This window comes from Arthrobacter arnarulunnguaqae (genome assembly GCF_051262515.1).
In the GTDB taxonomy this organism is placed as follows: domain Bacteria; phylum Actinomycetota; class Actinomycetes; order Actinomycetales; family Micrococcaceae; genus Arthrobacter_N.
Window position 1 is genome coordinate 228303 of record NZ_JBIMER010000003.1, and the last position, 57671, is coordinate 285973.

The window sequence follows — 57671 nt, forward strand, 5'->3', positions numbered from 1 at the left end:
GTGTTCCTCACGGCCGACAGCCGGTACACACACTTGTCATCGAGCCTCCTCAAGGAGGTCCACGCCCTGGGTGGGGACGTCGACGAGTATCTCCCGCGCTCCGTTCTCAACCGATTCCGTGCCAGCCGGTAAGGTGCGGTAGCGGGGTTCCGAAATCGTCGCGGGTGTCCAGTAGGCTCAAAACATGAACCAAGCGAAGCGCGTCACCAAAGCCGTCATCCCGGCCGCCGGCCTGGGCACCCGATTCCTCCCCGCCACCAAGGCAATGCCGAAGGAGATGCTGCCCGTCGTCGACGCGCCGGCGATCCAGTACGTTGTGGCGGAGGCGGCCAAGGCCGGATTGAGCGACGTGCTCATGGTGACAGGACGCAGCAAGCGCGCGCTCGAGGACCACTTCGACCGCGTTCCCAGTCTCGAGGCCACCCTCGAGGAGAAGGGCGACACGGAAAAGCTCCGACGCATCCAGGAAGCCACTGCACTCGGCGACATCCACTACATCCGGCAGGGCGATGCCAAGGGCCTCGGCCATGCCGTCCTCTGTGCGCGGCACCACGTCGGCAACGAGCCTTTTGCGGTGCTCCTCGGTGACGACCTGATCGACGAGCGAGACGAGCTGCTCTCCACCATGTTGGATGTCCAACAGAAGACGGGCGGATCGGTGATCGCGCTGATGGAGGTCGACGCCGACAAGATCAGCGCGTACGGTTGCGCCGATGTCTCCGAGGTTCCGGGCGAGGACCATGTCCGTGTCAACGGACTCGTGGAGAAACCCGCGGCAGGGGAGGCCCCGTCGAACCTGGCGATCATCGGGCGGTACGTTCTGCACCCGTCCGTCTTCGACGTGCTGGAGGAAACGGCACCCGGCCGCGGCGGGGAAATACAGTTGACGGACGCGCTGCAGGAGCTGGCCGGCTCGACGGCGGAGGGCGGAGGCGTCCACGCCGTGGTGTTCCGCGGCCGGCGCTACGACACCGGCGACAAGCTCAGCTACATCAAGGCGGTCATCAGCCTCGCGTGCGACCGCGACGACCTGGGTCCGGACCTCAAGCCGTGGTTGAAGGAATTCACCGCCTCGATCTGACACGCCCAGGTTAGGCACGGTTTTGGCTCCGGGGCCGTTCGGGCTAAGATGTAATGTCGGTCTATTGTTCTACGGGAGTTCTCATTAGCGAAAAGCGTTCAGGTCGTACGTCGTCACACGGCATCGATCGCAGATCGCCCTTGGTCTTTCAGGTCAGGGACCTCGGGCGAAGCGCGGGGAGCATGAATACGCTCGAAGAGCAGGTCGCGGCACCGGCTGAGCTGGGCGTTGCGTTGATCGGGGTCAAGGAAGGATCGCCAGTCGATCTGGACCTGCGGTTCGAGGCCGTGCACGAAGGGATCCTGGTATCGGGGGTCGCGTACGTCGGTGTCACCGGCGAATGCGGCCGGTGCCTGGGGCCCATCGCGTACGACCTCGAAGCCGACATTCAAGAGCTTTTCTACTACGAGGGCATGGAAATGCCCGACGAGGAAGAAGCCGAGCAGCACCAGGTTGTGGACGACCACGTCGACCTCGAATCTGTGCTGCGGGACGCAGTGGTGACCGCACTGCCGTTCCAGCCGGTGTGCCGGGAGGACTGCAAAGGCCTCTGTTCCGAGTGCGGGATAAGCCTCAATGAGGATCCGGACCATCAGCATGAGGTGTTAGATCCTCGCTGGGCAGCCCTTTCCGGGCTGGCCGGCACCGCCGCGAACGATGCGGCGACACGTTCAGATTCAGTCGAGAGAGAAGAGAGTTAGCCGTGGCTGTTCCCAAGCGGAAGATGTCCCGCTCGAATACCCGCGCACGCCGGTCCCAGTGGAAGGCCGAAGTGCCCAACCTGGTGAAGACCGTGGAGAACGGCCGCGTCAGCTATAGCCTGCCGCACCAGGCCAAGCTTGTCACCGACTCCGCCGGCACCGCGCTGTTCCTTGAGTACAAGGGTCGCAAGGTAGCAGACGCCTAACCACGTCTGATGCCTGCACAAGAAGAACTTCTGAAGCGTCTCGGGGTCGATATCGACCCCGAGACGCTTCGTCTTGCCCTGACACACCGTTCTTATGCCTACGAGCAAGGCGGCATTCCCACCAACGAGCGCCTCGAGTTCCTCGGGGATTCCGTGCTGGGCTTTTCGGTGACGGACCACCTCTACGGGACCTATCCCGACCTGCCGGAAGGCGATCTGGCCAAGCGCCGTTCCGCCGTCGTCAGCACGCGTGCGCTCGCGGGGATTGCCCGCACCCTGGGGCTCGGTGAGTTCATCCTTCTCGGGCAGGGCGAAATCCTGACCCGCGGGGCGGACAAGGCCTCCATCCTCGCGGACACCATGGAAGCCGTCATCGGGGCCGCGTACCTGAGCCACGGCGTGGAAACGGCACGCCTGCTCGTTCTGCGCCTGGTCGAACCGCTGTTGGCGGAGGTGGACGTACTCGGTGCCGGAACCGACTGGAAGACCGCGATCCAGGAGATCGCCGCGGCCAGGAAACTGGGCGCGATCGATTACGTCATCCGCGGCTCCGGCCCGGACCACGCACGCCGCTTCGAGGCGACGCTGACGATCGGCGGGACACCCTACGGATCCGGCGGGGGACCGTCGAAGAAGGAAGCCGAGCAGGAGGCCGCCAGCGTGTCCTGGAAGATGTTGACCGCGTCCGATGCCGCGGCCTCCGGGTAGGAACCTTGCCTGAATTGCCCGAGGCGGAAGTGGTGCGCCGCGGCCTCGAATCCTGGGTTGCCGGACGCACGATTGTCGCGGTGCACGTCCACGATCCGCGATCCGTCCGGCGCCATGCCGCCGGTCCGGAGCATTTCGCCGCGAACCTGTCCGGTGCGACGGTCACACACGCCGTGCGCCGTGGAAAGTTCCTGTGGATGCCGCTCGAGGGACCCTCGACGCCAACAGCCCTCGTCGCGCACCTCGGCATGAGCGGTCAGCTTCTGGTCGAGGATCCGGAGGCCTCACGCGAGAAGCACCTGAAGGTCCGCGTAGAGCTCTCCGCCGTCCCCGGAATGCCCGGCGAGCTACGTTTCGTCGACCAGCGGATCTTCGGCGGACTCCATCTGTCCGAACTGCGCCCCACCCCGGACGGCGGGCCGGGAGGGCACGGCGATCCCACTCCGCTTATCCCGGCCTCCGCGCTACACATTGCGCGGGACGTCTTGGATCCCGCCTACGGACCCGGAGAATTCCACGCGAGGCTGCGCCGACGCCGGACCCAGATCAAACGGGCAATATTGGACCAGGGACTGGTTTCCGGCGTCGGGAACATCTACGCGGACGAGGCCCTGTGGGCGTCGCGCCTGCACTACGGGCGGTCCACCACGGGCATGCGACCCACCGACTCCGCGCGCCTCCTTGAAGCGTTGCGCACCGTGATGACCAGTGCCCTGCGCGTCGGAGGCACCAGCTTCGACTCGCTCTACGTGAACGTCAACGGAGCATCGGGATACTTCGACAGGTCGCTTAATGCCTACGGCCGGGAGGGACTCGCGTGCCCACGGTGCCTCGAGGCGGGGCGCGACACCTTGATCCGCCGCGAACCCTTCATGGGCCGTTCATCCTTCGGGTGCCCCGTGTGCCAGCGCATGCCCCGTCCGCGTACGGCGCGCCCCGCCGCGACAGCCGCGGGCTAAGCGATTTCACAGCCTGCCCGCGTACCATTGAACGGTTATCTGGAAGTTATCGCTAGGAGTTCGACTGTGCCACGGCCCGAGATCGCGACGCGCTATGTCGCGAGGCATATGGCTGCGCGGCGTCGCAAGCGGACTCGGACGGCGCTCTTTGCCGCTCTCGGCGTCGTCCTGATCGCGGCGATGGTTGCCGGCGGGTACGTCGCGAACCTCGCTTCCCTGTTCAACGACCGTTCCAACATGATCGCCGGGGTTTTTCCGGACGACCAATCGCGCCCTGCCAAGGCCGTGGACGACGGTTCGCGGAACATCCTGCTCCTCGGATCCGACTCCCGCGGCGACGGATTCAACACCGCGGCGAACAAGGGCGAAGCCGGCGAGCGTTCGGACACGATGATGCTGCTCCATATTCCCGAGGACCGCAAGAACATCTACGTCATGTCGATCGTCCGCGACCTCTGGGTGGAGATTCCCGGTCACGGTGAGCGCAAGATCAACGCCGCCCTCAACCTTGGTGGATATCAGCTGGTCGTGGGCACCGTCGAGCAGCTGCTGGATACGAAGATAGACAACGTCGTCTCGATCGACTTCGAGGGCTTCGGAGCGTTGACGCAGGCGCTGGATGGCGTGACGGTCGACAACGCCCTGGCTTTCTGCACAGGACACGCCAATCCGTCGTGCTACGAGTCGGGACCGGTTACCCTGGACGGCACGGCTGCGCTGCGTTATGTGCGCGAACGCAAGGCTTTCTCGGACGGAGACTTCCAGCGCGTAGAGAATCAACAGCGTTTCGTCAAGGGCGTCATGGACCGGTTCCTCAATGCGGAGACGTTGAGCAATCCGGTGCGCATCCATGAAGTCGTTGAACAGTTCTCCGGATTCCTCGCGGTCGACGAGACGTTCGATGCCCAAACCGTCGCCGGGCTCGCACTGCAGTTGCGCAACGTCCGCGGCAGCGACGTGGAGATGTTCACGGTTCCCACGGGACCGCCCGCGGTGGGTCCTGGGGGCGCGGCCATCATCACGCGCGACGACGACGCCCTGGAGGCTCTGCGTGCCGCACTGAAGCGCGACGAGCTGCGGGAGTTCTTGGAGTCCGGCGACGACGGATCCACGGCCCACGTTGGTCGCATTACGGAAGACGCCGTTCGTTCGAGGGGCGCCTGACCGCCATGAGACTCCAACTCCTGACCCATTCCTACTGGCCGGAACACTCGCCGCCCCAGCGGCGTTGGACCGCGCTGGTCGCCCGCTTCCGCGAAGCGGGATGGGAGGTCGACGTCGTGGCGCCCTGGCCCCCGAACGGAGCCGAGGCGGGCATCGGCGCATTCGGGAACCAAAAGGGACCCGCCGGGGAAACGATCCGGCGGTTGCCTGCCGGGAAGGGCGCGGAAACCCGGGTCGGCCGGCTCCTGCGGTTTGCGATGACGGGAGCGACGACGGTGCCGCGTTCGCTGGCGGCACCACGGCCGGACATCATCGTGGTCACGGTCCCATCCCTTCCCAACGTGGCGGCCGGCTGGCTCGCGGCGCGGTTGAGGCGGCGGCTCCTGATCGTGGAGATGCGGGACGCGTGGCCGGACCTGGCCATGGATTCCGGTGTCGCACACCCGGCAGTCAACCGCGCGTTCAAGATGGTGCTCACGTGGTTCCAAAGACAGGCGGATCTGGTGGTCACCGTCACGGACGGCTTCCGCGACCTTCTGACCCAGCGGGGGATCACCGCCGTATCGATCCCCAATGGCGTGGTGGCCGCGGACCTTCCCCGCGTGCCCGCACATGTCCGCGGCGCCGGCCCCCTCAAGGTCCTCTACCTCGGAAACCACGGGGAAAGCCAGGGCTTGGATCTGGTGGTCCGTGCCGCGGCGCTGGCCGGGCAGACCGCTCAGGTCCGGTTTGTTGGCGGCGGGACCATGAAGCCCCACTTGGAGCGGCTCTCCGCGCGGCTGGGGGCCGACGTCGAGTTCCTCGACTCCGTTCCGCCCAGCGGGGTAGCCGCATGCTACGCGTGGGCGGACACCTGTGTGGTGGCACTTCGTTCCGATTGGCCGAGCTTTGAATGGACCATTCCATCCAAGACCTACGAGTTGATCGCCACGGGCAGGCACCTGACGGCGATCGTCCGCGGGGAAGCGGCGGGCATTCTTCGCGCCGCAGGGGTGGGCGACATCGTCGACGCCGATCCGGAGAGCGTGGCCCGGCTGTGGCGCGAACTGTACGAGGATCCCGAACGACTCCAACAGCGCGGTAACGGACTGGACTGGGTGCGGCGGAAGGCGGACCTGTCCCTCGTGGCGGAACATTACATGCGGGTTGCCGAAGACCTCATTGGGCAGGCCCACGGACGAACGGATTCCCGTTGACTCATCACGCACTCCTGGCCGGACGGACGCTGGCCGCCCGCAAGGTGGCCCGCACCGTCCTGCTGGCCAAGAACGCAACGTTGACGGCCCGAACCGTCGTCGATCACCTTTCCGACGATCCCGTGGTGTTGGCGCTGCAGGCCGCGCGCCGGTTCCGCTCGGCTGGACTCGACCGTGTGCTGCGGGTTGCCGCCAACACGATGGGCAACGACGCTTCGGTCGCAAACGCCGTGTTGCGGGCCATCGTGGGCGACGATGAAACCCTCGCGGAGTCCCTGCGAGCGGCCGCGACCACCGATTCCGGAGACCGACGTCGTTGCCGGCTGGCCGACGTGGCCATTGCCGTGGGAAACGTCGATGCCGCGGAGCGGCTGTTGGCGGGGGTCACCGCGGACTACCCGCGCGCCGCGGGCCCGAGGGCACGGCTGCTCTGGTTCACCGGCAACATGACCGGCGCCGTCGAGGAGCTGCAGGGTGCGCAAGGCGGGGCCGCCAAGCTGCGGCGCCGGCTGGAGAGTGAACTGCGCGTGTTCCGCGGTGAGCCGATCCGTGTCCGACGCCGGACTGCCTACGTGCCCACCCCGGAGCGCGCACTGCACGTCTTGACCAACTCGTTGCCGCATACAGGTAGCGGATATGCCCAGCGGAGCCAATCCACCCTTGTGGCGCTTCGGGACCGGGGCTGGGACGTACTGGCTGTCACCCGCATTGGATATCCGGTCCAGGTGGGTCACCTCACCGCCGCGGACGTTGAACACGTGGACGGGATTGCCTATCGCCGGTTGCTTCCTTGGCAATTGGCCGACGGAATGGACCAGCGACTTGCACAGCAGGCCCGGATGCTCGCCCGGGTGGTCGATGAATTCAAGCCCTCCGTGCTTCACACCACCACGCATTTCGTGAACGCGGCCGTTGTTCGCGCCGTAGCGGAGGCCTTTGGTATCCCCTGGGTTTACGAGGTCCGCGGCCAACTCGCCGACACGTGGGCCTCCACGCGGCCGGAATCCTCGCGCGGTTCCGAACGCTACCGGCTGTTCCGGGAGCGGGAGGCCGAATCCGCGGCGTCGGCGGACGCCGTTGTCACGCTGGGTGTAGCCATGCGCGAGGATCTCGTGGACCAGGGCGTGCCGCCGGACAGGATCACCATCTGCCCGAACGCCGTGGGTGAGGCGTTCCTTTCCGAGCCGCGCGCGGCCAAGGAGGCCAGGGTGGTGCTCGGCTTGCCGACGGAGAACGAGTACGTGGGAACGGTCACCAGTGTTGTCGCGTACGAAGGGCTCGACGACTTGGTCGACGCTTTTGGCATCTTGTCGAAGCGCCGACCATCCCTGCGGTTACTGATCGTGGGGGACGGTGCCGCACTCCCGCGGCTCAAGGTCCAGGCGCGGCAGTTGGGCGTGCTGGAACACTGTATCTTTACGGGCCGCGTGCCCCGGGAACTTGCGCCGGTCTACCACCAGGCCATGGATATCTTCGTTGTCCCGCGCAAAGACCTGGACGTCACCCGGGTGGTGACTCCGCTGAAGCCGGTGGAGGCGTCGGCTTCGCGGCGACCGGTGGTGGCCAGCGATCTGCCGGCGCTGGCCGAACTCGTGCGCGACGGCGTCACCGGGGTGCTCGCGGAACCGGGAAATCCCGGCGCCCTCGCCGACACGTTGGATCGGCTGCTCGACGACCCGGGGAAACGGTCGACGCTGGGTGACGCGGGACGTGCATGGGTTCTTAGGGAGCGGACATGGTCGGCGAACGCGGCAAAGTACGCGGCGGTCTATGGACGCATCACGGCGGAACGCACGTCGCACCCGACCGGCCCCGAATCCGGCTAGGCCCGTTCGGGTGCCTATACTGAACATTGACCGGAAGTGCACCCTTGTTTTTCGCGGTCCGATTCGGACTCGCTCGGGGGATCGCGCACAACGTAGAACAGGAAGTTTTAGAGGATGACGGAAATCAAAACGGTCGCAGTGATCGGGCTTGGCTACATCGGATTGCCCACCGCCGCGATCTTGGCGGCGAACGGCCTGACTGTCAAGGGAGTCGATGTCAGCCAGCGCACGGTCGACGCCGTCAACCGTGGCGAGGTGCCTTTTGTGGAGCCCGACCTCGGAACGTACGTCGCCGGTGCCGTCGCCAAGGGGACGCTGAGCGCCTCCCTCGAGACGCCTGCTGCCGACGCGTACATCGTCGCCGTTCCGACGCCGTTCAATGCCGACAAGTCGGCCGACCTCTCCTACATCGAGGCCGCGGCGGACAAGATCGCCCCCCAGTTGCGCGGCGACGAACTGATCATCCTCGAGTCGACGTCCCCTCCCGGGGCCACCCGCCACATGGCGGACCGCCTGCTGGCCGCGCGCCCCGACCTGACGTTGGACGCGCTGAAGGTCGCACACTGCCCCGAGCGTGTGCTGCCCGGCCGCGTCATGATCGAACTCGTGGAGAACGACCGGATCGTCGGCGGAATCACCACGGAGGCCGCGGAGGCCGCCCGGGAGTTGTACTCCACGTTCTGCGTGGGCGAGATCCTGTTGACCGACGACGTCACCGCCGAAATGGCGAAGCTCGTGGAGAACTCCTTCCGCGACGTGAACATCGCATTCGCCAACGAGCTGTCCATCATCTCCGACAAGCTCGGCATCAACGTCTGGGAGCTCATCGAGCTCGCCAACCACCACCCCCGCGTCAACATCCTGCAGCCCGGCCCCGGCGTGGGAGGACACTGCATCGCCGTTGACCCGTGGTTCATCGTGGCCTCCGCTCCGGAGGAGGCCAAGATGATCCGTCAGGCCCGCGAGACCAACGACGCAAAGCCGGGTTGGGTCGTCAACCAGGTGGAGAAGGCCGTCGCCGCCCGGGGCACCAACGCGACCATTGCCGTGCTCGGACTCGCATTCAAGGCGAACATCGACGACCTGCGCGAGTCCCCGGCCATTGGCATCGCGCAGCGTCTGTCCGACGAGTTCGGTGACGCGCGCATCCTGGCCGTGGAACCCCATATTGTGGAGCTTCCCAAGGCCCTCGCGGGCCGGGCCAACGTGGAACTCGTGGACGTGGACTCGGCGCTCGACGTCGCGGACGTCGTCGTGCTGCTCGTGGACCACGACCGTTTCAAATCCGTGCCCGCCACCGCGCTGGCCGGCAAGGATGTTATCGATACGCGGGGGATCTGGCGCTGAGAACCACGCGTTAGTCCGCATACGGAGGGTCGGTCACGCCATCGGCGGGGCCGACCCCACGCATGAGACGGCCCGCAACCGCGGGACCGTGGCGGGTAGCGAAAGGGAAGCATCACCTTGAAGCACTTGGACGAATGCCCGCTGGGCGTCACCGGAGCCGACCCGGTCGCGGTTAGGTATGCCAGGACCGACGAACCCACGGTGGGCGCGGTAGGAGATGTCCCGGACGCAGTGGGAGAGCGGCCCGCGCAGATGCCTGAACCCAGTGCGACGCCCGAATCCAGGGAGGCGTCGATGGACGCCGCACCGGAGGGGCGCCGGCCGGCGCCTCCGTCCTCCCCGGCGACGCGCCCTGATGGCGAATCGCCGGGGCGCGAACTTCGGCGCAGGCTCTGGCACTTTCGTCATGGCGCCACGGAGCGGCTGAAAGCCACCGCGCGTGCCACCAAGCGAAGGACTCGGGCCGTGGCCGCCTCGTACGTCGATCGTGTGCGGCCGGTGGCAGGTCCGGTGGCGCGCGCCGTACGGGGCCGAGGTGCCCCGCCGTCCACGGGACGTCTCGCGGAGAGATTCGCGCGCCGACAGACGGCGCGGAACCTCTACCGGCTGACCCGCGGTCTGTACCGCGCGGGCGAACTGGCGCGTCCGGATGCCCTGCTCTCCGACCACCCTGCCCTGGTGGCCGAACTCGACGAGCACCAGCGGAAACTCGTTGCGCGGATTCAGGGGCAGGCGGCGCTCGCCCGCCGCCTGCCTACCGTGCCCGCCCGGCAGCCCAACGCGGCAATGCTGGTGGAACACGGACGGGTGATGTACTGCGCGCATTCCACGCCTCCCTTCCAGTCCAACGGGTACGCGATGCGGACCCGCGGTTTGGTCGCCGGGATCGCAGCGACCGGGACGGACGTCTTCGTTGCGGCCCGCCCGGGATACCCCTGGGACGCGGGTACCGACACGCCCACGGACGAGGGCACGTCCTTCACCCGCGAAATCGATGGGATCGCCTACGAGTTCTCCTTCGGCCCGGGGCTGGACCGGCAACGGCTCGACGACTACCTGGAGAGTGCCGTCGACGCCTATCTCCGTTCGATTATGCTCAACCGCCCCGCACACGTCCACGCGGCATCCAACCACCAGACGGCCCTGCCTGCGCTGATCGCGGCCAGAATAGCGGGGTTGCCCTTCAGCTACGAAGTGCGCGGTTTCTGGGAGTACGGGCAAGCCAACGGCGGGTCCGCCGAATCGGAACAGCGCAGCCTGGCGCAGGAACTCGAGGATCTGGTGCTGGCTGAGGCAGACCATGTCTTCGTCATTTCCGACCAGATGGCCGACGAACTGGCGGCACGCGGCGTGAACCGGGCCCGTTGCAGCGTGGTCCCGAACGGCGTGGACACCGACCGTTTCCAACCGCTTCCGCGCGTGGGTGACTTGGCGGACCGGCTGGGGCTGGATAGGTCCAAGACCGTCATCGGCTACGCGGGCAGCATGGTCGCCTACGAGGGCATCGACCGGCTCATCGACGCGTGCACCCGGTTGGGCGCCGTACGCGGGGACTTCCAGTTGCTACTGGCCGGCGACGGTCCCGAGCTCCCCAGACTGCGGCAGCGGCTCGAGCGGTCGGGGGCGCGACTCGACTACCAGGTGACGGGTCGTCTTCCCTCCGATTTGATGCCCGAGCTGGTGGGGCTGATGGATATCGTCGTCTGTCCGCGCCTGGATACCCGGGTGACGCGCATGGTGAGTCCGCTGAAGCCGTTGGAGGCCTTGGCGTGCGGGATCCCCGTGGTCGTGTCGAACCTACCCGTGCTACGCGAACTCGTGCGCTCTTCCGGTGGGGGACGCACGGTCCCGCCGGACGACGTCGACGCTCTCACGGCCACGCTGTCCGAGCTGATTGACGACCCCGGCGCGCGGCGGGACCTCGGACGCTCGGGACGCCTGTGGGCGCTCGACGAGCGCCGTTGGGCGTCTCTGGGTGGCGGCCTCGTGGACGTGATCCGCGCGTTGCATCGCGTGCCTTCGATGGACGCGGCGGCCCCGGGCGCGAGGGATCTGCACGAGATATCGGTGGGCATCGTTGCCGACGAGTTCACGACCGCGGCGCTGGCCGAGACGGTGCAAACCGTCGCCTTGACTCCGGAAGACTGGCAGGACCAGCTGGGCGCCCGGCGCTTCGACGCGGTCTTCGTGGAGTCGGCGTGGAACGGCAACGGTGGACGCTGGCACCGGGCCGTGGGGCACTACTCCGACGAGGAGTCGGCACCGCTGCGGAGGCTGTTGGAGCAATGCCGGGCCTCAGGGATCCCCACGATCTTCTGGAACAAGGAAGACCCCGTCCACTTCGAGCGGTTCGCTCCGAACGCCCTGCACTTCGATCACATTCTCACCACCGACAACCGCGCGATGCCCCGCTACCAGAAGCTGCGCCGTGCCCCGGAGCAGAGCATCGGAACCATGCCATTCTTCGCCCAGCCGCGGTTGCACCATCCGCTCTCGCGCCACGTCGACCGCGACCACCCCGTGATGTACGCGGGCTCGTACTATGGGGACAGATACGCCGAGCGGTCCCGGACACTTGGCGCCTTGTTGGATGCGGCACGGCCCCATGGGCTCCTGATCCACGACCGGCAGGCAAACAATCCAGAGTCGCCGTACAGGTTCCCGGCCGATCTCCAGGAGTGTGTGGCGGGCGGGCTTGATTATGCACAGATGCTCGAGGCGTACCGCAGCCATCCCATCCACATCAACGTGAATTCGGTAACCGCGTCGGAAACGATGTTCGCCCGGCGCGTCATGGAGATCCTCTCCACCGGGGGGTTGGTCCTCAGCGGTCCCTCCCACGCCGTAGCGCACCTTTTCCGGGGCCTCGTGCCGACGACCGGATCCACCGCCGAGGCCGCCAAGTACCTTGAGGACTGGTTGCGGGCACCCGACGCGCGGAACGTCGCGGGGTGGAACGGCCGAAGGCTGGTCCGCCGGTCGCACACTCTGGGGCACCGGCTGACCATCGCGCTGCGTTTGGCAGGCCTGCGGGTGCGCGCGCCGGAGCTACCCCGCGTGGACCTTCGCCTGACGGGTGGGGCGGAGGAAGCGGCATGGGAGGACCTGCTTTCGCAGACCCTTCCCCCGGCCAGCGTCGCTGTCGACGGCCCAATGCCGGAACGTGCCGCGGAGCTGCTGGAAGCGCGCGGGGTGCGTGTGAGCCGCGACGGCGCCGTTCCGGCCCCCGACCCGGGCCCCGTCCTCCAGGGGCAGTGGAACGGCTCCCGGTTGGACCGCACCGTGCTTGAGGACCTGGTGACGCTGCTGGTGGACACGGGTGGCGTAGGAGCCACACTCGACGACACCCGGCCGGAGGACAGCTACGAGCCGCTGGCGTACGCGGGCGACGCGCCGGCGTCGTCGGTGCGCCTCGGAACGTCCGGACCGAACCAGGTCGTCATGCGGCGCGGCATGCTCGGCATTGAACGGTCCGCCCCCGACGCCGAGGCCGAACGGCCCGCCGCGCACCACGGGCCGACACGGGCGGGAGCCGGCCGGCGCATCGTCGTCGCCGGGCATGACTTCAAGTTCGCCGGGGGGCTGATCAGCGCGCTCGAGGCGCAGGGCCACGAGGTGCGACTAGACCCGTGGCAAGGGCACAACGAACACGACGAGAACACCAGCACAGACCTTTCCGAGTGGGCCGACCTGGTTTTCTGCGAGTGGGGTTTGGGCAACGCCGTCTGGTACTCGAGGAACAAGCGCCCCGGCCAACGGTTGGTCGTGCGCATCCACTCTCAGGAACTCTTCACCCAGAGTCTCTCGCGGATGGACGCGGCCGCCGTGGACCACTTCGTCTTCGTCGCTGCGCACATTCGCGACGCGGCGATGCGGTTTCGGGGGATCGCGGACCGGCCATCGACTCTCGTCCCGAACATGGTGGCCGTGCCGGACAGACGGGGGCCGAAACCGGAGTCCAGCCGGTTCGTCCTGGGCCTGGTGGGAATCGTCCCGCGCCAGAAGGGACTGGACCGCGCCCTCGATCTCCTGGCCAGCCTCCGCGAACGGGACAACCGCTACACACTGCGCATCAAGGGCAAGCATCCGCGGGACTACCCGTGGATGGAGGACCGGCCCGGGGAGAAGGCGTTCTACGAGCGCCAGTTCGCGCGGTGGATTGATGATCCCCGGCTTCGCGGAGCCGTTCACTTCGACGGCTATAGTGCCGACCAGGACGATCTCGGCCGGTGGTACGACGGCGTGGGGTTCGCGGTGAGCGTCAGCGACTTCGAGTCCTTCCACTACACCCTGGCCGACGGCGCAGCCCGGAGAGCCGTCCCCGTCTCCCTCGCCTGGACCGGCGCGGAACGAATCTATCCGCGCGGGTGGATCCACGCCTCGACCAACGATATGGCGCGGCGGATTCTGGCGCTCGGCGACACCGAGGCCTGGCGTGCGGAGGGAGAGGCCGCCCGCGCCTACGTGGCCGCGCGCTTCGACGCGCCCACGGTGGCCGACCGGCTGGTCCGCGTCATCGTTGCCGGACCGTCCATCTAGGGGCGGTCCGGCTGGTGCGCTCTGACCTAGCAGACCCGCAGCATCCGCCAGAGGAGCTGGAGCAGTTCCGCATCGTCCAGCAGGCGTCGACCCCGCTCCGGTCCCGGCGTGGTGCCACGCGGCACCGCCGCGGAAACCTGGGTGGCGAGCAGGCGGTGGTCGTGAAGGCGTTCCAAATCGGCGGGGCGGGGAACCATGACGGCGTCGGCCCGTCGCGCGTAGCCGAGCATTTCCTCGAACGGCTGGTCAGGATCCGTGTGCAGGAACCCCACCGGGAGGTTGAGCCTCCGGGCGACGTCGATGAGACGGTGGACGGGCTGGGGATCATCCGGCTCGATGTCGAAGGACCGCTGCCATGGGCCACCGGTCGCCGCGTCCGCGCAGACGACGACGGCGTCGACGCCGCCTTCCAGCTGCTCATGCCATCTCAGAGGGTCCAATGCCACCGCGCGGAACACCGGGTCGGAGGGCATATCCGTCCGGGCGGCGCACACGAGTCCCAACGTGGGCAGCCGCGTCATGGACGCCGGGCCCACCATGTCCTCCACCGGCGTGATGGTGCCGGTGTGCAGGTTGGGCGCGCCGGAGACGCCGGCGCAGTGGCGCGCGGCCATCAGAGACAGCGACTCGCGCGGCGTTGCGCCGCTGGGATTGGCCATCGCCCGTTCGATCCGTTCGCTGGTCCCCGGCGACCCGGCCACGTCCCAGAACACCGGGAGACCCAGGCGTCCGCCGGCCACGGTGCAGGCAAGCGCGGCCAGTTCGTCTCCAGAGGTCGAGAGGTTCCGCGCGTCGATCTCCAGGGCGCGTGCGACGACGGCGTCCACCCGCACATCGAAGGCCGCGTTGACGTCATCAACCGGCTCGCCGAGGCGTAGCACGTTCATGCCCGACGGACCTGCCGCGCGCGTCGGAAGAGGGTTGCCAGGACGTCCCTGAACGACGACGAGGTCCGCGCCGTTGCCGTCCCGCAGCGCGGGCTGGGGCGAGGCCACATGAAGCCGGTGGGCACGCTGTCGAAGCGCGGGCACGCCGGAGACACGGCCCGCGAGGCGCCGCTGCGCGTCCGGGAGCAGCCAAGGAAGCGAGGGCTGCTGTTCGAGCAGGGACTGTGCCTGGGCGTACCGGCCGGATGCCTCCAGCTGCGCCACCATGGACCAGTGCTCTTGCTGCGAACCGGTCAGCGTCGGGCCACCGGCGTCGTCCTGTTCGTTAGGCGTGGTCCCCGACGACGAGCCGAAGACCAAATTCAGCCATTGCGCGCGGACGAGCCTCGCGTCGTAGCGGGCGGCGAGCTCTGCCGCTGCGCGGCCAAACTCGTCGTAGCGACCCGGCTCCGCGTTGGCGGCGAGGATGAAATCGGCGGCCGCGCGCGTGTCGTCGAAGCTCCAGGCCTCCGAGAAGATCTCGTCGGCACCTTCTCGCCGCCAGACCACCGGAACCGCCCCCGACGCCATACCCTCCACGGGGGCTAGGTGGAATGTCTCCCGGGTGCTGGGGGACAGGGTCCAGCCGATGCGCCGGAACCAGTTGCCCATGTCCGGACCGAAGGGATCGAAGACGACTGCTTCGCGCAGAGTGTCGTTCTGCCGCAGCCGCTCGAAGAACGCGAGATAGGCGTCCCTGTTGAGCGGCTTCTTCCATTCCCAGGTGTAGTTCCACGGCTTGTGGCCCCGGAGGTGCAGTGTGTACCGGGGATCGGCCTCGAGCAGGAGTTCCAGGAGGTCGAGGGCCCGGTCCGGGCGCTTCAGCGCGGGAACGATTCCGGCCATACCCAGATGGAACCGGCTTCCCCTCAGCTTGGGACGGGAAAGGTCGGCCGACTGGACCGAGTTCGGGATGACGGTGGTCTTGTGGTCCGGCCACCCCATCCGGTCGAGGGCCTTCTGCCTATAGAACTCGGAGACGAAGACCACTTTCTCGACTGCATCGATGTTCAGGTCGCGGATCCAACTGGAACGAAGCTCGAAGCCGTGCAGGTGCACGTGCAGGCGTTTTCCGGCTGGTAGGTTCTGGCTGTACCAGAGGGCGTTGACGCTGGAGAACTCGCAGATGACGACTTCGGCCCACTCCATCAACGGCGCGCTCAGTTCGGGCTGCGGCGTGCTGTTGTTGTCCCACATATCGACGCGCAGGTCGATGTCCTGTCTCTGGGCGAGAGCCTCGACATAGTCCCCGGCGAACTTGAAATCGGCCCCGACCAGCAATACGCGGGTACGGCGGGGATTCGACGGCACTTGGGCGTAGTCCGCGAAGAGCGGCGAAAAGAACTCCGCAAGGACGGCGGTGTCTTCGCGGCGCGGGACACGTGATGGGGCGGAGGCGACGGACGCCAGATCCTCCGCGATTGTCCGCGGCTCCCAGAAGGCAGCCACACCGTTGTGCGGATCCGCGGCGACGCTGCCGCGCTCGGCAAACAGCTCGATGCCGCGTGCCGCGAACCAGCGCAGGGCCTGGTTGCTACGAACGGCCGCCGTGGGCTCGGGCGCAGGCAGGAAGCCCAGCGGGCGGACCGAGGCCAGGGCCGCGGTGAGGGACGCCTCATCGGGGGCAACGACGCGTGCCCCAGGGATTGCCGCAAATTCCTTGAGGACCGTGTGTTGCCTCAGACCGGCGGAGAGTTGGGAGTCGCAGACGAGGAAAACGGGACGGGGCGAACGGGTGCGCTGAGCGTGCCTCGAGTAGTGGCGAATCGCCTGGAGCCCCATGGCGCCGGTCACGTCCAGGTTAATGACGAGAGCCGGCACGGAATCGGAAGCGGCCCCCGGCAGCACCGGCGCATCGGTCCCCGCAAGTGCCGGGAACACCAGCACGTTGGCGGTCGCTTCCCAGAAGGCGCGTTCGACCGTACTGCGGGCGTCCTCGTCGAAGACCACCACTTTGCGGGACATCGCGATGGCTTCGGCGAGGGGTCCCTGGAGGTCGTCGGAAAGCCGTAGCGGCTGCTGTGGTCGTTCCTGCACGAACGTCCATAGTCGGGCCCGCGGAACGCCCGATTGCGACAGTTCGGCCGCGATCCGGGGACTGGTGGCGATGACCAGCTCGGCTTCGTTCAAGGCCGGCGAACCGGCGGTGGGGGCCGAATGATCGTGGAGATGGCGGACGCCCACGATGGCGCCCGCGGCCCGCATGCCGTCCGCCGCCTGCTGGACCCAGACCGGGGGCTCGGCAGCGGTGTGGCGAGGGTGTGGAAGCACCCACAGAATCCGCCGTCCGGCGAGAATCCCTTCGGAAGTGTGTAGCATCTAGGGCATTTCTCCAATCGCCGCATAGTCGATCAACGCGGACAGCAGTCTGCTCGGCGGGCTTCCCTCCGTGGCGGGGTCCGAGAGGGTACCGGTCACAACGAGGCTTGCCTCGCGCTCCAGGCCCTTCGTTCCCGGCATCCGGACTCCGCCGTGGCGCACCAGGTAGGTCAGCCGGCCGTGGCGGCGGTTCTCGAGTGCCAGAAAGACCAGCTCCTCCATGAGGTGCGATGCGGCCGCGTCGGCTGCGCCGCACCAAGGGCCCCCGTGGAGGGCCGCCATGTCGATGACGACCGAGTGGAGGGACACTTGCTCCAGCACGTGGGCCGCCATTCCCGGCGAGACGGCGAGGATGGGATGCATCCCGAGCAGCCGCTCGCGTAGCGCGGCACTCCCAACGAACGCTATCGGCCCCGCCGTCTCGCCGGCGGGGCCGGGGCTGACGACGTCGTAGCCGGCGATCTCCGCCAGATTGATGTTGTACGCCGTCGTGTTCACGGCGGGCGTTGACGCCCGGCCCAGTCTCTCCAGCAACGGACGGATGTCACCGGGTTCGGTCTTAGGCATCGATGCGTGCTCCAATTTTCTCCTCGACGAGCCGCCACAGCATATCGCGGGCCGCGTTCGGGTCTCCCACCGGCGTTTTGACCGCCGCAGGCCGACAGCTCAGGCTGCTTCCGTCTTCAACCAGCGCCCACGCCGGCGCGGACGCCCCGGCGTAGTCGCTCCACTTGGAGGGCAGATAGGGGTTGACTGAGTGCTTGGCGCCCGAGTGGGCGTCATTGACGATCAGGAAGTCGAACTCCTTCGTGACGCCAAGGAACTCGAGATACGGCAGCGACGCGTTGAAGCGGACCAGGTGTTCGATTCCGTCGGCGCCAACGCCATCCAACGCCCTTTTCACCAATCCGGAGAAGGCGGCGCGGGACATCCCCGGGGGTCGGGCCTTGAGCCCGTCCTCCGGGATGAAGTTCGTGAAGACATGGACGTTGATGTGTTCGCGGACCGCGGGGGGCAACATGCGCATGGCGACGGTCAGGTCCGTGATCCCGCGCGTCGCATAAAATTCGCCGAAGTAGGCGAGGTTGAGCTTGCCTGGATCGACGTCGTAGTCCACCTTGCGGGCGCCATAGTATTCGGGCGGCAGGGTCGGGTGGTTGGAGACCACGGATCGCGACTCCACCGACTCGGCCAGGGCGGGGGAGTACACGTGCTCCAGCATGATCTGCCGCTGCAGGTCGTTGGTGAAGAGAACCGTTTCACTCAAGGCGAAGGGAATGATTTCGGCCAGCCCGAAGAGGGTGAAGTGTTCCTCTGGGATCGTGCCGTATTCCCGCTCCACGGGTGCCACAAGCGCGTCGAGGAACGGGTTTCGCGGGACCGGTCCACCGCGGGGGTTTCCCTCGACGTCGAGGGAAAGGGGATCGGAATACTCGGCCGTCCACTTGATTGACGGCCGGCGAAGTTTGTAGGCGGCCGCCAGGAAATGGGACGGCGCCCACATGGCCCGGCTGTAGAGAAATTCGTAGTCGCGTCCCGTTTCCTCCAGGGATTCGATCTCCTGGAGGCCCTTGATGCAGAACTGCTCGAATGGAGCCCACGAGGCCCAGGACGGGCTCATGTCGAGGAATTTCTGCGAGGACACGTAAGGTCGCGACAGGACCTCGATCGTCGAGTCGATTTTCTTGCGGTTGACGGATGAACAGGCGACGACGTCGACAGTCGCGCCGAACTGGCGCAAGCGCTTGGCAGCCACCGTGGATCCGGTGTCAGCGAACGGTGAGAAGTTGTAGAGCACGGCGAGCCCGGTCGTCGGCGGGCGCAGACGTTCCCACGGGATGGAAGACGCCGCATCCGCAACGGTGAGGCGGTCGAAAACGGCGCGCCGTGCCTCCGCGTCGGAAGCCAACGCATGGGCCATGGCCGCGTCGACGCGGGTCGCCAGACGCGCCGCGTGCTTCGCAAGACCCACGGTAAGCTCCGGAAGCGTGGCCTCCAGTTGAGTGACGAAAGCCAGGTACCTGTCGCTGAGAAGATGCGGGTCCGCCGCGTCGAATACCGGGGATTCTTCCTGGGTGCCCTGGGATGAGGCGACGGACCCGGACCAGCCCACCGCAAGGTCCAATCTGCGTCCGCAGCGGTTCAGCGCGGAGAATTGGGCCAGGCGGCGCGTCTCTATCCGGGGCGAGAGCAAGGCCGGATGGGCCTCACACAGCTCTATGGGCCAGAGTGCGTAGTCGAGCACCAGGGGGTCCACTATGTCGTCCATTGTGGCGGTGGCATGGTGACCGGCGAGTTCGGCGGACGTACCGGAATCGAGAATCACGGGGAGTGTGCCATGCTTCAGCGAGGCAAGCGCCCGCGACAGTGTCGCGGACGGCAGCCCCGGCACGTCGACGGCGAATCCCACCGCCGGGATGGCGTGTTCGTTCTCGCTCATGGACGTGGGCAACTAACGTCCCTCGGGTCGGTGGAGTGCGTGTCCATCCGCCGGGACGAGCGCGCCCAGCGCCGCATTGATGTCCGCCCGCGCATCGCTCCAACCGGCATGAACGGTTTTCTCAAGCGCGGACTGCTCCTCCCGCAGCTTCGAGAGCTGTCCGCCCAAGTTGGCGAGTTCCGTGGCTAGGCGGTCGATCGCATCCGTATCTCCCGCCACCGGCGCAGAGCCTGGGTGAGTATCCCCAAGACGCTCCCGCAGCACGGAGAGGTGCCGATCGTTTCGGGTCAGCAGGGACAGGATCTCCTGTGAAAACTGTGCGGGTGCCCCGCCGGGGGACTGCGCGGATACCTTGGTGGCGGAACCACGCAGCATCTGGCGAAGCGCCGCCTTCTGGTTCCGGAGCGCCCTGCGGCTATGCAGGAATGCCATGGGACCCACGAGGGCCGTTGCGCATCCTACGAAGGTCAGGGACAAAGTCGTCTGCCCTAGCAGGGCGGTGACTGCCACCGCCACTCCGAGAAGGACAAACCCGCCCAGTGCGGCGAGATAAATCCGCTTCTCAAGTGAGCTGCCGCCGCTGGTGTTCTGGTTCGCCATGGGGGAGATTCTACCTTCCAACTTGTGTGTAACGCCGGGGCAGGAAAGCCCGCGAAGGGGTGCCGGGCACGCGTGCCCGCATCTGTGTCACTACTGTTGGGTGATGAATTCGTCGGTTCGGCTGCCGACGCCCAACAGTTCGGCAATGGCTGCAACGGTACGCGCGGACGCGTGGCCGTCGCCGTAGGGGTTGACGGCGTTGGCCATCGCCCCGTAGGCCTGTGCGTCGTCGAACAACGCGGAGACTTCGTCGACAATGCGGTCCTCTTCGGTGCCGATCAGTTTGACGGTCCCGGCGACGACCGCCTCGGGTCGTTCCGTGTTTTCGCGCATGACCAAGACCGGCTTGCCCAAGCTGGGCGCTTCCTCCTGGACGCCGCCGGAATCCGTGAGGACCACGTTCGAGGCGGCCAGCAGCCGTGTGAATTCGCCATACGCGAGGGGTTCCGTGACCAGCACGTTGTCCAGTCCCTCGAGTGCGGGCAGGACAGCCTCGCGGACGACGGGGTTTCGGTGGGCCGGAAGGACGATCGTGGCATCGGGGTACGCCCGTGCCAGGCGGGCCACGGCACGGCCCACGTTGCGCATCTGCTCGCCTTGGTTCTCCCGGCGGTGGGTGGTTACCAGCAGGATGCGTCGGCCGCTGGCGACGATCTCCTCAAGGCGATCGTCCGTGAACGGGAGCTGACGCTGTGCCGTGGCAAGGAGGGCGTCAATGACCGAGTTCCCCGTAACGACGATGTCCTTGGGGTCGATCGCCTCTTTGACCAGGTTGGCCCTGCTCACCGTGGTCGGCGCCAAGTGCAGGGACGCTATCTGCGAGGTGATCTTCCTGTTCGCCTCCTCGGGGAAGGGCGAGAACAAGTCGCCGCTGCGCAGCCCCGCCTCGACGTGAACGACCGGGATGCCACGATAGAACGCCGCGATGGCGCCGGCGGTGGACGTGGTGGTGTCTCCCTGAACGATGACCGCGCTGGGCTTGTGTTCCTCCAGCAGGCGGTCCAGTCCCTCGACCGTGCGGGCGAGGATCCCGTTGAGCGACTGGCCGGGACGCATGATGTCCATGTCGGCATCGGGTGTGATCCCAAACAGTTCGTTCACCTGATCGAGCATTTCGCGGTGCTGTCCCGTGACGGTAACGAAGCAGCCGAACAGGTCGGACTTCTGGATCGCTTCGACGATCGGGGCCATCTTGATGGCCTCGGGGCGCGTGCCGTAGATCGGCATCAGCAGGGGGCGTTCAGTCACGTCTCGTCCTTCTTGGTGCGTTTGCGAGCGCCCGTTTGGGCCGTTGGGTGCCAGCGGTTTGGCCCTGTTTCGTTCTCACGATTCGGGATCAACTCTACCGACGTGATTGCGCAATGCAATTTGGTTCCCCCTCGGGGGCAAGCCCCGGGGGCACGGGGTGTCCACGCCCCGGCGGAAAAGAATTGCCAGTAGCATGGACAGGCTAGCTACCAGCAGGAGTTGACATTGGAACCGAAAAGCCCATCCGAGCGTCCCCGGGCGTACGTTGCGCCGGGACCCGCCCGAGTGGATGTCTCGGGCATGGCGCGCGTGGGGTCGAAGCCCCGCCTCTTTGAGTACATCCGTGAGCTGTGGCGCTTCCGCGAGTTCGTCTACGTCGACTCGAAATCACGCGTTGAGGCCGGGAAGAACCAAGAGCGGCTGGGCCTTCTCTGGCTCGTCCTGACGCCCATATTGAACGGGTTGACCTACTACCTGATCTTCGGTCTGCTCCTCCAAACGCAGCGGGGTATCGAAAACTTCCTTGGCTACCTGGTCATCGGTGTCTTCATGTTCGCCTTCACCTCGCGCTCCGTCACCTCGGGTGCGCGGGCGATATTGTCGAACCAGACCGTCATCAAGGCCTTTAGCTTCCCTCGGGGAACGGTCGTCCTGGCTGCCAATGTGCGTGAGCTACTGCAGACGGTTCCCGCCGTCATCACGATGGTGCTCCTCATCCTTGCCCTCCCGCCGGCGGAAAAAATCAGCTGGTTGTGGTTGATGATGGTCCCCGTGATTGTCCTGCAATTCGTCCTGAACGTCGGGTTGTCGCTGATTCTCGCCCGGCTCATTTCGGCCGTGCCGGACTTCGGACAGATCCTGAACTTCCTGGTTCGCGTATGGATGTACGGTTCGGGCGTCTTCTACTCGTTCGACAGGTACGTGACACACCCGACGGTGCAGAAGGTACTCGAATTCAACCCCCTGTTCTGCGTGCTAGATATCATGCGGGACGTCATCCTGTACGGCACTGTTCCGGCGCTGACCCGGTGGCTTGTCCTGGGCGGCTGGGCATTCGCCTCCGTCTGCATCGGCATCGTCTATTTCTGGAAGGCAGAGGAATCCTATGGTCGCGACTGACGAGGTTTATCTGGGAGCCCTTCACCACGGCAGCGACGCCGCCTACGATCCCGCGGTTGTGGTGGACAACGTCGGCATGTCCTTCAAGGTGCAGAGCGACGACCGAAGGATTCTCAACACCGTGCCGGTTTGGCGGAGATGGACGAACAAGGCATTCGGGCGTACGCCGGAGGTCGTCGTCGACGCGCTCCAACCACATACGTTGGTGTTCAACCACGGCGAGTCGATCGGCATCATCGGACGTAACGGATCCGGGAAGAGCACTTTCTCCAAGCTCCTGTGCGGACAGCTGACGCCGACCACGGGTGCGATCTACTCGGCGACCCGGCCCGTGATGCTGGGCGTGAATGCGGCCCTCGTTCCCCACTTGACGGGCGAGCGGAACATCGTCCTGGGGTGCCTCGCCATGGGAATGTCCCGGGACGAAATCGACCGCAAATTCGACGATATCGTGGAGCTTTCCGGTCTCGACAGCGCCGTTTATCTTCCCATGAACACCTATTCCTCGGGAATGGAATCGCGGCTCCGGTTTGCCATCGCGACGGCCGTCGACCCCGAAGTGCTCGTCATCGACGAGGCCCTGAACACCGGTGATGCGCAGTTTGCCGGTCGAAGCAAGGCGAGAATGGAGGTCCTGCGCAAGCAGGCGGGCTGTGTCTTCATCGTGAGCCATTCGATGGGAACCATCCGGAGCATGTGCACGCGGGTGCTGTGGTTTGACAAGGGTGAACTGGTCATGGATGGCGACCCCAAGTTTGTCACGCGCATGTACCAGGGATACGTGGGGCGTTTGGCCCGCGGGTTGGAAGAAAAGGCGAAACAGTCCCGGGTCAAGTTGCTGAATACCCGCGGCATGCTCGATCTCGAACTTGTGGGTACCCCGAAGTCAATGCACCGTCGGTGAGTCCCCTAACGGTTCCGTTCGACCGCTGACGCAGCCCGCGTTGGTGCGCCCAGCACCAGATCGCTGAACATCGGCCACGCCTCGGCGGCCCAGGGACCGAAATCGCGGTCGGACAACGCCACACAGGCGATCCCCGCCTCTGGGTCGACCCAGAGGAAGGTACCGGACTGGCCGAAGTGCCCGAACGTCTTTGCGGAGTTCCGGGATCCGGTCCAGTGCGGCTGCTTGTTGCCCCGAACCTCGAAGCCCAGGCCCCAACCGTTGTCCGCCTGCCGTCCGAACCCCGGCAGGACGCCGGGCAGGCCCGGGAACACGGCGGCGGTCGCCCCGGCAACCGTCTCCCGCGCCAGCAACACGGGCGCCTGGAGTTCGGCCGCGAAGCGGGCGAGGTCCTCCACGGTGGACACGGCCCCGGCGGCGGCGGAACCCTCCAGCCGCGTCGTGGTCATGCCCAGGGGGCTCAGGACCGCCTCGTCGAGGTAGTCGGCGAAACGGAAACCGGCCGAGGCCTCCAGCGTCTCGGCCAACACCTCGAATCCGGCGTTCGAGTAGATCCGGCGTTCACCGGGAGCGGCACGCACCTTGCGCTCCGAGAAGTCGTATCCGGACGTGTGGGCGAGCAGATGGCGGACCGTGGATCCCTCCGGGCCGGCCGGCTGATCGAGTTCCAGCGCGCCCTCCTCCACGGCGGCGAGCGCCGCATACGCGCTCAACAGCTTGGTCACCGACGCGAGGCGGAAGGTCCGCGCGCCGTCGCCGTGGGATGCGATGGTCCTACCGTCGGCGTCAACGACCGCGGCCGCGGCGTGTTCGACGGGCCAGGTGTCCAGTGCCTTTAGGGCGTCCATGCTCATCCTCCGGTGTTGTGGTCGGTGTTCTCCGCGCGGACAGTGGCCGTCGCGGGGGCGGTCCCCCCGTAGTGGGCGGCCAGCAGCCGCAGACCCTCGTCAAGTCCGACCTCCGGTGTCCAATCCAGGATCCTGCGGGTCTCGCGCTGGTCGAACCAGTGGGACGTGGAGAGCTGTTCGGCGAGGAAGCGGGTCATCGGCGGTTCGTCCCGGACCCAGCCGCGGTCCCCGGCCAGCGTCCAGGCCTTCTCCACCAGGGACCCCGCCGCCCGTGCAAGCCGACCCGGCACGTTCCGGCGAGGGGCCGCGACGCCGCCGGCGCGGCAAATTCCGGCCAGGAGGTCCCCGACGGGCCGGGGCTGGCCGTTGGTCACCACCAGGGCCCGTCCGTGGGCGTGGCCCATGCGTGCGAGGGCGCGAACGATCGCGGCCGCGGCATTGTCCACGTAGGTCGTGTCGATCAGCGCGGTTCCGCCGTCGAGGAGGGGAAGCCGCCCCGCCTGGGCGCGGTCCAGTACCCGCTCCACCAGCTGGGTGTCGCCGGGACCCCACACAATGTGCGGCCGGACGGCCGCCACGCGGAACGACGCCGTGTCCGCACCGAGCGCCAACAGCTCCGCTGCGGCCTTGGAACGGGCGTAGTGGCCGCGGGCCCGAACCGGGTCCGCCGGTTCCGCGCCCGCGCCGGCGATCGCGGATCCCAGGTGGGCCACGGAGGGGGACGACACGAACACGAGGTCCCGGACCCCGGCATCGCGTGCGGCCCTGACCACGTTGCCGGTTCCTTCGATATTTGTCGCGGCGAACTCGTCCCAGCCTCCGGTGAAGGACACCTTGGCCGCGAGGTGGATCACTGCGTCGACGCCGGCCACGGCGCGTGCGACGGCATCCGGGTCCGTGACGGAGCCCCGGTTCGACGCTGCGGGCCCGCCCGCCGACCGCCGCTGGAACGTTTGGACGCGGTGCCCCTGCGAGGCCAGCAGTCGGACCACGGCGCGGCCGAGCATGCCGCTGGCTCCGGTCACCAGGACGTCCCGGCCGTGCCTGGGGAGCGGATCCGGCGTCACAGCCTCGGGGCCTTTCCTCCGGCCAACGTGGCGGTGGCCCACCCGGCCACCGCCACCCGGTCGACCTTCGAGTTGTGCCGCACGTCGGTTGGCAGCCGGGGTACCGCCAGTACCGCGGCCACCTCGAGACCCGTCGCCGTGACCACCGCGGTGCGCACGGCCGTGCCGAGCGCGTCCGCGGCCCTGCCGGCGGTCTTTGCGGGCGGATCCGTCTCCAGCACGACGACGGCGGCCTGGGTTCCAGCCGGTCCCACGCCCACGACGGCGGCGCGCCCGCCGCCGGGCACGGCGGCCGCGGCAAGCTCCGCGGCCACGGGAGTGCGGACCCCGCCCGCGGTGGTCAGGATGTGCCCGAGCCGGCCTTCCACCCAGAGCCGACCCGCGGCATCGAGGTGGCCCACGTCCCCGGTGCGGTGCCAGCCGGGAAGCGAGGAGCTCTCACGCTCGGTGATCCAGAGCCGGTCGTAGCGGTCCTTGACATGCGGCGCCGAGACGAGGATCTCTCCGGTTGCCCCTGCCCGGGTGGACGGAGCGCCTGACGCCGCCCCGTCGTCGTCCAGGGGGGCGACGGCCACGCTGGCTCCGGAGACGGGCAGCCCCACGCAGACCCCGTTGCCCGCCCCGGCGGCGCGGATGCCCGCGTGGTCGATGTCCGTGACCGGCAGCGCCTCGGTCATTCCGTAGGGCGTGTGCAAGGTCGCCGCGGGAATCAGCCGCCGGATGCGGTCCAGCAGGCTTTCCGGAATGGGGGCGCCGGCGGAGAGCACCAGGGAAACGCGGGCCAGGGCTTGCCGTCCGGGGTCGTCCAGCGCCCCGGCGGTCGCGTCCACGTTCGCCAGCGCGGCGGGGGAGGCGAAAACCACGGACGCGTCGATGGCCGACGCCGCGTCCGCCAATGCTGCGGCCGTCAGCGTGCGGGGCGCCGTCACGTCCATGTCTGGCGTCACCGAGGTGGCGCCCAGGGCCGGTCCCAGCAGGGCGAACGGGGCGAAGCCGGCGACCAGGGCGGAACCCGGGGAGATGCCGTACGTGTTCCGAATGGTGTCCCGCATGGCGGCGAGTTGGCGTTGGGTGTAGACCACGCCCTTCGCGGGGCCCGTGGATCCCGACGTGAACAGGATCGCGGCGTCGTCGTCGGCGCCCGCCGGAGCGAACGGCTCCGAACCGTTGCCGGCTGCGGCACCTCGTTCCAGCAGGCCGGGCAGGGAGTGTACGACGCCGAGGAGCCCGCTGCGCGTTTTTCCCAGCCGCGTGGCCGAAATGCGTGTGCCCGGCCATCCGAACGCGCGCGCCGCGGCGAGGGCGCGTTCGATGCCCACCAAATACTTCGGTCCGGCACCCTTGACCGCGCGTCCGAGGCCGACCGCGCCCAGCCCGGCGTCGGCAACGACGACGACGGCGCCGAGGCGCAGGCACGCGTAGATCAGACACGTGAGATCCCTGCCGGGTGGCACCAGCAGGCTCACCCTGTCGCCGGCGGAGACGCCCACGGACGCCAGGCCGCGTGCGAGGGAGTCGACCCGCGCCGCCAATTCCGACCAACTCAGGCTGGTGGTACCCGACTGCCCGGATTTCCCCGGGATCATGTCGACGACGGCCGGGCCGCCGTCGTCGCGTCGTGCGTCGAGTTCGGCGAGCATTGGCCGGAACGCGGGAACCCCTTCGGTTTCGCGCGCGGGCGCCGCCGGTGCGGCGGCGCCCTGCGGCGGTGACGCCGCGCGGCCCGTCCCGGAATCCCGTGCTGCAACGTTCAGTCCCAGCCATGCGAGAGCCGGGACGGCGATGTCCCGGTCCTCGGGCAGCAGGTGCCCGGCGCCCTCGAAGCGGTGGACATCCGCGTGGGGAAGCCGATCCATCAGGTCGCGCAGGTACCGGTCGGAGAACACCGGATCGCGCGGACCCCAGAGCAATAGGGCGGGAACGTCGAGGCCGCGGACGCCGTCGGCAATCCGTTCGAGGGCGCTCCAACTGGGATGTGTGGGCGTCGCGGGGATGTCCGCCACGAAGTTCCCGATGCCGACGCGCCGTGCCGCTGTCGCATAGGGCGCGCGAAACGCCGCGCGCACCTCACGGGAAAGGCGCGGCCGGGCGAGGGCGTACGTGACGTCGAGGAACGCTGTGCCGCCGGTGGTTCCCCATGGGTGGACCGCCGGGTGCAGGGCCGGGCGGAGCACGGCCGGGACGTCGAAGCCGGCGGGGTGGACGGCCGTGTTGGCCAGGACGACGCCGGCCAGTTGTCCGGGGTGCCGCAGGGCCCAGCCAAGCGAGACCAGGCCGCCCCAGTCGTGGCCGACGCTCACCACGGGACCTTCGAGCCCCAGCGCCGCCGTCAGGTCCGTCAGGTCCGCGACCCTGTCGTCAAGCCTGCGGAAGGCCCCGGTGCGCTCCGAGTAGCCCATGTCCAGCTGGTCCACGGCGACAACCCGCCACGGGGTGGGCGCGTCGGTGGCGGCCGCGATCAGTCCGCGCCACAGGTAGGACCAGGTGGGATTGCCATGCACGCACAACAGGGTGCCGGCGGGTTCCAGGCCGCGCCGGGCCAACTCCGCGCCGTTGTCCAGCAGGTGCCATTCGTGGACGGCGCCGACGGCGGAGGCGGCCGCGGTGGACGGCACCCGAACGCGCCGGGACCATTCCGGCCGCACGCCGGGCCAGGCTGCTACCACGCCAGTTCCAGCATGGCCGTGTTGAGCCCCGATCCGACCCCCATGCACAGCACCCTGTCTCCGGGATTGAGCGAACCCGATTCCTGGGCCAGCGTCATGGGGAGCGACGCCGGTCCCACGTTGCCCCACTTGGGGAAGGTGATGGGTACGCGGTCGCGGGCCAGGTCCACCGCCTTGATGATCGCGTTGGTGTAGGAGTTGGACACTTGGTGCGTGACGTAGCGGTCCATGGAGCGCCAGTCCCACCCGCTCGCGTGAGCCTCGTTCCAGGCCCCGACGACGAGCTCGAGCCCGTTGTCCAACAGGCCCTTGGTGTCGGTGTACATGCCGTCCGGGCCGCCCACGCAGAGTTCGTGGTGTTCCGTGCCGGCCCGCGACACCCCGCCGATGATCCGGTGCGATCCGGGGTGCCGGTCCGCGGGACCGATCACGGCCGCGGCGGCACCGGAGCCGAGCGTCAGTGTGGCGAATTCGCGCAGGTAGTCGTCCCGGGTCGAGTCCTCGCGGTTGAGTCGTTCGAAGGTCGGTTCCTGCGCGATTTGCGAGTCTTCGCCGGCCACGATGAGAGCATATTTGATTTGGCCCGAATCGATCATGTTCGCTGCCAGCGTGATGCCGTTGACGAATCCGAGGCAGGCGTTGGCCAGATCGAAGTTCATGGCCGAGGACGGCAACCCCAGACCGTGATGGACTTTCACGGCCACGGACGGCTCCAGGTTGCGGCGCGTGACGGAGGTGTTAATCAACAGCCCCACTTGGCCCGCTTCGATCCCGGCCTCCGCCAGCGCCTTGGATCCGGCTTCAATGGCGGCGTCGTCGAAGCCCGTCCCCGCGGGCCACCAGCGGCGTTCACTGACTCCGGCGACGCGTTCCAACAAACGGCGCGACAGCTTCAGCCTCTTGAGGCTCGGTTCCAGCCGGCGATCGAAGTCGTCCGAGCTGACCACCACCGGCGCCTCCACGCCCGTGACAGCCAGCACCGCGGAGTTGTCGTGTCGGAACGTTGCGTTGCCGTTCAATATCAAGCCTTCGTCCAGTTGGTGTGGTTCGCCCGAACGCACGGCGACCGGCGACGTACTGCCCAAGACCTTAACTATGCACGCACGGCGTGGATCCCGCACATCCAACAGACGGCATAAACCACGCGCCGCCGATGCGCCCCGGTGTTCCGGGAACGGGGTACGGGGCGCGATCGGCAGTAGATTGGTGGTGTCCAAATGTCCCGCGCGCCCGCCGCGCCCCACCGCCAGGAACCACGCCAGTGCACCTGAAGTCCCTTACCGTCCGCGGGTTCAAGTCGTTTGCTTCCGCCACGACATTCGACTTCGAGCCCGGTGTCACGGCGGTGGTCGGTCCGAACGGCTCCGGCAAGTCCAACGTTGTGGACGCCTTGGCGTGGGTCATGGGGGAGCAGGGCGCGAAGACGCTCCGCGGCGGAAAGATGGATGACGTCATCTTCGCCGGGACGTCGGGACGTCCCCCGCTGGGCCGGGCACAGGTGTCCCTCACCATCGACAATGCCGACGGCGCCCTGCCGATCGAGTACGCCGAGGTCACCATCACCCGGACGCTGTTCCGGACCGGTGGCTCCGAGTATGCCGTCAACGGCTCCGCCTGCCGACTGCTTGACATCCAGGAGCTGCTCTCGGATTCCGGGCTCGGCCGCGAGATGCATGTCATCGTCGGCCAAGGGCAGCTGGACCGTATCCTCCACGCCACGGCCGACGACCGCCGCGGATTCATCGAGGAGGCCGCGGGCATCCTCAAACACCGCCGACGCAAGGAAAAGACGGTCCGCAAGCTGGAGGCCATGCAGGGAAACCTCAACAGGCTCCAGGACCTGACGGCCGAGGTACGGCGGCAACTGACACCCTTGGGGCGCCAAGCCGAGGTGGCGCGCCGCGCGCAGGCCGTCCAATTCGAGGTCCGCGACGCCAGGGCGCGTCTGCTTGCCGACGATCTCGCGTCGCTGAACGATGCGCTGGACCGGGACCTCGCCGAAGAAGAGGCCCTCAAAACACGCCAGACGGAGGTGGCCGGGCGGCTGGACGCGGCCCGCGGCGACCTGGCCGAACTCGAGCTGGCGGCGGGCCGCGCGACACCGTCCGTGAACGCGGCGCGCGACAACTGGTATCGGATCGACGCGGCCCGCGAACGCCTGAACTCCCTGGGTGCCTTGGCGTCCGAACGCGTTCGACTCTTGGGATCCGCCGAACCGCAATCGCCCGATCCGGTCCGGGATCCGGATCGGCTGCGCGACCAGGCCGGACGGCTGGAGGACGAACTCGCCTCCTTAAACGGTGAAACGGCCGCGCGGCGGGCGGACCTCGAGTCCGCGGTGGCCGGGCGTGCGGCCGCGGAGGAGTCCGCCATGGCCGAGGAGCGGCGCCTGACGGCGTTGCTGCGCGCCGCCGCCGACCGGCGCGAGGGACTGGCCAGGCTTGCGGGTCTCGTGGGCGCCACCAGATCCCGCGTCGAGTCGGCGGAGGGAGAACTCGGCAGGCTGCGGGCGGCACGCGAAGCAGTGGCGGCCCGGCACCGGGCGGCGGAAGAGGAGTTCACCGTTCTCGAGCAGCGCGCCGCCGGCGTCGAAGAGGGCGAGGAAGGGCTGGACACCGAATTCGAGGAGGCGGAGAAGGAACTCCGGGAGTTGGAATCCCTGCTCGATGACCTGCGGGCCCGCGGGCAGGGCGCCGAGGTCGAGCGCGGAGGCCTCTCGGCGCGGTTGGAGGCCTTGCGGTCCGGCCTGAGCCGGCGCGACGCCACCGAGGACGTCCTGCGGAGCGAACCGCGTGGCATCGGAGGACGGATCTCTGCCGAACTCGTGGTGGCGCCCGGATACGAGACGGCCGTTGCGGCGGCCCTTGGCCAGCACGCCGAGGCGCTCACCGCCGAACACCTGGAGGCCGCCGGGGCGGTGCTCGGGTCCCTCCGTGACGACGACGGCGGCCGCGTCCACCTTTTGTTCGCAGACGCTCCGGCGCCTGCACCGCACGGTACCCGGCCGACGGCCCCGGCGCGGCCGTTGTTGGAATTCGTGACCTGCGATTCCCGGATGGCGAATGCCGTGGCGCGCCTGCTGGGCCGCACGGCCGTGGTGGACGACGCGGCGGCTGCCCCCGGCGTCGTCATCGCCGATCCCGAGTGGACGGTCGTGACGCGGGGTGGGGACGTCTTCTCGGCCGCCGGGGCGGCCGGTGGATCCGGAAGGGGGACCTCGCTGATCGAACAGCAGGCGGCCGTGGAGGACACCGAGGCGCGGCTGGCCGAAGCCGTCGCCGAGGTCGAACGCCTGCGCTTCGAGGCCGCGGAACTGGACGGTCGCGCAACCGCCGCACGCTCGCGGCGCGACGCCGCGCTGGCACGGCTGCACGAATCGGACGCCCGGATCTCGGCCGTGGCCGAACGGCTCGGCGAGTTGGGCTCCGTGCTGCGCCAGACCGACGGCGAGCGCGCGCGCCTTGCCGACCAGGCCGACGCTGCGGCGTCCGAAATCGCCCGGGGCCAGGAGGAACTGGCCGCGGCCATCGAGCGATTCGAAGCGGCGCGGCAGTCTCCCGGGGAGGAGGAACCGGCGACTGGCGAACGCGACGCACTGGCCGCCGCGGCAACCGCGGCGCGCCAGGGCGAACTCGAGGCACGGTTGGCGCTGCGGGCCACCGAGGACCAGGCGTCGGGCCTGCGCGGACGCATCGAATCGCTCCGACGGGCCGCGGACACCGAACGGCGTGCGCGCCGGGAGGCCGAGCGGCGCGCCGAGGTCCGGCGGGTGCAGGCGGCCCGCGCGGGTGCCGTCGGCGCCGGCGTCGTGCGGGCCCTGGCACACGTCGCGGTCTCGCTGGAGGCCGCGGCGGCCGAACGCGAGGCCGCCGAGGAGATCCGATCCGGCATCGAGGTCCGTTTGGCCGCCGCGCGGTCCGAAACGGAGGCCTTGGCCGCCGAATTCGCGCGGATGAAGGACGTGGTCCACCGCGACGAACTGGCCCGGGCACAGCAACGTTCGCGGATCGAGTCGCTGGAGAACCGTTCCATCGAGGAACTCGGCCTGTCCCCGGACCATCTTCTGGCCAACTACGGGCCGAACCGCCTCGTTCCCGCCCCTGTGGGTGGGGCGGACAAGTGGGCGTCGTTGCGGCAGAGGGTCGACGACGACGGGGAGGATCTTCCGGAGGCCGAAACCGGGACGCCGTTCGTCCGCGCCGAACAGGAGAAACGGCTGAAGCGGGCCGAACGGGATCTCGCTTCGCTGGGCAAGGTCAACCCGCTGGCCCTGGAGGAGTTCGCCGCGCTCGAGGACCGGCACGGCTTCCTCGCAACCCAACTGGAGGACCTCAAATCCAGCCGGAAGGACCTGCTCGACATCATCAAGGACGTCGACGAGCGCGTACAGCAGGTCTTCGGCGAGGCCTTCGCCGACACGGCCGCCCAGTTCGAGCGTGTTTTCGGCCGGTTGTTCCCGGGCGGTGAGGGCCGTCTGGTGCTGACCGACCCCGAGGACATGCTCGGCACGGGCATCGAGGTGGAGGCCCGGCCCGCGGGCAAGAAGATCAAGCGGCTCTCGCTGCTTTCGGGCGGGGAGAGGTCGCTGACCGCCGTCGCACTGCTGGTGGCGATCTTCAAGGCGAGGCCCTCGCCGTTCTATGTGATGGACGAGGTGGAGGCCGCTCTGGACGACACAAACCTCGGCAGGCTCATCACCGTCTTCGAAGAGCTGCGCGAAACCAGCCAGCTGATCGTCATCACCCACCAGAAGCGCACCATGGAGGTCGCCGACGCGCTGTACGGGGTGACGATGCGCGGCGACGGGGTTTCCACCGTGATCAGCCAGCGGTTGGAGCGCCGCGACGTGGTTCCCCGACCCGTCAAGACGGGGGACGGACGGCGGGGGTCGCCCGCGGCGGGGTCCTGAGCCAGGCCGCGGCGCCGGCGATGCCGATGAGGCCGGTCAACCCGAATGCGACGCCGTAGCCGAACTGGTCCGCCAACAGTCCCGCCACCACCGGACCGAGGATGGCGCCGGAGTCGGAGGCCATCTGGAAGGCGGCCAGCACCTTGCCGCCGTTGGCCTCCTGCCCCACGACGTCGGCGACGGCGGCCTGCTGGGCCGGGTTCATCATGCCGATCCCGGCACCGGCGACGATGGACAATGCGATGAACAGCGCGACGTTTTCCGTGAGGCCGATTCCGGCCATCGCCACCGATCCAACGCCGAGGCCGGCCATGATCGGGATCCGCCGTCCGTAGGAATCGGTCAGCCTTCCGGCGACAGTGAGCGCAGCGCCGTTGCCGACCGCGAACAGGGCCAGCGAGACACCGGCCCAGGCGATGCCGTTGTCGAACGCCTGGGCGGCGAAGAGGGGCACCAAGGCCACCCGCACGCCGAAGGTGGACCACCCGTTGGCGAATCCGGAAGCGAGGGCCGCCCGGAATACCGGGGATGCGAGGGCCTCCTTGAGCGGCATGGTGGGCCGGGTGTCTCGCCGGGGGCCGCGCCGGCCCCGCACGCCAAGGAGGGAGAAATAGACGATCGCCGCGGCCACCACCAAGGCGCCGCCGTAGATGAAAAAGGGGAGGCGGTATCCGAGGCCCGCGAGCAGGCCGCCGATGACCGGACCGGCGATGCTTCCGCTGAGGAAGGCGCCGGCGTAGTAGCCGGAGATCCTGCCCCGGATGGCCGGCGGCGCCAGGCGCGCCATGAGCGACATGGCCGAGACGGTGAACATCGTCGAGCCGATGCCACCAAGGGCGCGGAACACCAGTAGTTGCTGGTAGTCGGCCGCGAAGCCGCACAGGATCGTCGAGACCGCCACGGTCAGCACGCCGCCGACATAGACGAACGGTTCGCCGAGCTTGTCCGTGAGGCGTCCGCTCAGGGGCGCGAACGCCAGCCGCGTCATGGCGAAGACGCTGACGATGAACCCGGCTGCGGCAATGCCGACGTCGAAGCTGAGCGCGTACTGAGGCAGGATCGGCGCGATCAGTCCGAACCCGATGGCAATGACGAAGGCCGCGCCGATGAGGACCTTGATCTCGCCCGGAACGCGCGGGATCGGCTCCTGCGACACGGTGCGTGGGGGGTTCTTCATATCCCGACGATTCTAATGGGCGCCCACGGGAGGAGCGCGTCCGTGGATAAGCTAGGTGCGTGCCTACAGATCAGCTCATACTCATCGTTGTCGCCGTCGCCGTCTTCCTGGTGATCGGCGCCGGGGCGGCCTTCTTCCTGCGCGGTCGGAAGACACCCCCCGGAACCTACCCCACGACCCGCGACGCAAACGATCCCCCCACCGGCGGCACGCTGGTCGAGGATCGCGAAGCACCGACCCCGGAACGCCCGGCGGAGGCCGAGGAGCCTGGTGGCCGAGAGGTGCCGTTCGAAGACCCGACGCTGGTCGAGGAGCCTGCCGGCGTCGAGACCGTTCCCGTCGACGTGCCCGCCCCCGTGCTGGGCCGCCTCGCCCGCCTGCGCGCCCGGTTGGCCAAGTCAAACAACGCCTTGGGCAAGGGCCTGCTGGCGTTGCTGTCCCGCGACGACATCGACGAGGACGTCTGGGACGAGATCGAGGAAACGCTGCTCATGGCTGACCTCGGCACCGCACCCACGCTTGAGCTCATCGACGCCCTGCGCGCGAGGGTCAAGGTGGAGGGCCACCGAGATCCCGAACAGGTTCGGCTGATGCTCCGCGAGGAACTGGTCAAACTCGTGGATCCCACCATGGAACGCTCTCTGGTTTCCACCCGCCAGGGCGCCCGGCCGAGCATTATCATGGTCGTCGGCGTCAACGGCGTGGGCAAGACCACCACCATCGGCAAGATCGCCCGCGTTCTCGTCGCGGAGGACAAGGACGTGCTGCTCGGAGCCGCCGACACGTTCCGCGCGGCCGCGGCCGAGCAGCTGGCCACCTGGGGGTCTCGCGTCGGGGTCCCCACCGTCAAGTCCGACGTCGATGGAGCGGATCCGGCCTCCGTCGCCTTCGAGGCGGTGCGGGCGGGCATCGAGCAGGAGGTCGACGTCGTCATGATCGACACCGCCGGGCGCCTGCAGAACAAGGTGGGCCTCATGGACGAGCTGGGGAAGATCAAGCGGGTGGTCGAGAAACAGGCCTCCGTCGACGAGGTGCTCCTGGTACTGGACGCCACCACTGGGCAAAACGGCCTGAACCAGGCACGCGTGTTCTCCGAGGTCGTCAACGTCACGGGGATCGTGCTGACCAAGCTGGACGGCACGGCCAAGGGCGGGATCGTTGTTGCGATCCAGCGCCAGCTGGGCGTCCCGGTCAAGCTGATCGGCCTGGGCGAGGGGCCGGACGACCTCGCGCCGTTCGACGCCGAGGACTTCGTCGACGCCTTGCTGGACTGAGGATCCGCGCCGGGGCAACCGGCGAAACCTGCGCGAAACACGGCGGCCACGTTCTTTTTACGTGGCCGCCGTCACCGTAACGCGGCCGAAACGGCGGCACGCGCCGGGCGAAACATGCCGACGACAACCTTGTGTAAAGGCGGGATACGCCCCGCATCGAATACACAGGAGGACGGACATGGATCTGACCGCAGGTCACGTCTGGATGATGGTATGCGCGGCCCTGGTGCTGCTCATGACCCCGGGACTGGCATTCTTCTACGGCGGCATGACCCGCGCCAAGGGTGTGCTGAACATGATGATGATGAGCTTCGCGGCGATCGGCATCGCCGGCGTCGTGTGGGTTCTTTGGGGCAACTCGATGGCCGGCGGCGGGGACAGCGTCGGCGGGCTCTTCGGAAACCCGTTCACGCAATTCGGCATGGAATCGCTGATCGGCACGGAGGACCTGATCGGTGCCGGCTACGGAGCCACGTTCGCCATCATCACGGTCGCGCTCATCTCCGGTTCGATCGCGGACCGCGCGAAGTTCGGCGCCTGGACCGTGTTCGTTCCGATCTGGGTGACGCTCGTCTACGCGCCACTGGCCTTCTGGGTCTGGGGCGGCGGCCTGCTGAGCGCCGAGGGCGCCATCGGCGGCTGGGCCGGAGAGGCCATCGACTTCGCGGGCGGCACCGTGGTGCACATCAACGCCGGCGTTGCCGGCCTGGTCTTGGCCCTGATCCTCGGCCAGCGCAAGGGCTTTGGCCGCGACCCCGGCCAGCGCCCGCACAACATCCCGTTCGTGATGCTCGGTGCCGCGCTGCTGTGGTTCGGCTGGTTCGGCTTCAACGGCGGCGCCGCCGGCACCGCCGAGGAAGCCGGCCTGATCTGGATCAACACCCTGGTGGCACCCGCCGCCGCGATGCTTGCCTGGATCGCGACCGAACGCATCCGCGACGGGCGCCCCACATCGCTGGGCGCCGCCTCCGGCGTCGTGGCCGGTCTCGTGGCCATCACCCCGGCCTGCGCCAACGTCTCGCCGTCCGGTGCGATCGGGCTGGGGATCCTGGCTGGCGTCCTGTCGGCCCTCGCGGTCGGGTTGAAATACAAGTGGGGATATGACGATTCCCTCGACGTCGTCGGCGTCCACCTCGTCTCCGGCCTGGTGGGGACCCTGGCCCTCGGCTTCATCGCGCTTCCGGCCGAGGGCGCCGGCGGAGGCCTCTTCTACGGCGGCGGCCCCGCGCAGCTGGGGGCGCAGACCGTCGCTGCCGTCGTGTCGATCGCCTTCACCGCGGTCATGACCCTGATCATCGGATTGGCCATCCACAAGACCATGGGTTTCCGCATCGACGCGGAGGACGAGTCCACGGGCGTCGACCTCACCCAACATGCCGAGACCGGATACGAGTTCGGTGGGCTGGGGACCTCCTCCGGCACCTTTGTTCCGCATCCGGCGACCTCCGGCCACCTGAAGTCGCACCAGAAGGAAGTGACCAACGCATGAAACTCGTAACGGCAATCGTTCGTCCGGACAAGCTGGACGCCATCCGCGGCGCGCTCGAAAGCTACGGCGTCCAGGGACTCACCATCAGCCAGGCCAGTGGCTACGGACGGCAGCGTGGACACACCGAGGTCTACCGCGGAGCCGAGTACACCGTGGACCTGCTTCCCAAGGTGCGGGTGGAGGTTTTGGTCAGCGACGAGTGGGCGGGTGACATCGTCGATGTCCTGGTCGCGACCGCCAACACCGGCCGGGCCGGGGACGGCAAGGTCTGGGTCGTCGGCGTCGAGGACACGGTCCGTGTCCGGACGGGTGAGCGCGGGGACGCGGCCCTTTAGCCGCCCGCACCGACGGCGGGCAAGCAGGTGGGGAACGACGGCGGGTCCGTCACCGGTGGAACGGTGGCGGACCCGCCGTCGTCGTGTGCCGACTCAACCTGCGGTGGGCTTGCCTCCCTGAGCCGGCGGCGGCGCACTGGTGGCCCAGGAATCGGGCCCGTCGGAGCCGGCCGGGTATGTCTCCAGCGGCACCTCGTCGGCGGCCCAGGCGGCGAGGACCGGCTCGACGATGCGCCAGCACTCCTCGGCGGTGTCCCCGCGCACCGAGAGCGTCGCATCGCCGGACAGGACGCCGAGCAGGACCTCGCCGTAGGGCAACAGGTCCGGACTGTTGAGCTCGGCGGTGAGATCGATCCGGTCCAACGTGAACAGGTCGCCGGGGCCGTTGACGTCCAGTTCCAGGTCCAGGGTGTCTGGTCCGAAACCGATCCGCAGGCGCGTCGGGAAGTCGCAGCCCTTGAAGCCACCCGGAAGGTGGGCGACGGGTTTGAAGGTGATGACGGCCTCCTTGCGCTTGCGGCCCAGTGCCTTGCCCGAACGGAGGATGAACGGAACCCCGGCCCAGCGCGCGTTGTTGATCCGGACCTCGATCTCGGCGAGGGTCTCCGTGCCGCGGGCGGGATCCACCCCGTCTTCGGCGACGTAGTCGGGGATGGAGCGGTCGCCGCTGGTTCCGGCCGTGTAGACGGCGCGGCGGGTGCTGTTGGCGAAGTCCTCCGGCACGGCGGCTGCGCGCAGCACGGAACCTATGTGGTCCCGCAGGTCGCGCTCACCCAGGGTGGCCGGCGCGTTGAGCGTCAGCAGCGCGAGGATCTGCAGCATGTGGGACTGGATCATGTCCCGCAGCGCGCCCGCCTTGTCGTAGTAGCCCGCGCGGCCCTCCAAGGCGAGTTCCTCGTCGTAGAAAATCTCCATTTTCGCCACGTGCTCGTTGCTGAACAGCGGCTCCAGGAAGCGGTTCGCGAAGCGCAGGCCGAGGATGTTGAAGACCGTTGCCTTGCCGCGGAAGTGGTCGACTCGGTGGATGTTTCCCTCGGGCACCAGTCGGGTCAGCGTGGCTGTCAGTTCCCTGGCCGATGCCGCGCTGGAGCCGAAGGGCTTTTCCATCACGAACGACGTCCCCGCCGGGACCTCTTCGGGCAGGAGCACCGCGCAGGCCCGCTGGCTCACCGCGGGGGGCAGCGCGAAGTAGACCGCGATGGGCCCCTCCAACTCGGCGAGCAGACCCGCGAGTTCACCGGGTGCCGTCACGTCCAGCGCCCGGTAGCTGGCACCGGCCGCCATCCGGTCAAGGTCCCGGGCGCCGTCCTCGTGCGCTTTGGCCTTGGCATCTCCGAAGGTTTCGGCGATGCGCGCGGCCCAGTCCTCCGCCGTGAAGTCCGGCGAGCCCGCCGCGGCCAGTGCTGTATTGGGGACGCGCCCGGTCGCGACCAGGCGCGCCAGGCCGGGCAGCAACAGCCGACCGGTCAGGTCGCCCGAGGCGCCGAGGATGAGAAGTGTTTGGACCTTGGGGTTCTGTTCCTCGCTCACAATCTCCACCTTGCCACTCTTTGGGATCGAATGCCTGCCGAACTTGGTAGCCTTGCATGTTGAGTCCGGCGGGTGTTTCCCGCAGTACCGCCAACCGAAAGAAGTGCACGGCACGTGTTCAATTCACTCTCCGACCGCCTCACAGCGACGTTCAAGAACCTGCGCGGCAAGGGCCGGCTGTCCGAGGCCGACGTCGACGGCACCGTCCGCGAGATCCGCCGTGCCCTGCTCGACGCCGACGTGGCCGTCCCCGTGGTCCGGGAGTTCGCCGCCCACGTCAAGGAACGTGCGCTGGGCCTGGAGGTCAGCCAGTCGCTGAACCCCGGGCAGCAGGTCGTGAAGATCGTCAACGACGAGCTCGTGCGCATCCTCGGTGGGGAGACCCGGCGCCTGAACCTGGCGAAGAACCCGCCGACCGTCATCATGCTGGCCGGCCTCCAGGGCGCCGGCAAGACCACGCTGGCCGGCAAGCTGGCCAAGCACCTCAAGTCCCAGGGGCACGCGCCCCTGCTGGTGGCCTGCGACCTGCAGCGACCCAACGCCGTCAAGCAGCTGCAGGTCAACGGCCAGCGCGCGGGCGTGCCCGTGTACGCGCCGCACCCGGGTGTGAGTTCCGAATTCGAGTCCGCCACGGGCGACCCGGTTTCGGTGGCCCGCGACGGCGTCGCCGAGGCGCGCGCGAAACTGCACGACGTCGTCATTGTCGACACCGCCGGACGCCTCGGCATCGACGAGGAACTGATGCGCCAGGCCGCCGACATCCGTGCGGCGGTCAACCCGGACGAGGTCCTGTTCGTCATCGACGCGATGATCGGCCAAGACGCGGTCAACACGGCCCAGGCGTTCAACGAGGGCGTCAACTTCACCGGCGTCGTGCTGTCGAAGCTCGACGGCGACGCGCGCGGCGGCGCGGCGCTGTCCGTCGCGTCCATCACCGGCAAGCCCGTCATGTTCGCCTCCACGGGCGAATCCCTGGACGACTTCGAGGTCTTCCACCCGGACCGCATGGCCAGCAGGATCCTGGACATGGGTGACGTCCTCACGCTCATCGAGCAGGCGGAGAAGTCCTGGGACAAGGACGAGGCAGAGCGGATGGCGAAGAAGTTCGCCGACCGGGAGGACTTCACGCTCGAGGACTTCCTCGCGCAGATGCAGCAGATCAAGAAGATGGGCTCGCTCAAGAAGATGCTCACCATGATGCCCGGCGCCCAGGTGTCGCGGCAGCAGTTGGAGCAGTTCGACGAGCGCCAGATCGACCGCATCGAGGCGATCGTGAGGTCGATGACCATGCACGAGCGCATGGCGCCGAAGATCATCAACGGTTCGCGCCGCGCCCGCATCGCCAAGGGCTCCGGCGTCCAGGTCTCGGAGGTCAACCAGATGCTGGAGCGCTTCGCCGAGGCGCAGAAGATGATGAAGCGGATGGCCGCCGGCGGCGGAATGCCCGGCATGCCCGGCGCCCCGGGGCGCGGCCGCAAGTCGTCGGCCAAGGGCGGGAACAAGAAGAAGCAGCAGAAGTTCGGCAATCCGGCCAAGGCCGCGCAGGCGGAACTCGAGTCCAAGAACCGCAAGCCCGCGCCGACGGGGGCGGCTTTCGGCGGACAGGCGACCGACCAGGACTTCGATCCGGCCAGCCTGAACCTGCCCAAGGGCTTCGACAAGTTCCTCGGGAAGTAGCCCCCACGTGGCGGGGCTGCAGGCACTCGACGGCTTCCTGAGCGCGCGCTGGCGCCACCGGGTAGCGGCGCACGTGCTCCTGCGGCGGCGCGACGGCGCGGTTCTGCTGATCCGGACACCCGACGGCTGGTCCCTTCCCGGGGGAGCGGTTCGCGCCGACGAGTCCCCGCGGGAGACCGTCGGGGCGGGCCTGCGGCGGCTCGCCTTGGAGGCGACTGTCGGCCGGCTCCTCGCGCAGGACTTCCGCCGGGCGGACGGCGGCGGTTCGGAGAACCTGCTGTACGACGGCGGATCGTGGGCCACGGACGCCGACGGCTTCACGGCCGACGGCGGAACGCTCACCGCCCGCTTCATGGGTCCGGACGGCCTGGGGGAGTGGCTGGGTTCGGACCAGGCCGCGTTGGCCGCTGCCGGCCTGAGCGCGCTCGAACTGGGCTCCGTGGCCGAATTGGAGGACGGAAGGGAGGCCACGCCCGCTTCCGCTCCCGGCAACATCGTTCCTCCGCGGGCACTAATGCCCTCCCTGCCGGAGACGTCCCCCGTCCTGTCCGCCCGCTGACCGCCACCGGAGCGGCGGTTCGCGGCCGGCGGGAACCTCTGGCATAATGGCAGGGTACTTGATCGGCGCGGCCCCTCTCTCCGCGTGCGCATCTCGTCCCCTGAACCCACGAGTACGGCCCGCCCCACGGGTGCAGAAACACGGGTTCGCCCTTTGTTGAGAAACAGGAGTGACCACTACAGTGGCCGTTAAGATTCGACTCAAGCGCTTCGGCAAGATGCGCGCCCCGTTCTACCGCATCGTCATCATGGACTCCCGCGCCAAGCGCGACGGCCGTGCCATCGAGGAGATCGGCAAGTACCACCCCACCGAGGAGCCCTCGTTCATCGAGGTCAACTCCGAGCGGGCCCAGTACTGGCTGTCCGTCGGCGCCCAGCCGACCGAGCAGGTTGCCGCGATCCTGAAGATCACGGGCGACTGGCAGAAGTACAAGGGCATCGAGGGCCAGGAGGGCACCTTGCGCACCAAGGCGCCCAAGGAAGCCTTCGTAGTCCCGGAGAAGGGTTCCGTCATCCTGCCGGAGGCCATCACCAAGAAGGCCGAGAAGACCGAGGCCCCGGCCGCGGAAGCCGAAACCGAGACCACCGAGGCCGAGTAGCAATGCTCGCCGAGGCTCTCGATCACCTGGTGCGCGGCATCGTCGACTCCCCGGAGGACGTCGCCGTCGCATTGAAGGGGAACCGCCGCGGCGACATCCTCGAAGTCCGGGTCCACCCGGACGACCTCGGCCGCGTGATCGGCAGGCAGGGGCGCACGGCAAAATCGTTGCGCACCGTCGTGGCCGCACTGGCCGACGGCGAGCCGGTGCGGGTCGATGTCGTCGACACCGACCGCCGGCGCCCCTAGGTAGCAGAGCCGCGGCGCCACCGCGCCGCATGCTGGCCCCGTACCGTTCGCGGTGCGGGGCCAGCGCGTTTAAGCCGTGTCGCCCAGCGGGCCGGCGCCCCCATTAGGATCAATTGCGGAACCGTCCACGAAGGAGACACCATGCGCCTGCAGGTCGCACGTATTGGCAAGCCCCACGGCATCAAGGGCGAGGTCACCGCCCAGGTAATGACAGATTCGCCCGATGAGCGCTTCGCGCCCGGGACGGTGTTCGAGGTGGAGCCCGACAGCGTGGGGCCGCTGACCGTCGAGGGCGCCCGGTGGAACAAGGACATCCTCCTGCTGGCCTTCGAGGAAGCCTTGGACCGGAACGCGGCCGAGACGCTCCGCGGGGCCAAGCTGTTCGTCGAAACCGACGACGCCGAAGCGGACGAGGACGACTCCGACGCGTGGTACGAGCACGAGCTGGAAGGCCTGGAGGTCCGCGTCGGGGACGACGTGGTCGGCAAGGTCACCGGGTTGCGTACCCAGACGGTACAGGACCTGCTGATCGTGGTGCTCGAGGACGGTAGCGAGGTCCTGGTGCCGTTTGTCGAAGCCATCGTCCCCGAGGTCGATGTCGCCGGGGGCTTCATCGTGGTCACCCCGCCCCCGGGACTGCTCGGATTGAACTCGGACGACGACGGCACGGGCGGCGGCCGCTAACAGTGCGCATCGACGTCGTCAGCATCTTTCCCGAATACCTCGCAGCACTGGACCTGTCGCTGATAGGAAAGGCACGGCGGGAATCCCTCCTGGACCTGCGGGTCCACGACCTGCGGGACCACACGTCCGACCGCCACCGCACAGTGGACGACACTCCGTACGGCGGCGGGGCCGGCATGGTGATGAAACCGGAACCGTGGGGGTCCGCCCTGTCCGGCATCGCCGCGTCCTCCGGCTCGTCCGGGGAAAGGCCGATGCTCATTGTCCCTTCTCCGGCCGGCGCCGTCTTCGACCAGGCGATGGCCCACGAACTGGCCGAGAGGCGGCATCTGGTGTTCGCGTGCGGCCGCTACGAGGGCATCGACGAACGCGTGCTCGAGTGGGCCGTGGAGGCTTTCGAGGTCCGTCCGGTGAGCTTGGGCGACTACGTGCTCAATGGCGGCGAGGTGGCCGTGCTGGCCATGGTGGAGGCCGTGGGGCGGCTGATCCCCGGCGTCGTCGGCAACCCCGAGTCGCTCGTGGAGGAGTCCCATTCGGATGGCCTGCTCGAATACCCGGTCTACACCAAGCCCGCCCAGTGGCAGGGACGCTCCGTCCCGGAGGTCCTGCTGGGTGGGAACCACGGGAAGATCGCGCGATTCCGCCGTAACGAGCAGCTCGAACGCACCGCGCGCCGGCGGCCGGACCTCATCCTCGGGCTGGACCCGGCGACACTGAACCGGCACGACCGGGACACCCTGTGGCATGCGGGGTTCGCCGTCGACGGCGGGCGGATCGTCGCCAAGGTCCCGTCCACGGCGAACCCGGTCGGCGACGGATCGGAACAGCCAGCCAATTAGCGGCCCCGCACGGCATGTGGCAGAATTATGTCCTGTGCCTACTGGGCCCTCTCCTGCCGCAGGGGGAGAGCGCCAACAGTCAGGCCAATCGGCGTCCGATTCCGGAAGCGCCGGTACATCATCTTCGGTCGCAGGTCATCGGCACCCCCGTGGTGCCGGCCCCGCGACCGTGTCGACGGTGGGTGACCTGCGGCGACCACCCAAGGAGTAGCATCCAATGCAGATCCTAGATTCAGTCAACGCGGCCTCGCTGCGCACAGATGTCCCCGCGTTCCGCGCGGGCGACACGCTCAAGGTCCACGTCAACATCGTCGAGGGCAAGAACTCCCGTATCCAGGTGTTCCAGGGCTTCGTGCTCGGCCGCCAGGGCGCGGGCGTCGGCGAGACCTTCACGGTCCGCAAGGTCTCCTTCGGCGTCGGCGTGGAGCGCACGTTCCCCGTGCACTCCCCGATCATCGAGAAGATCGAGGTCCTGGCCAAGGGCGACGTCCGCCGCGCCAAGCTGTACTACATGCGCGATCGCCACGGCAAGGCCGCGAAGATCAAGGAAAAGCGCGACTTCGGCACCTCCAAGTAGCCGTAGCCCTGTTCGCGGCGTTCCTGACGGACGCGGCGCATGATCTTGCCCGAAGGATCCACCTTGAGTGATTCGCCGCAAGAGCGCACGAAGCGCCAGTCCCGTTCGCGGGGCTGGCGCTTCGTCGTGTGGGTGCTCGCGGCCGCGGCACTCCTGGCGATAGTGGTCCGCGCGACTTTTGTGGACTTCTACTACATCGGCAGCGGTTCCATGCGCCCGTCATTGGAGGAGGGGGACGGCCTCCTGGTCAGTCGCACGGCGTATCTCTCCAATCCGCCGGCCCGGGGCGACGTCGTCGTCTTCGACGGACGCGGATCGCTGTTGCCCTACGACCGCGACAACGCGGCGGGGTCGCTCCTCCGCGCCCTTCGGCTGGCGGGGGACGACGCCGTGTTCGTCAAGCGTGTCATGGCCGTTGGCGGGGACACCATAAGCTGTTGTGACGACGACGGGGCCCTGGTCCTCAATGGCGCCGCCCTGGATGAGCCGTATCTGTCCGCCGGGGAACCCCCGAGCGAACAGCGTTACAGCGTGGCGGTCCCCGAGGGACGGATCTGGGTCATGGGGGACAACCGCTCGGACTCGACCGACTCGCGGGCCCTGCTCGGCGCTCCCGGCGGTGGGATGATTCCGGAGGACCGCGTTATCGGACGCGTGGACCGTATCGTGTGGCCGCCGGAACGCTCCGGACCACTTCAGAGGGAAGGCACCTAGTGAACGAGCAGGAATCCGATAGCCGGGAGGACGGGCCGTCCGGGCCGACCGCCGGCGAGCGGGCGTGGGGTTGGCTCAAGGAGGTCCTGATCGTCATCGGCATCGCGCTGGTGTTGTCCTTCGTGATCAAGACGTTTTTCTTCCGCGCGTTCTACATTCCCTCCGGCTCCATGGAACCGACCCTCGAGATCGACGACCGCATCTTCGTCAACCTCATGGTTCCGGGACCCTTCGACCTGACCCGCGGGGACGTCGTCGTGTTTCGCGACGACCAGGACTGGCTCGGCGAGACGCTCCCGATGCCCACCGACCCCGTCACGAACTTTCTGGCGTTCGTGGGACTGGTGCCCGATTCCACGGACCAGCATCTGGTCAAGCGCGTGATCGGTCTACCCGGCGACACGGTCCAGTGCTGCGGGTCCGATGGCCGGCTCAGCGTGAACGGCGAGCCGGTGACGGAGCCCTACATTTGGCCCGGCGCGGCTCCATCGGACGAGGAATTCAAGGTGACCGTACCCGAGGGAAAGCTGTGGGTCATGGGCGACCACCGCGACGCTTCCGCGGATTCGCGTTTCCACCGCGATGCGCAGGGCGGTTTCGTCGATGTGGAGACGGTCGAGGGCAAGGCTTCGGTCATCGCGTGGCCGCTGAATCGGGCGGGTGTCGTTGACGGGGAGCACGAGGTGTTCAACACCGTGCCCGACGACGCCGGTGCGTCCGGGGCGGGCAAGTAGCCTCCATGCCAAGTGCCAGCACCAAGGCGAACGTCGGGCAACGCCCCGCCGCGCCGGATCTGGGAACCGAACTCGGCCTCGCGGTCGGGGGAGCCCGCCTCGTGGGTGGCTGCGACGAGGTCGGCCGGGGTTCCCTGGCCGGACCTGTCACCGTCGGCATGGTGGTCGTGGATCCCCTCCTGTCCGGCACGATTCCGGGGGTGCGCGATAGTAAGCTGCTGACCGCCGCCGCGCGGGAGGAACTCGTCCCCCACATCCGCTCGTGGGCTGCCGGTTGGGGCGTCGGCCACGCGTCCGCCGGTGAGATCGATGAGTTTGGGCTCGTGGCCGCGCTGCGCTTGGCCGGCACCAGGGCCTGGCAGGCCGCTTCCCTGGTGGCGCGCCCCGACGTCGTGCTCCTCGACGGCAACCAGGACTGGTTGGGGAACCGGCCGCAGGAGGCACTCTTCGCCGGGGCCGGCATCGCGCCACAAACCCGCGTAGCCCCGGGCGGCGTCGACGTGCCGGTGACGCTTCGCGTCAAGGCCGACCTCGCCTGCCTGTCCGTCGCGGCCGCCAGCGTTCTGGCCAAGGTGGAGCGGGACGCGCTGATGTCCGCGTACGACGCCGAATGCCCCGGGTTCGGGTGGTCGCGGAACAAGGGATACGGGACGCTCGCGCACCGGGCGGCGATCCGTGCGCGGGGCCCCAGCCACCACCACCGGCGAAGTTGGCGGCTCACGGACACCGGTCAGGGACAATAGACTTCGATAGTAGGAGGAACGATGAGCGCCGAAGACCTAGAGAACTACGAAACAGACATGGAGCTGCAGCTCTACCGCGAATACCGCGACGTCGTGAACCTCTTCAGCTACGTCGTGGAGACGGAGCGCCGGTTCTACCTGGCCAACCACGTCGATCTGCAGGCGCGATCCGCCGACGGTGAGATTTATTTCGATGTCACTCTGCAGGACGCGTGGGTGTGGGACGTGTACCGGACGGCGAGGTTCGTGAAAAACGTCCGGATCATCACCTTCAAGGACGTCAACGTCGAGGAACTCGCAAAGTCGGAGGACCTCACCATCCCCAAGGACGCGGGCCTTGGCACCTAGCCTTGGCCGGCCGAGCGGCTGACATCTAGCCCCCCACAGGTCCAGGTCGGGCCCGGGCCGAGTCCCGATATCCACAAACGCCCCGGGCGCCCGCCCGGGGCGTTTCTTTGCCCCGAGACTGGGGGCGGAGGTGGACGCAGATGACACGGAACCAAACACTCGGGCGCCAGGGCGAGGGACTCGCGGTCGAATTCCTGATGGCCTTGGGGATGACGGTGCTGGAGCGCAACTGGAGATGCGCGGCAGGCGAATTGGACATCGTTGCCGAGGACCGGGGAACGGTGGTGGGCGTTGAGGTCAAGACGCGCAGCGGACTCGGCTACGGCCACCCGGCGGAGGCGGTCGGCCACGCGAAACTGCGCCGGTTGTTCGTTCTCACCAGCGCGTGGTGCCGAACTCACGGACGTCCGGTCGGGAATTCGCGGGTCGACGTCGTCGCGGTGCTGTTGGCACCGGGAGCAGCCGCCGAAATCCAGCACTACGTCGAGGTCGGGCCATGAGTCTCGGGCGGGCCTGCGGCATCGCGCTGGTGGGACTCAACGGTTACATCGTGGACGTCGAGGCCGATATCGGAGGCGGTCTGCCCGGTTTCGTTCTCCTCGGACTGCCCGATGCCTCGCTGGCCGAGGCACGCGACAGGATTCGCGCGGCGGCACGGAACTCCGGCCTACCGCTCAGTCCGCGACGGATCACGGTCAACCTGCTGCCAGCCTCGGTTCCGAAGCGCGGATCGTCCCTGGACTTGTCGATCGTCGTGGCCGCGCTGGCGGCTGCCGGGGACATCCGGAACCCTGCGGACGCCGTGCACATCGCGGAGTTGGGCCTTGACGGCTGCCTGCGTCCGGTCGCCGGTGTCCTGCCCTCCGTCATGGCCGCGGTCGCCGCCGGGCGTGGGCGGATCGTCGTGGCCAAGGAGAACAAGGCCGAAGCCTCCCTGGTGCCCGGCGCCGACGTGCGCGGCTACAGGCATCTGGCGGAGGTGCTGGCCGCCTACGGCGGCGATCCGCAGTCCTTGACCAGCCGTTGGGGACGCGCTTCCGTGGCAGTATCGGCGCCGCGGTCCGGTGCCCCGGGCTCGGCCGAATGGGGCGGCCTGCCCGCAACTGCTCCGGACATGGCGGACATCGTCGGTCAACAGGAGGCGCGGTACGCCCTGGAAGTCGCCGCGGCCGGTGGGCATCACCTCTTGATGAAGGGACCGCCGGGTGCGGGAAAGACGATGCTCGCGGAACGGCTCCCGGGCATCTTGCCTGACCTCACCGACACGGAGGCCATGGAAACCACCGCTATCCATTCCCTGCTCAGGAACGACCGCCGCCTCGAGTCGCTCGTGCGCCGGCCGCCGTTCGAGAGCCCGCACCACAGTGCCAGCATGGTGGCACTCATCGGGGGAGGCTCGGGGATGCCGCGGCCGGGAGCCGCCTCCCGGGCCCACCGCGGTGTACTGTTCCTCGACGAGGCACCCGAATTCGCCGTGAAGGCGCTGGACAGCCTCCGCCAGCCCTTGGAATCGGGCAGGCTGACGTTACACCGCGCGGCCGGCTCGGCCACCTATCCGGCGCGGTTCCAGCTGGTGCTCGCCGCCAACCCCTGCCCCTGTGGTCTGTCAACGGGCAAGGGCATCGACTGCACCTGCACGCCGATGCAGCGGCGCCGCTACTTCGAACGGCTCTCGGGTCCTTTGCTGGACCGGATCGATCTCCAAATCGCGGTGCCCCGTGTGGCCGCGGCACAGTTGCGGGCGGATCAGACAACGGAATCATCGACGTCTGTGGCCCTGAGGGTGGCTGCCGCCCGCGCGCGGCAGCAGGACCGCCTGGCCGTCTTGGGTTTTGCGCGAAACGCCGACCTGCCGGGCAGCGTGCTGCGTGGGGCATTGTCGTTGCCGCCGGGCGTGACTGCGGGCGCGGACGCCGACGTCGACCGGGGTCGGTTGACTGCCCGCGGCTACGACCGGGTGCTGCGTATCGCGTGGACGGTCGCCGACCTGGCTTCGCACGACAGCCCGGACGCGCAGGACGTGGACGTCGCGCTTCAACTGAGACAGCAAACCAAGGGGGAAGCGGCATGACCGCCAGCGAACGAATCCGAATGTCCCGCGCGGGACTCTCCCGGTTGATGGAGCCGAACGACCAGACCGGTCTGGCGCTGGTCGCCGTGGCGGGCGCGGAGGAAGCATACAACCTCATCACGAGACACCGTGGGCCCGCTCCCACTCGGGAGCAGCAGGCGGTGGCCGAACTCCTCGGTGGAGGGGCGTCCCCGCGGGCGGAACTCCGTCTCGGTGCCGGACTCGACCGGTGGAGACCGCGCGCCGCAGATTGTTCCCCGGCGCGCGACCTGGAGGTCATGCGGCGCCTGGGCGGAGGGCTTCTGGTTCCGGAGGACCCGGGATGGCCCGTGCAGTTCGATGCTTTGGGCATGGGCACCCCGCTGTGCTTGTGGTGGCGCGGCCATGTAGAACCAACCCAGCTCCCCTCGGCGCGAAGCCTGATGGCCGTTGTCGGAAGCCGCGACGCTACGGAGTACGGCAGGCAGGTGACGTCCGAGATCTCCGGGACGGTGGTCCGGGCGGGCGTGACGGTTGTTTCGGGGGGCGCCTACGGCATCGACGCGAGGGCGCACGAGGCCGCGCTGTCGTTGGAATCACAGGAAACCGTTCCTACGGGGTCTCACGGGGCGGGACACCCTCGCACCGTTGCCGTCATGGCGGGCGGATTGGACCGCTTCTATCCGGCCGGCAACGAGGATCTCCTGCGGCGAATCGCCACCGAGGCGGTCCTGCTGGCAGAAGTGGCGCCGGGTACCGCACCGACGCGCTGGAGGTTTTTGCAGCGCAACAGACTGATAGCCGCCCTGTGTGGCGCGACGGTCGTCGTGGAGGCGCGCTGGCGCTCGGGCGCGCTGACGACCGCGCGCCGCGCCAGCGAGATGGGCCGCGACGTGGGGGCGGTACCGGGCTCGGTGTTCTCGCCCAATTCGGCCGGTTGCCATCGGCTGCTGCGGGAGGGGGCCGCCGCCGTCGTCACCGATGCGGCCGAGGCGCTCGAATTGCTGGGACAACAGGCGGGTCCGGCGCCCGACGATCCGGCGCGCGAGGCGGCCGTGCTGCGGCCCCACGACGGGCTGGATATCCAAGACCTGCTCCTCCTTGACGCGCTTCCAGTCAGGTCCGCCAGCACGCCGGACAAGCTGGCCACCGTCGCGGGCCTGGGGATTGGTGCGGTGCTGGGAGGCCTGTCGCGACTGAGCGGACGAGGCCTTGCCCGCAAGGTGGGGCAGGGTTGGCAACGCGCGGGGCAGTAGGCCCGGCGGCGTGGGATGCATGGACCGGTCGGCGGGTGCGGGAGAATCGGATGATGGGCAGGGAAGAATCGACGAAGGCGACCAACGGGGAGGGCCGTGCGGTGGAAGGCATGCCGTTCGACTTCGGGGCCGTCGTCGCCGAGTTCGAGCGCCACCTGTCCCTCGAACTCGGCCGCAGCCCCCACACGGTTCGCGCCTACATCGGGGATATTGGCTCGCTCCTCGCCGAATGTGCGCGGCGGGGCGCACGGTCCCTCCACGACATCGACTTGCCGTTGTTGCGGCTGTGGCTGGGCGACCAGCGCTCCGCGGGCAAGTCGCGTGCCACGCTGGCCCGGCGTTCCGCCGCGGCCCGAACCTTCATGGCGTGGGCGCGGCGCGAAGGGCTCGTGGAACTCGATCCTGCCTCGCGGCTCCAGTCCCCCCGCACGGGCCACGGACTCCCTCACGTTCTCCAGGAGGGGCAAATGCACCGCCTCCTGGACGGCAGGAGGCCTGCCACCACATCCTCCGGGGGACAGACCGACGACCCGTCCCCGCGGGACCACGCCGTCCGCGACCGGAACACGGCGGTCCTGGAACTCCTTTACGCCACTGGGCTGAGGGTTGGGGAGCTGGCGGCCCTCGACATCGACGACATCGACCATGACCGCCGCACGCTGCGTGTGATCGGCAAGGGCAACAAGGAACGCACCGTCCCCTTCGGGCTTCCGGCACTCAACGCCGTGGCCGACTGGCTCCGGCGCGGCCGGCCGTCGCTCGCCGTGGACGGCAGCGGGCCGGCGTTGTTCCTTGGTATCCGAGGCTCCCGCATGGGACAACGCCAAATCCGGGACATGGTGTCCCGGGCGTTCGCTTCGCTCGGCGACACCTCCGCCACGGGACCGCACGCATTGCGGCACACGGCGGCAACGCACATGTTGGACGGGGGAGCGGACCTCCGCACTGTCCAAGAGATGCTCGGCCACAGTTCGCTGGCCACGACCCAGCTGTACACCCACGTTTCCGTCGAGCGGTTGCGGTCCAGCTACCAGCAGGCGCACCCACGCGCCTGACGCGCGCGTCCCCACCCTTCGCCTTCAGTGCAAATGGCGTCATCCCACGTCGCGACGCGATTGCGCAATGGCACCTCCAGTGGCGCTGGGGGCGTCCATCGTGCACAATGAGAAGCGGAACACGCCATCCAAGGGTTCCTGCCGCGGTCGTAGGGGAAGACGTACCAACGGCAACTGGAGGATGGCATGTCTGTACCCATGACGAGGGGCGTACTTTTCGTACACTCGGCCCCAACTGCGCTGTGCCCCCACATCGAGTGGGCCATCGGCTCGGTCGTCGACCAACGGACCGATTTGAAGTGGTCCCCGCAGTCCGCCGCGCCCGGAATGTACCGTGCGGAGATCGGCTGGTGTGGACCTCAGGGGATCGGCGCGCAGCTCGCTTCCGCACTGCGCGGCTGGGCACACCTGAGGTACGAGGTTACCGAGGAACCCAGCCCCGGGGTCGACGGCAGCCGCTGGTCGCACACCCCCGAACTCGGCATCTTCCATTCGACGACCGACACCGCCGGCAACATCGTCGTCGGCGAAGACCGGATCCGTTATGCCTACGAACAGGGCGCCGGCGACCCTGCGGCCGTCTACCACGAGCTCTCGCTGGCACTGGGGGAGGCGTGGGACGAGGAACTCGAACCGTTCCGCCACGCGGCCGAGGGCGCGCCGGTCCGCTGGCTACACCAGGTAGGGTGACCGCCCAACAGGCCCGAAGGGCCCGGGGCGCGGCGGCACATGGCGACACCAGCAGCCTCTGCCACTAGGAGCTAAGTCCTCCAGTAGTGGGTACGGCCAGCCCGGGTGACGGATGAGGAGACGAGACAAGTGAGAGGTCCGAACCAGATTGGTTCGGACCTCTCACTTTGCCTCTCTTATGACCCGCGTCTATGCCTGACGCTGTTCCGGCGCGCCGGCTAGATGGTGCGCAGGGCGACCACCGCGTTGTGTCCGCCGAAGCCGAAGGAGTTGTTCAGGGCGACGATCTGACCGTCCGGCAGGATCCGCGGGGATCCGGTGACCACGTCAAGGGGAATCTCCGGATCCTGGTTCTCGAGGTTGATGGTGACGGGGGCCCGGCGCTCATAGAGTGCCAGGACCGTCAAGACCGACTCAACGGCCCCGGACGCGCCGAGCAGGTGACCCATCTGCGACTTCGTGGCCGAGACGGCGACGTTGTCCACCTGCTTGCCCAAGGCGGCCTTGAGCGCCGTGTATTCGGGCTTGTCCCCGACGGGCGTGGACGTCGCATGCGCGTTGACGTGCACCACGTCCTCCGGCTGGATGCGACCGTCGAACATTGCGGCCTTGAGGGCCCGCGTGGCGCCGAGTCCCTCCGGGTCCGGGGCTGTGATGTGGTACGAATCCGAGGTCACGGACGTGCCGGCCAGCTCGACGTAGATGCGCGCACCGCGGGCCAACGCGTGTTCTTCCGCCTCGAGGACCATGGCGCCGGCCCCCTCGCCCATGACGAATCCGTCGCGGTCGACGTCGTAGGGCCGGGAGGCGTGCTCCGGGTCGTCGTTCCGCTTTGACAGCGCCTGCATGGCCGCGAACGAGGCCAGCGGCATCGGGTGAATGGCAGCCTCTGCGCCGCCGACCATCACGACGTCGGCCTTGCCACTGCGGATCAGCTCCAGGCCGAGGTGGACGGCTTCGGTGCCGGAAGCGCACGCGGAAACCGGAGTATGCGCCCCCGCCCGGGCACCGATGTCCAGGCTCACAGCGGCCGCGGGACCGTTGGGCATCAGCATCGGGACGGTCATGGGCAGCACGCGTCGCGGGCCCTTTTCCTTCAGTGTGTCCCACGCGTCCAACAGCGTCCATACCCCGCCGATACCGGTGGCGAACGCGACGCCGAGACGGTCCGGGTCCACCTCTTCGATGCCGGAGTCGCGCCAGGCCTCGCGCGACGCCACGACCGCGAACTGGGTCGAGGGGTCCATGCGCTTCATCTCTACCCTGGACAGCACGTCGGACGCGGGGGAAGAGGCTCGCGCGGCGAAGGTCACCGGCAGCTGGAAGCGCTCCACCCACTCGTCGGTCAACGTGCGGGCGCCTGAAACGCCTTTGAGCGCGTTGGCCCACAGGGTGGGCACGTCGCCACCGATCGGCGTCGTCGCGCCGAGGCCGGTGATCACTACTTTGCGGGCCATCAGATTGCTCCCTGTGCTGGGTTGGGTGGTGGAGTCCGCCGCGGGCGGAAAGTTTGGTGGGGCGGTCCGCACTGTGCGGACCGCCCCCGGGGCCAGAGGCCCGGTTCGCCCAAATGGACGAAGGCGGTTCGGGAGGCTGTTAGGCCTGGGCGCCGGCGATGAAGTTCACGGCGTCGCCGACGGTCTTGAGGTTCTTGACCTCTTCATCCGGGATGCGAACCCCGAACTTCTCTTCGGCGTTGACCACGATGGTCATCATCGAGATGGAGTCGATGTCGAGGTCGTCGGTGAAGGACTTGTCCAGCTCGACGGCTTCCGTCGCCAGTCCGGTCTCTTCGTTGACGATCTCGGCCAGGCCGGCCAGGATTTCTTCGTTGCTAGCCACAGTGGCTCCCTTTCTCTTGTGCCGGGACGTTCCCGACGCGATTTTTCTGCGCCTTTCGGCGTGGATCTTTGGATCTACCTGCCAAGCCTAGGGCAGGGTGACGACCTGCGCGCCGAAGACGAGCCCGGCGCCGAATCCGATCTGCAGGGCAAGGCCTCCGGACAGCTCCGGCTGCTCCTTGAGGATTCGGTGCATGGCCAAGGGGATCGAGGCGGCGGAGGTGTTGCCGGCGTCGACGATGTCCCGTCCAACGACCACGGACTCCGGCAGTTTCAACTGCTTCGCCATCTCGTCGATGATGCGAATGTTCGCCTGGTGGGGAATGAATGCGGACAGGTCCTCGACCTTGATGCCGGCCTCGTCGAGGGCGCGTTGCGCCACCTTGGCCATCTCCCAAACGGCCCAGCGGAAGACCGTCTGGCCATCCTGCCGGAGGGTGGGCCACAGCTTCGCCTCGGATCCTCCGACGAAGACGGTTCCCCCCTCCTGCTCCTCGGCCTCAAGGGCCATGTCCCGCAAATCGATCATGGAGTGCGTCATGCCGATGGCATCCAATTTGCTGCCGTCGGAGCCCCATACGGACGGGCCGATTCCGGCAAAGTCGGAGGGGCCGATCACCACGGCTCCCGCACCGTCGCCGAGCAGGAACGAAATGGTGCGTTCGTGGCGGTCGATGATGTCGGAGAGCTTCTCCGCGCCCACCACCAAGACGTAGTCGGCAGCGCCGGACCGCACCAGAGCGTCGGCTTGTGCGACGCCGTAGCAGTAGCCGGCGCACGCTGCGGAAATATCGAACGCCGGGGCCGGGGTGGCACCGATGCGGTCCGCGACGGCGGCGGCGGCAGACGGCGTGGCGTACGGAGACGTCACGGTGCTGACGATGACGGCGCCTAGGGCCGAAGCGTCGATGCCCGCGGCGGCTAGGGCCTCCCGGGCGGCGGTCTCCGCCATGTCGACGACGGAGGTTTCCTTGTCCGCGCGGTGGCGTGTGACGATCCCCGTGCGCTGGCGGATCCATTCGTCGGAGGAGTCGATCCACTGACAGACGTCTTCGTTGGTCACGATGACGTCGGGGCGGGCGACGCCGACTCCGAGGATGCGGGTGTGTTCGCGAAGGGGCTTCTGGGACAGTACGGCAGTCACGTTAGTTGGTTTCCTCTCCGGTGGTGGAACCGGTGTGTTCGGCAACGAACGCGCGTGCGGCGTCCAGGTCTTCGGGGGATCTCACGGCCATCGTAGCGGTGCCCTTGAGGCCGCGCTTGGCCAGACCCACAAGGGTTCCGGCCGGCGGCAGCTCGAGGATTCCGGTGACGCCCAGGGCCGACATGGTCTCCATGCAGAGGTCCCACCGCACGGGACGGGACACCTGCGCGACCAGGCTGGATAGGTTCCGGGCGCCGGACGTGACGGGTGCTCCGTCGTGGTTGCTGAGCAGGGAGGTCCCGGGATCGGCCGGGGAGAGTGACGGAACGAGGTTCTCGAGCACGCCGACCGCCGGCTGCATGTGCGCGGTGTGGAAGGCACCGGCCACTTTAAGCGGAATCACGCGGGTCTTCGGCGGCGGCGCCGCCGCGAAGGCGGCGATGTCCTCGTGCGTCCCGGCGGCGACAACCTGTCCGCCTCCGTTGGAATTGGCCGCGGTCAGCCCGGCGGCTTTGAGCGCCGCGAGTACCTCGGTGTGGTCCCCGCCCAAGACGGCGGCCATGCCCGTCGGGGTGGCCGCCGCGGCGTCGGCCATGGCGTTGGCGCGTTCGCGGACGAAGACCATCGCATCCGCCTCGGTCAGGGCGCCCGCCAGCGCGGACGCGGTGATCTCACCCACGGAGTGCCCGGCAAGCACCGCCCCCTGCGGCACGCCGGCGCCGTCGAAAAGCACGCGTCCAGCCAACAGGCCGGAGGCCACGATCAGTGGCTGGGCCACCGCGGTGTCCTTGATGGTGTCCTCGTCGGAGACCGTGCCGTGTTCGAGCAGGTCTCTCCCGGCGAGTCGGCACAATTCCTTGAGATGTTCGGCGACGCCCGGGAGCTCAAGCCATGGTGACAGGAGGCCGGGGGTCTGGGAGCCCTGTCCGGGGCACACGATTGCTAGCACTGTTCCAGCTTTCCAAAGATGGGCGGCGCACCGCGTGTTTCGCGGCACCAAGGTCCTGGGGGTGGTTTGTAGGTATCCTACAACGGTTCGGAGTGGTCCAGTCTGCCCACGACGAGTGCCGTCTGCAGCACGAAGGCCTCCCGTGGGATCAGCGGATCCCATCCGGTGACGTCGCAAACGCGCTTGAGGCGATAGCGCACGGTGTTCGCATGGACGAAGAGTTCGCGGGCAGTTCCCTCCAGCGAATGCCCCAACGCGAGGTAGCTGGACAGCGTCTCGATCAACCCGTTGCCGGCGCCGAGTAGCGGGTCGTAGATGTTCCTTGAGAGGGAGGAGCGTGCCGCGGCGTCGCCGTTCATGATGCGTTCCGGCCAGAGGTCCTCTGAGGAAACGGGCCGGGGGACCAGGGGCCAGGCGCACGCCGCTGCGATGCCGGCGAAGGCGGCATGCGCGGATTCGGCGGCCTCGCGCAGGCTCGCGGCCTCGGGTCCGTACACGACGGGCCCGGCTCCAAAGAACTCGCTGAGTTTCGAAAATCCCGTGTCGCGTTCGCCGACGCCACCGAGCATCAGGATCAACCGGTCGCCCTGGATCCCCACGAGGCAGTCCTTGGCGTGGCGGAGGCCGGCGCGACGCAGGTCGCCCACGAATCCGGCATTGGCCACCTCCGGCGCTGTTCCCACCATGATGAGTATGCCGCTGTGCGACTCCCACCCGACGGCGGCGACGCGGGACCGGAGTGCGTCCGGGCTTTCGCCGCGCAGCACCGCGTCGACCACTAGGGCCTCGAGCCGGCTGTCCCACGCGCCGCGGGACTCGGCCGCGCGGGCGTAGACGTCTGCGGCGGCGAACGCCACTTCGCGGGAGTAGCGCAGTACCGCCTCACGGAGTTGCACCTGTTCGGCCTCGGGCGCGAGGTCTGGGACCTGGCTCTCGACGACCTCGACGATGGTGCGGATGAGTTGGAGGGCCTTTTGCAGGCTGATCGAGCGTGTCAGCTCGCTCGGAGCCGCCCCGAAAACATCCGTGAGGACCCACTGCGGCGACGAGGGGCGCTCGTACCAGGTGACGAAAGAGGCGATGCCCTTCTGTGCCACGAGACCCAGTGCCGCCCTCTCCTCCGGACGCAGGCCCCGGTACCAGGGCAGCGACTGGTCGAGGTGCTTGAGGGCGACGGTGGACAGGACGCCGAGGTGGGACTTGAGCCTCTGCAGCGTCTCCGGGCTGGCCTTCGGCTGCCGCACGGGCCGGATGCGGGGGACTGCGGTGCCCGGGCGCTCTTCACTCATCCATCGAGGATACGCACCTTGCCCCACGAGCGCATTTTGTGCGAACACTACAAAACGACGGCGGCCCCTCGACTCCATGCCGGTGCATGGGGTCGAGGGGCCGCCGTCGTCTGCCGTCGCCGTCGCCCGGGATCTAGGAGTCCCCTCCGGCGTTGCCGGACGTGCCCGCGTTGACGTCGTTCAGGCTGTACTTCTCGAAGGCCTTCGCCCCGGCATCGGCGTCGACCTCGCCGCGCCGTGCCAACAGCTCGAGAGCCCGCACCACGACGCTGTGCGCGTCGATCTTGAAGAACCGCCGGGCCGCCGCACGGGTGTCGGAGAAGCCGAAGCCGTCCGCACCCAGGGTGGCGAACTCGTTGGGCAGGAACTGGCGGATCTGGTCCGGGACGGCCTTCATGTAGTCCGTCACGGCCACGATCGGGCCCGTGGCACCCGCGAGCTGTTGGGTGACGAATGGGACGCGTGCCTCGGAGCCGGGGTTGAGAAAGGCCTCTTCCTCGGCGGCCAAGCCATCGCGGCGCAACTCCGTCCAGCTGGTGACGGACCAGACGTCCGCGGACACGCCCCAGTCCTCGGCGAGGATCCGCTGGGCCTCGATGGCCCACGGCACCGCGACGCCGGACGCGAGCAGCTGGGTTCGGGGTCCGTCGACCTTTGCCGGCGCGGCAAGGTAGATGCCCTTGACGAGGCCCTCGACGTCGACGTCCTCCGGTTCGGCCGGCTGGCTGATTGGTTCGTTGTACACCGTGAGGTAGTACATGACGTTCGGATCCTCGTGCTCGCCGCCGTACATGCGCTCCAGGCCGGCCTTCATGATGTGGCCGATCTCGTACCCATAGGCGGGGTCGTACGTGATGACGGCCGGGTTCGTGCTGGCCAGGATGGGCGAGTGCCCGTCCGCGTGCTGCAGTCCCTCGCCGGTGAGCGTGGTTCGTCCGGCGGTCGCGCCGATGATGAAGCCGCGGGTCATCTGGTCCGCGGCCGCCCAGAAGGCGTCGCCCGTACGCTGGAAACCGAACATCGAATAGAAGACGTAGATCGGAACCAGCGGTTCGCCGTGCGTGGCGTAGGACGTTCCGGCGGCGGTGAAGGCCGCCA

Annotated in this window: 50 protein-coding genes (2 of these 50 cut by a window edge); 33 read left to right on the plus strand and 17 right to left on the minus strand. The window is 68.2% G+C overall.

Going from position 1 to position 57671, the window contains the following annotated elements:
- From coaD to ACHAAJ_RS04850, 11 genes are all read left to right on the plus strand, one after another.
- A protein-coding gene (gene coaD / locus ACHAAJ_RS04800; protein WP_435726777.1) for a pantetheine-phosphate adenylyltransferase crosses the window boundary here: on the plus strand, positions 1–132 show its 3' end. Its footprint begins 342 nt before the window's first position; the window shows 132 of its 474 coding nt (coding positions 343–474); the start codon falls outside the window, past its left edge; its stop codon occupies positions 130–132.
- A 52-nt stretch (positions 133–184) separates the two neighbouring features.
- The gene (gene galU, locus ACHAAJ_RS04805; protein WP_435726778.1) at positions 185–1081 is read left to right on the plus strand and encodes a UTP--glucose-1-phosphate uridylyltransferase GalU; all 897 of its coding nucleotides are present in this window, start codon (positions 185–187) and stop codon (positions 1079–1081) included.
- 140 nt (positions 1082–1221) lie between these two features.
- A complete protein-coding gene (locus ACHAAJ_RS04810) occupies positions 1222–1782 on the plus strand; it encodes a YceD family protein (protein WP_435726780.1) in 561 nt (186 codons plus the stop codon).
- 2 nt (positions 1783–1784) lie between these two features.
- The gene (rpmF, locus tag ACHAAJ_RS04815) at positions 1785–1988 is read left to right on the plus strand and encodes a 50S ribosomal protein L32 (protein ID WP_435726782.1); all 204 of its coding nucleotides are present in this window, start codon (positions 1785–1787) and stop codon (positions 1986–1988) included.
- 9 nt (positions 1989–1997) lie between these two features.
- The gene (gene rnc, locus ACHAAJ_RS04820; protein ID WP_435726784.1) at positions 1998–2696 is read left to right on the plus strand and encodes a ribonuclease III; all 699 of its coding nucleotides are present in this window, start codon (positions 1998–2000) and stop codon (positions 2694–2696) included.
- 5 nt (positions 2697–2701) lie between these two features.
- Positions 2702–3655: a bifunctional DNA-formamidopyrimidine glycosylase/DNA-(apurinic or apyrimidinic site) lyase gene (gene mutM / locus ACHAAJ_RS04825; protein WP_435726786.1), complete on the plus strand. Its 954-nt coding sequence runs from the start codon at positions 2702–2704 to the stop codon at positions 3653–3655.
- A gap of 66 nt (positions 3656–3721) precedes the next feature.
- Positions 3722–4819 (plus strand): LCP family protein, encoded by a 1098-nt coding sequence (locus tag ACHAAJ_RS04830; protein ID WP_435726788.1) that lies wholly within the window; start codon positions 3722–3724, stop codon positions 4817–4819.
- A gap of 5 nt (positions 4820–4824) precedes the next feature.
- Positions 4825–6015, plus strand: coding sequence for a glycosyltransferase family 4 protein (locus ACHAAJ_RS04835; protein ID WP_435726789.1), 1191 nt, complete (start codon positions 4825–4827; stop codon positions 6013–6015).
- Entirely contained in the window at positions 6012–7841 is a 1830-nt protein-coding gene (locus ACHAAJ_RS04840; protein ID WP_435726791.1) for a glycosyltransferase family 4 protein, read from the plus strand. The genes ACHAAJ_RS04835 and ACHAAJ_RS04840 overlap by 4 nt, the downstream gene beginning before the upstream one ends.
- Before the next feature lie 114 nt (positions 7842–7955).
- On the plus strand, positions 7956–9188 hold the full coding sequence (wecC, locus tag ACHAAJ_RS04845) for a UDP-N-acetyl-D-mannosamine dehydrogenase (protein ID WP_435726792.1): 1233 nt from the start codon (positions 7956–7958) through the stop codon (positions 9186–9188).
- 465 nt (positions 9189–9653) lie between these two features.
- Positions 9654–13727: a glycosyltransferase gene (locus tag ACHAAJ_RS04850; RefSeq protein WP_435726793.1), complete on the plus strand. Its 4074-nt coding sequence runs from the start codon at positions 9654–9656 to the stop codon at positions 13725–13727.
- 26 nt (positions 13728–13753) lie between these two features.
- On the opposite strand, the gene ACHAAJ_RS04855 is transcribed toward ACHAAJ_RS04850, so the two are convergent.
- The 5 genes from ACHAAJ_RS04855 to wecB all read right to left on the minus strand — a co-directional run bounded on the left by ACHAAJ_RS04855 (position 13754) and on the right by wecB (position 21239).
- Positions 13754–16924: a glycosyltransferase family protein gene (locus tag ACHAAJ_RS04855; protein ID WP_435726795.1), complete on the minus strand. Its 3171-nt coding sequence runs from the start codon at positions 16922–16924 to the stop codon at positions 13754–13756.
- Positions 16925–16972: 48 nt separating this feature from the next.
- The gene (locus tag ACHAAJ_RS04860) at positions 16973–17539 is read right to left on the minus strand and encodes a hypothetical protein (protein ID WP_435726796.1); all 567 of its coding nucleotides are present in this window, start codon (positions 17537–17539) and stop codon (positions 16973–16975) included.
- On the minus strand, positions 17532–19412 hold the full coding sequence (locus ACHAAJ_RS04865; protein WP_435726797.1) for a hypothetical protein: 1881 nt from the start codon (positions 19410–19412) through the stop codon (positions 17532–17534). The genes ACHAAJ_RS04860 and ACHAAJ_RS04865 overlap by 8 nt, the downstream gene beginning before the upstream one ends.
- Before the next feature lie 12 nt (positions 19413–19424).
- Entirely contained in the window at positions 19425–20012 is a 588-nt protein-coding gene (locus tag ACHAAJ_RS04870) for a hypothetical protein (RefSeq protein WP_435726799.1), read from the minus strand.
- A gap of 90 nt (positions 20013–20102) precedes the next feature.
- Positions 20103–21239 carry a non-hydrolyzing UDP-N-acetylglucosamine 2-epimerase gene (wecB, locus tag ACHAAJ_RS04875; protein WP_435726958.1) on the minus strand — a complete coding sequence of 379 codons (1137 nt, stop codon included), beginning with the start codon at positions 21237–21239 and terminating at the stop codon, positions 20103–20105.
- Positions 21240–21560: 321 nt separating this feature from the next.
- On the opposite strand from wecB, the gene ACHAAJ_RS04880 reads away from it, so the two are divergent.
- Positions 21561–22379: an ABC transporter permease gene (locus tag ACHAAJ_RS04880; RefSeq protein ID WP_435726801.1), complete on the plus strand. Its 819-nt coding sequence runs from the start codon at positions 21561–21563 to the stop codon at positions 22377–22379.
- On the plus strand, positions 22366–23283 hold the full coding sequence (locus ACHAAJ_RS04885) for an ABC transporter ATP-binding protein (protein ID WP_435726803.1): 918 nt from the start codon (positions 22366–22368) through the stop codon (positions 23281–23283). The genes ACHAAJ_RS04880 and ACHAAJ_RS04885 overlap by 14 nt, the downstream gene beginning before the upstream one ends.
- A gap of 5 nt (positions 23284–23288) precedes the next feature.
- On the opposite strand, the gene ACHAAJ_RS04890 is transcribed toward ACHAAJ_RS04885, so the two are convergent.
- Genes ACHAAJ_RS04890 through ACHAAJ_RS04905 form a run of 4 tightly spaced genes read right to left on the minus strand, consistent with a single transcriptional unit; the run spans position 23289 to position 28883 of the window.
- Complete coding sequence (locus ACHAAJ_RS04890; RefSeq protein ID WP_435726805.1) at positions 23289–24131, minus strand: serine hydrolase domain-containing protein; 843 nt, start codon at positions 24129–24131, stop codon at positions 23289–23291.
- Between the two features lie 2 nt (positions 24132–24133).
- Positions 24134–25198 (minus strand): NAD-dependent epimerase/dehydratase family protein, encoded by a 1065-nt coding sequence (locus tag ACHAAJ_RS04895; protein ID WP_435726806.1) that lies wholly within the window; start codon positions 25196–25198, stop codon positions 24134–24136.
- Entirely contained in the window at positions 25195–27864 is a 2670-nt protein-coding gene (locus ACHAAJ_RS04900) for an alpha/beta fold hydrolase (RefSeq protein ID WP_435726808.1), read from the minus strand. The genes ACHAAJ_RS04895 and ACHAAJ_RS04900 overlap by 4 nt, the downstream gene beginning before the upstream one ends.
- Positions 27858–28883, minus strand: a complete 1026-nt coding sequence (locus ACHAAJ_RS04905; protein ID WP_435726810.1) for a 3-oxoacyl-ACP synthase III — start codon at positions 28881–28883, stop codon at positions 27858–27860. Before ACHAAJ_RS04905 ends, ACHAAJ_RS04900 begins: the two co-directional genes overlap by 7 nt.
- A 242-nt stretch (positions 28884–29125) precedes the next feature.
- On the opposite strand from ACHAAJ_RS04905, the gene smc reads away from it, so the two are divergent.
- Positions 29126–32773 (plus strand): chromosome segregation protein SMC, encoded by a 3648-nt coding sequence (gene smc, locus ACHAAJ_RS04910; RefSeq protein WP_435726812.1) that lies wholly within the window; start codon positions 29126–29128, stop codon positions 32771–32773.
- Here smc and ACHAAJ_RS04915 read toward each other — a convergent pair.
- Positions 32727–33950 (minus strand): MFS transporter, encoded by a 1224-nt coding sequence (locus ACHAAJ_RS04915; RefSeq protein ID WP_435726813.1) that lies wholly within the window; start codon positions 33948–33950, stop codon positions 32727–32729. The two genes, smc and ACHAAJ_RS04915, sit on opposite strands and share 47 nt — an antisense overlap.
- A gap of 59 nt (positions 33951–34009) precedes the next feature.
- Between ACHAAJ_RS04915 and ftsY the strand changes: the two genes are divergently transcribed.
- The 3 genes from ftsY to ACHAAJ_RS04930 all read left to right on the plus strand — a co-directional run bounded on the left by ftsY (position 34010) and on the right by ACHAAJ_RS04930 (position 37048).
- On the plus strand, positions 34010–35224 hold the full coding sequence (gene ftsY, locus ACHAAJ_RS04920) for a signal recognition particle-docking protein FtsY (RefSeq protein WP_435726815.1): 1215 nt from the start codon (positions 34010–34012) through the stop codon (positions 35222–35224).
- A gap of 178 nt (positions 35225–35402) precedes the next feature.
- Entirely contained in the window at positions 35403–36713 is a 1311-nt protein-coding gene (locus ACHAAJ_RS04925; RefSeq protein WP_435726817.1) for an ammonium transporter, read from the plus strand.
- Positions 36710–37048, plus strand: coding sequence for a P-II family nitrogen regulator (locus tag ACHAAJ_RS04930; RefSeq protein ID WP_435726818.1), 339 nt, complete (start codon positions 36710–36712; stop codon positions 37046–37048). Before ACHAAJ_RS04925 ends, ACHAAJ_RS04930 begins: the two co-directional genes overlap by 4 nt.
- A 93-nt stretch (positions 37049–37141) precedes the next feature.
- Here the strand turns inward: ACHAAJ_RS04930 and ACHAAJ_RS04935 are convergent, their stop codons facing one another.
- Positions 37142–38578: a glucose-6-phosphate dehydrogenase gene (locus ACHAAJ_RS04935; RefSeq protein ID WP_435726819.1), complete on the minus strand. Its 1437-nt coding sequence runs from the start codon at positions 38576–38578 to the stop codon at positions 37142–37144.
- Positions 38579–38692: 114 nt separating this feature from the next.
- Between ACHAAJ_RS04935 and ffh the strand changes: the two genes are divergently transcribed.
- From ffh to ACHAAJ_RS05015, 16 genes are all read left to right on the plus strand, one after another.
- A complete protein-coding gene (ffh, locus tag ACHAAJ_RS04940) occupies positions 38693–40255 on the plus strand; it encodes a signal recognition particle protein (RefSeq protein WP_435726820.1) in 1563 nt (520 codons plus the stop codon).
- 7 nt (positions 40256–40262) lie between these two features.
- Complete coding sequence (locus ACHAAJ_RS04945) at positions 40263–40814, plus strand: NUDIX domain-containing protein (RefSeq protein ID WP_435726822.1); 552 nt, start codon at positions 40263–40265, stop codon at positions 40812–40814.
- A 181-nt stretch (positions 40815–40995) separates the two neighbouring features.
- Positions 40996–41412: a 30S ribosomal protein S16 gene (rpsP, locus tag ACHAAJ_RS04950; protein ID WP_435726824.1), complete on the plus strand. Its 417-nt coding sequence runs from the start codon at positions 40996–40998 to the stop codon at positions 41410–41412.
- A 2-nt stretch (positions 41413–41414) separates the two neighbouring features.
- Complete coding sequence (locus tag ACHAAJ_RS04955) at positions 41415–41660, plus strand: RNA-binding protein (protein ID WP_435726826.1); 246 nt, start codon at positions 41415–41417, stop codon at positions 41658–41660.
- A 141-nt stretch (positions 41661–41801) separates the two neighbouring features.
- Positions 41802–42344 carry a ribosome maturation factor RimM gene (gene rimM, locus ACHAAJ_RS04960; RefSeq protein WP_435726827.1) on the plus strand — a complete coding sequence of 181 codons (543 nt, stop codon included), beginning with the start codon at positions 41802–41804 and terminating at the stop codon, positions 42342–42344.
- Between the two features lie 2 nt (positions 42345–42346).
- Positions 42347–43183 carry a tRNA (guanosine(37)-N1)-methyltransferase TrmD gene (gene trmD / locus ACHAAJ_RS04965; RefSeq protein WP_435726828.1) on the plus strand — a complete coding sequence of 279 codons (837 nt, stop codon included), beginning with the start codon at positions 42347–42349 and terminating at the stop codon, positions 43181–43183.
- 217 nt (positions 43184–43400) lie between these two features.
- The gene (gene rplS / locus ACHAAJ_RS04970) at positions 43401–43760 is read left to right on the plus strand and encodes a 50S ribosomal protein L19 (RefSeq protein ID WP_435726830.1); all 360 of its coding nucleotides are present in this window, start codon (positions 43401–43403) and stop codon (positions 43758–43760) included.
- Positions 43761–43823: 63 nt separating this feature from the next.
- Entirely contained in the window at positions 43824–44474 is a 651-nt protein-coding gene (gene lepB, locus ACHAAJ_RS04975; protein ID WP_435726832.1) for a signal peptidase I, read from the plus strand.
- Entirely contained in the window at positions 44474–45208 is a 735-nt protein-coding gene (gene lepB / locus ACHAAJ_RS04980; RefSeq protein WP_435726833.1) for a signal peptidase I, read from the plus strand. The genes lepB (ACHAAJ_RS04975) and lepB (ACHAAJ_RS04980) overlap by 1 nt, the downstream gene beginning before the upstream one ends.
- Before the next feature lie 5 nt (positions 45209–45213).
- Positions 45214–45951 carry a ribonuclease HII gene (gene rnhB, locus ACHAAJ_RS04985; RefSeq protein ID WP_435726834.1) on the plus strand — a complete coding sequence of 246 codons (738 nt, stop codon included), beginning with the start codon at positions 45214–45216 and terminating at the stop codon, positions 45949–45951.
- Between the two features lie 21 nt (positions 45952–45972).
- The gene (locus tag ACHAAJ_RS04990) at positions 45973–46299 is read left to right on the plus strand and encodes a DUF2469 domain-containing protein (RefSeq protein ID WP_435726835.1); all 327 of its coding nucleotides are present in this window, start codon (positions 45973–45975) and stop codon (positions 46297–46299) included.
- 140 nt (positions 46300–46439) lie between these two features.
- Positions 46440–46799, plus strand: coding sequence for a YraN family protein (locus ACHAAJ_RS04995; RefSeq protein WP_435726836.1), 360 nt, complete (start codon positions 46440–46442; stop codon positions 46797–46799).
- Positions 46796–48370 (plus strand): YifB family Mg chelatase-like AAA ATPase, encoded by a 1575-nt coding sequence (locus ACHAAJ_RS05000; RefSeq protein ID WP_435726838.1) that lies wholly within the window; start codon positions 46796–46798, stop codon positions 48368–48370. The genes ACHAAJ_RS04995 and ACHAAJ_RS05000 overlap by 4 nt, the downstream gene beginning before the upstream one ends.
- Positions 48367–49605, plus strand: a complete 1239-nt coding sequence (gene dprA, locus ACHAAJ_RS05005) for a DNA-processing protein DprA (protein ID WP_435726839.1) — start codon at positions 48367–48369, stop codon at positions 49603–49605. The genes ACHAAJ_RS05000 and dprA overlap by 4 nt, the downstream gene beginning before the upstream one ends.
- Positions 49606–49715: 110 nt before the next feature.
- Positions 49716–50660, plus strand: a complete 945-nt coding sequence (locus ACHAAJ_RS05010; protein ID WP_435726959.1) for a tyrosine recombinase XerC — start codon at positions 49716–49718, stop codon at positions 50658–50660.
- A gap of 186 nt (positions 50661–50846) precedes the next feature.
- A complete protein-coding gene (locus ACHAAJ_RS05015) occupies positions 50847–51350 on the plus strand; it encodes a DUF3145 domain-containing protein (protein WP_435726841.1) in 504 nt (167 codons plus the stop codon).
- Between the two features lie 218 nt (positions 51351–51568).
- Here ACHAAJ_RS05015 and ACHAAJ_RS05020 read toward each other — a convergent pair whose 3' ends face one another.
- From ACHAAJ_RS05020 to aceE, 6 genes are all read right to left on the minus strand, one after another.
- Entirely contained in the window at positions 51569–52807 is a 1239-nt protein-coding gene (locus tag ACHAAJ_RS05020; RefSeq protein ID WP_435726843.1) for a beta-ketoacyl-[acyl-carrier-protein] synthase family protein, read from the minus strand.
- 139 nt (positions 52808–52946) lie between these two features.
- Positions 52947–53192 carry an acyl carrier protein gene (locus tag ACHAAJ_RS05025; RefSeq protein ID WP_435726845.1) on the minus strand — a complete coding sequence of 82 codons (246 nt, stop codon included), beginning with the start codon at positions 53190–53192 and terminating at the stop codon, positions 52947–52949.
- An 87-nt stretch (positions 53193–53279) separates the two neighbouring features.
- The gene (locus ACHAAJ_RS05030) at positions 53280–54335 is read right to left on the minus strand and encodes a beta-ketoacyl-ACP synthase III (RefSeq protein WP_435726847.1); all 1056 of its coding nucleotides are present in this window, start codon (positions 54333–54335) and stop codon (positions 53280–53282) included.
- Between the two features lies 1 nt (position 54336).
- On the minus strand, positions 54337–55284 hold the full coding sequence (locus tag ACHAAJ_RS05035) for an ACP S-malonyltransferase (protein ID WP_435726849.1): 948 nt from the start codon (positions 55282–55284) through the stop codon (positions 54337–54339).
- A gap of 77 nt (positions 55285–55361) precedes the next feature.
- Positions 55362–56573 (minus strand): PucR family transcriptional regulator, encoded by a 1212-nt coding sequence (locus ACHAAJ_RS05040; protein ID WP_435726850.1) that lies wholly within the window; start codon positions 56571–56573, stop codon positions 55362–55364.
- 133 nt (positions 56574–56706) lie between these two features.
- A protein-coding gene (aceE, locus tag ACHAAJ_RS05045) for a pyruvate dehydrogenase (acetyl-transferring), homodimeric type (protein WP_435726851.1) crosses the window boundary here: on the minus strand, positions 56707–57671 show its 3' portion. It continues 1777 nt past the right edge of the window; only the last 965 of its 2742 coding nucleotides appear in the window; the start codon falls outside the window, past its right edge; the stop codon is at positions 56707–56709.

Excerpts from the sequence above, each read along its gene's own strand:
- ACHAAJ_RS04955 (WP_435726826.1), top strand. The coding sequence starts at position 41,415 with ATGCTCGCCGAGGCTCTCGATCACCTGGTGCGCGGCATCGTCGACTCC.
- dprA (WP_435726839.1), top strand. The coding sequence starts at position 48,367 with ATGACCGCCAGCGAACGAATCCGAATGTCCCGCGCGGGACTCTCCCGG.
- ACHAAJ_RS04880 (WP_435726801.1), top strand. The coding sequence starts at position 21,561 with ATGGCGCGCGTGGGGTCGAAGCCCCGCCTCTTTGAGTACATCCGTGAG.
- ACHAAJ_RS05015 (WP_435726841.1), top strand. The coding sequence starts at position 50,847 with ATGTCTGTACCCATGACGAGGGGCGTACTTTTCGTACACTCGGCCCCA.
- ACHAAJ_RS04835 (WP_435726789.1), top strand. The coding sequence starts at position 4,825 with ATGAGACTCCAACTCCTGACCCATTCCTACTGGCCGGAACACTCGCCG.
- rnhB (WP_435726834.1), top strand. The coding sequence starts at position 45,214 with ATGCCAAGTGCCAGCACCAAGGCGAACGTCGGGCAACGCCCCGCCGCG.
- wecB (WP_435726958.1), bottom strand. The coding sequence starts at position 21,239 with ATGCCGATCTACGGCACGCGCCCCGAGGCCATCAAGATGGCCCCGATC.
- ACHAAJ_RS05010 (WP_435726959.1), top strand. The coding sequence starts at position 49,716 with ATGCCGTTCGACTTCGGGGCCGTCGTCGCCGAGTTCGAGCGCCACCTG.
- rplS (WP_435726830.1), top strand. The coding sequence starts at position 43,401 with ATGCAGATCCTAGATTCAGTCAACGCGGCCTCGCTGCGCACAGATGTC.
- ACHAAJ_RS04870 (WP_435726799.1), bottom strand. The coding sequence starts at position 20,012 with ATGGCGAACCAGAACACCAGCGGCGGCAGCTCACTTGAGAAGCGGATT.
- rimM (WP_435726827.1), top strand. The coding sequence starts at position 41,802 with ATGCGCCTGCAGGTCGCACGTATTGGCAAGCCCCACGGCATCAAGGGC.
- ACHAAJ_RS05020 (WP_435726843.1), bottom strand. The coding sequence starts at position 52,807 with ATGGCCCGCAAAGTAGTGATCACCGGCCTCGGCGCGACGACGCCGATC.
- ACHAAJ_RS05000 (WP_435726838.1), top strand. The coding sequence starts at position 46,796 with ATGAGTCTCGGGCGGGCCTGCGGCATCGCGCTGGTGGGACTCAACGGT.
- ACHAAJ_RS04930 (WP_435726818.1), top strand. The coding sequence starts at position 36,710 with ATGAAACTCGTAACGGCAATCGTTCGTCCGGACAAGCTGGACGCCATC.
- ACHAAJ_RS04885 (WP_435726803.1), top strand. The coding sequence starts at position 22,366 with ATGGTCGCGACTGACGAGGTTTATCTGGGAGCCCTTCACCACGGCAGC.
- wecC (WP_435726792.1), top strand. The coding sequence starts at position 7,956 with ATGACGGAAATCAAAACGGTCGCAGTGATCGGGCTTGGCTACATCGGA.
- ACHAAJ_RS05040 (WP_435726850.1), bottom strand. The coding sequence starts at position 56,573 with ATGAGTGAAGAGCGCCCGGGCACCGCAGTCCCCCGCATCCGGCCCGTG.
- ACHAAJ_RS04990 (WP_435726835.1), top strand. The coding sequence starts at position 45,973 with ATGAGCGCCGAAGACCTAGAGAACTACGAAACAGACATGGAGCTGCAG.
- ACHAAJ_RS04865 (WP_435726797.1), bottom strand. The coding sequence starts at position 19,412 with ATGAGCGAGAACGAACACGCCATCCCGGCGGTGGGATTCGCCGTCGAC.
- ACHAAJ_RS04925 (WP_435726817.1), top strand. The coding sequence starts at position 35,403 with ATGGATCTGACCGCAGGTCACGTCTGGATGATGGTATGCGCGGCCCTG.
- ACHAAJ_RS04995 (WP_435726836.1), top strand. The coding sequence starts at position 46,440 with ATGACACGGAACCAAACACTCGGGCGCCAGGGCGAGGGACTCGCGGTC.
- rnc (WP_435726784.1), top strand. The coding sequence starts at position 1,998 with ATGCCTGCACAAGAAGAACTTCTGAAGCGTCTCGGGGTCGATATCGAC.
- galU (WP_435726778.1), top strand. The coding sequence starts at position 185 with ATGAACCAAGCGAAGCGCGTCACCAAAGCCGTCATCCCGGCCGCCGGC.
- ACHAAJ_RS04860 (WP_435726796.1), bottom strand. The coding sequence starts at position 17,539 with ATGCCTAAGACCGAACCCGGTGACATCCGTCCGTTGCTGGAGAGACTG.
- ACHAAJ_RS04915 (WP_435726813.1), bottom strand. The coding sequence starts at position 33,950 with ATGAAGAACCCCCCACGCACCGTGTCGCAGGAGCCGATCCCGCGCGTT.
- ACHAAJ_RS04890 (WP_435726805.1), bottom strand. The coding sequence starts at position 24,131 with ATGGACGCCCTAAAGGCACTGGACACCTGGCCCGTCGAACACGCCGCG.